The sequence below is a fragment of the Shewanella loihica PV-4 genome, from assembly GCF_000016065.1.
GTDB lineage: Bacteria > Pseudomonadota > Gammaproteobacteria > Enterobacterales > Shewanellaceae > Shewanella > Shewanella loihica.
The window spans coordinates 57672-113757 of sequence record NC_009092.1; the positions used below are offsets into that span (position 1 = coordinate 57672).

The 56086-nt window shown below is 55.8% G+C and carries 57 protein-coding genes, 2 pseudogenes and 1 riboswitch (1 of these 60 running past the window's edge); of the genes and pseudogenes, 42 read left to right on the forward strand and 17 right to left on the reverse strand.

What is annotated here, in order from left to right:
• A protein-coding gene (gene moeB, locus SHEW_RS00240; RefSeq protein WP_011863857.1) for a molybdopterin-synthase adenylyltransferase MoeB crosses the window boundary here: on the forward strand, window positions 1-523 show its 3' portion. 245 nt of this gene lie to the left of the window's left edge; 523 of the gene's 768 nt are visible here — the last part of the coding sequence; the start codon falls outside the window, past its left edge; its stop codon occupies window positions 521-523.
• A 118-nt stretch (window positions 524-641) separates the two neighbouring features.
• Here moeB and folM read toward each other — a convergent pair whose 3' ends face one another.
• On the reverse strand, window positions 642-1349 hold the full coding sequence (gene folM / locus SHEW_RS00245; RefSeq protein WP_011863858.1) for a dihydromonapterin reductase: 708 nt from the start codon (window positions 1347-1349) through the stop codon (window positions 642-644).
• A 380-nt stretch (window positions 1350-1729) separates the two neighbouring features.
• Between folM and SHEW_RS00250 the strand changes: the two genes are divergently transcribed.
• Complete coding sequence (locus SHEW_RS00250) at window positions 1730-3301, forward strand: BCCT family transporter (RefSeq protein WP_011863859.1); 1572 nt, start codon at window positions 1730-1732, stop codon at window positions 3299-3301.
• Window positions 3302-3404: 103 nt separating this feature from the next.
• Here SHEW_RS00250 and SHEW_RS00255 read toward each other — a convergent pair whose 3' ends face one another.
• From SHEW_RS00255 to SHEW_RS00270, 4 genes are all read right to left on the reverse strand, one after another.
• A complete protein-coding gene (locus tag SHEW_RS00255) occupies window positions 3405-4124 on the reverse strand; it encodes a 3'-5' exonuclease (protein WP_011863860.1) in 720 nt (239 codons plus the stop codon).
• A 7-nt stretch (window positions 4125-4131) separates the two neighbouring features.
• A complete protein-coding gene (locus SHEW_RS00260) occupies window positions 4132-6021 on the reverse strand; it encodes a DUF294 nucleotidyltransferase-like domain-containing protein (RefSeq protein ID WP_011863861.1) in 1890 nt (629 codons plus the stop codon).
• Between the two features lie 95 nt (window positions 6022-6116).
• Window positions 6117-7022, reverse strand: coding sequence for a substrate-binding domain-containing protein (locus tag SHEW_RS00265; protein WP_011863862.1), 906 nt, complete (start codon window positions 7020-7022; stop codon window positions 6117-6119).
• A gap of 23 nt (window positions 7023-7045) precedes the next feature.
• Window positions 7046-7891, reverse strand: coding sequence for a formate dehydrogenase accessory sulfurtransferase FdhD (locus SHEW_RS00270; RefSeq protein ID WP_011863863.1), 846 nt, complete (start codon window positions 7889-7891; stop codon window positions 7046-7048).
• Window positions 7892-8186: 295 nt separating this feature from the next.
• On the opposite strand from SHEW_RS00270, the gene SHEW_RS00275 reads away from it, so the two are divergent.
• The 13 genes from SHEW_RS00275 to SHEW_RS00335 all read left to right on the forward strand — a co-directional run bounded on the left by SHEW_RS00275 (window position 8187) and on the right by SHEW_RS00335 (window position 22579).
• Entirely contained in the window at window positions 8187-8657 is a 471-nt protein-coding gene (locus SHEW_RS00275; RefSeq protein ID WP_011863864.1) for a DUF3305 domain-containing protein, read from the forward strand.
• On the forward strand, window positions 8657-9247 hold the full coding sequence (locus SHEW_RS00280; protein ID WP_011863865.1) for a DUF3306 domain-containing protein: 591 nt from the start codon (window positions 8657-8659) through the stop codon (window positions 9245-9247). Before SHEW_RS00275 ends, SHEW_RS00280 begins: the two co-directional genes overlap by 1 nt.
• 187 nt (window positions 9248-9434) lie before the next feature.
• Window positions 9435-11105: a 4Fe-4S binding protein gene (locus SHEW_RS00285; RefSeq protein WP_041406239.1), complete on the forward strand. Its 1671-nt coding sequence runs from the start codon at window positions 9435-9437 to the stop codon at window positions 11103-11105.
• Between the two features lie 10 nt (window positions 11106-11115).
• Entirely contained in the window at window positions 11116-11781 is a 666-nt protein-coding gene (locus tag SHEW_RS00290; RefSeq protein WP_011863867.1) for a TorD/DmsD family molecular chaperone, read from the forward strand.
• Window positions 11782-11948: 167 nt separating this feature from the next.
• Window positions 11949-12149, forward strand: a complete 201-nt coding sequence (locus tag SHEW_RS00295) for a twin-arginine translocation pathway signal (protein WP_011863868.1) — start codon at window positions 11949-11951, stop codon at window positions 12147-12149.
• Window positions 12150-12200: 51 nt separating this feature from the next.
• The gene (locus SHEW_RS00300; RefSeq protein WP_011863869.1) at window positions 12201-15050 is read left to right on the forward strand and encodes a formate dehydrogenase subunit alpha; all 2850 of its coding nucleotides are present in this window, start codon (window positions 12201-12203) and stop codon (window positions 15048-15050) included.
• A gap of 27 nt (window positions 15051-15077) precedes the next feature.
• Window positions 15078-15668: a formate dehydrogenase FDH3 subunit beta gene (fdh3B, locus tag SHEW_RS00305; protein WP_011863870.1), complete on the forward strand. Its 591-nt coding sequence runs from the start codon at window positions 15078-15080 to the stop codon at window positions 15666-15668.
• Window positions 15669-15718: 50 nt separating this feature from the next.
• Window positions 15719-16726 (forward strand): formate dehydrogenase subunit gamma, encoded by a 1008-nt coding sequence (locus SHEW_RS00310; RefSeq protein WP_011863871.1) that lies wholly within the window; start codon window positions 15719-15721, stop codon window positions 16724-16726.
• Between the two features lie 491 nt (window positions 16727-17217).
• A complete protein-coding gene (locus SHEW_RS00315) occupies window positions 17218-17415 on the forward strand; it encodes a twin-arginine translocation signal domain-containing protein (RefSeq protein ID WP_011863872.1) in 198 nt (65 codons plus the stop codon).
• Window positions 17416-17432: 17 nt separating this feature from the next.
• Window positions 17433-20288 carry a molybdopterin-dependent oxidoreductase gene (locus tag SHEW_RS00320; protein ID WP_011863873.1) on the forward strand — a complete coding sequence of 952 codons (2856 nt, stop codon included), beginning with the start codon at window positions 17433-17435 and terminating at the stop codon, window positions 20286-20288.
• 20 nt (window positions 20289-20308) lie between these two features.
• On the forward strand, window positions 20309-20878 hold the full coding sequence (gene fdh3B / locus SHEW_RS00325; RefSeq protein WP_011863874.1) for a formate dehydrogenase FDH3 subunit beta: 570 nt from the start codon (window positions 20309-20311) through the stop codon (window positions 20876-20878).
• 68 nt (window positions 20879-20946) lie between these two features.
• Entirely contained in the window at window positions 20947-21939 is a 993-nt protein-coding gene (locus SHEW_RS00330) for a formate dehydrogenase subunit gamma (protein ID WP_011863875.1), read from the forward strand.
• 274 nt (window positions 21940-22213) lie between these two features.
• Window positions 22214-22579, forward strand: coding sequence for a hypothetical protein (locus SHEW_RS00335; RefSeq protein ID WP_011863876.1), 366 nt, complete (start codon window positions 22214-22216; stop codon window positions 22577-22579).
• Window position 22580: 1 nt separating this feature from the next.
• Here the strand turns inward: SHEW_RS00335 and SHEW_RS00340 are convergent, their stop codons facing one another.
• Window positions 22581-23078, reverse strand: coding sequence for a type II secretion system protein (locus SHEW_RS00340; RefSeq protein WP_049766481.1), 498 nt, complete (start codon window positions 23076-23078; stop codon window positions 22581-22583).
• A 226-nt stretch (window positions 23079-23304) separates the two neighbouring features.
• Here SHEW_RS00340 and SHEW_RS00345 point away from each other — a divergent pair, with 226 nt between their 5' ends.
• Window positions 23305-24684, forward strand: a complete 1380-nt coding sequence (locus SHEW_RS00345; protein WP_011863878.1) for a class II fumarate hydratase — start codon at window positions 23305-23307, stop codon at window positions 24682-24684.
• Window positions 24685-24728: 44 nt separating this feature from the next.
• Here SHEW_RS00345 and SHEW_RS00350 read toward each other — a convergent pair whose 3' ends face one another.
• Window positions 24729-25832 (reverse strand): hypothetical protein, encoded by a 1104-nt coding sequence (locus tag SHEW_RS00350; protein WP_011863879.1) that lies wholly within the window; start codon window positions 25830-25832, stop codon window positions 24729-24731.
• Between the two features lie 178 nt (window positions 25833-26010).
• The gene (locus SHEW_RS00355) at window positions 26011-27174 is read right to left on the reverse strand and encodes an iron-containing alcohol dehydrogenase (protein ID WP_011863880.1); all 1164 of its coding nucleotides are present in this window, start codon (window positions 27172-27174) and stop codon (window positions 26011-26013) included.
• 204 nt (window positions 27175-27378) lie between these two features.
• Here SHEW_RS00355 and SHEW_RS00360 point away from each other — a divergent pair, with 204 nt between their 5' ends.
• Window positions 27379-28245, forward strand: a complete 867-nt coding sequence (locus SHEW_RS00360) for an AraC family transcriptional regulator (RefSeq protein ID WP_011863881.1) — start codon at window positions 27379-27381, stop codon at window positions 28243-28245.
• Between the two features lie 7 nt (window positions 28246-28252).
• On the opposite strand, the gene SHEW_RS00365 is transcribed toward SHEW_RS00360, so the two are convergent.
• Window positions 28253-28774, reverse strand: a complete 522-nt coding sequence (locus tag SHEW_RS00365; protein WP_011863882.1) for a hypothetical protein — start codon at window positions 28772-28774, stop codon at window positions 28253-28255.
• Window positions 28775-29147: 373 nt separating this feature from the next.
• Between SHEW_RS00365 and SHEW_RS00370 the strand changes: the two genes are divergently transcribed.
• Both SHEW_RS00370 and SHEW_RS00375 read left to right on the forward strand, forming a co-directional pair.
• A complete protein-coding gene (locus SHEW_RS00370) occupies window positions 29148-30491 on the forward strand; it encodes a coproporphyrinogen III oxidase family protein (RefSeq protein WP_011863883.1) in 1344 nt (447 codons plus the stop codon).
• 99 nt (window positions 30492-30590) lie between these two features.
• Window positions 30591-31214, forward strand: a pseudogene (locus tag SHEW_RS00375) (HD domain-containing protein).
• Here the strand turns inward: SHEW_RS00375 and SHEW_RS00380 are convergent.
• Window positions 31211-31426, reverse strand: a complete 216-nt coding sequence (locus SHEW_RS00380; protein ID WP_011863884.1) for a hypothetical protein — start codon at window positions 31424-31426, stop codon at window positions 31211-31213. The pseudogene SHEW_RS00375 and the gene SHEW_RS00380 overlap by 4 nt on opposite strands.
• A 292-nt stretch (window positions 31427-31718) precedes the next feature.
• On the opposite strand from SHEW_RS00380, the gene SHEW_RS00385 reads away from it, so the two are divergent.
• From SHEW_RS00385 to SHEW_RS00395, 4 genes and pseudogenes are all read left to right on the forward strand, one after another.
• Window positions 31719-32006 (forward strand): putative quinol monooxygenase, encoded by a 288-nt coding sequence (locus SHEW_RS00385; protein ID WP_011863885.1) that lies wholly within the window; start codon window positions 31719-31721, stop codon window positions 32004-32006.
• Between the two features lie 21 nt (window positions 32007-32027).
• Window positions 32028-32552 (forward strand): annotated as a pseudogene (locus SHEW_RS20510) (GNAT family N-acetyltransferase); the annotation flags it as partial.
• A gap of 153 nt (window positions 32553-32705) precedes the next feature.
• Window positions 32706-32981: a GNAT family N-acetyltransferase gene (locus tag SHEW_RS20885; protein WP_398351568.1), complete on the forward strand. Its 276-nt coding sequence runs from the start codon at window positions 32706-32708 to the stop codon at window positions 32979-32981.
• A gap of 136 nt (window positions 32982-33117) precedes the next feature.
• Window positions 33118-33978 carry a PfkB family carbohydrate kinase gene (locus SHEW_RS00395; protein WP_011863887.1) on the forward strand — a complete coding sequence of 287 codons (861 nt, stop codon included), beginning with the start codon at window positions 33118-33120 and terminating at the stop codon, window positions 33976-33978.
• A 203-nt stretch (window positions 33979-34181) separates the two neighbouring features.
• On the opposite strand, the gene SHEW_RS00400 is transcribed toward SHEW_RS00395, so the two are convergent.
• The 4 genes from SHEW_RS00400 to SHEW_RS00415 all read right to left on the reverse strand — a co-directional run bounded on the left by SHEW_RS00400 (window position 34182) and on the right by SHEW_RS00415 (window position 38438).
• Window positions 34182-35639: an alpha/beta fold hydrolase gene (locus SHEW_RS00400; protein ID WP_011863888.1), complete on the reverse strand. Its 1458-nt coding sequence runs from the start codon at window positions 35637-35639 to the stop codon at window positions 34182-34184.
• A 263-nt stretch (window positions 35640-35902) separates the two neighbouring features.
• On the reverse strand, window positions 35903-37195 hold the full coding sequence (locus SHEW_RS00405; RefSeq protein WP_011863889.1) for an ATP-binding protein: 1293 nt from the start codon (window positions 37193-37195) through the stop codon (window positions 35903-35905).
• Between the two features lie 6 nt (window positions 37196-37201).
• A complete protein-coding gene (locus tag SHEW_RS00410; protein WP_011863890.1) occupies window positions 37202-37936 on the reverse strand; it encodes a response regulator in 735 nt (244 codons plus the stop codon).
• Between the two features lie 52 nt (window positions 37937-37988).
• Window positions 37989-38438 (reverse strand): CC0125/CC1285 family lipoprotein, encoded by a 450-nt coding sequence (locus SHEW_RS00415; RefSeq protein WP_011863891.1) that lies wholly within the window; start codon window positions 38436-38438, stop codon window positions 37989-37991.
• 134 nt (window positions 38439-38572) lie between these two features.
• Between SHEW_RS00415 and SHEW_RS00420 the strand changes: the two genes are divergently transcribed.
• Both SHEW_RS00420 and SHEW_RS00425 read left to right on the forward strand, forming a co-directional pair.
• Entirely contained in the window at window positions 38573-39265 is a 693-nt protein-coding gene (locus SHEW_RS00420) for an MOSC domain-containing protein (protein ID WP_011863892.1), read from the forward strand.
• An 81-nt stretch (window positions 39266-39346) separates the two neighbouring features.
• Window positions 39347-39667: a DUF4870 domain-containing protein gene (locus SHEW_RS00425; protein ID WP_011863893.1), complete on the forward strand. Its 321-nt coding sequence runs from the start codon at window positions 39347-39349 to the stop codon at window positions 39665-39667.
• A 75-nt stretch (window positions 39668-39742) separates the two neighbouring features.
• Here SHEW_RS00425 and SHEW_RS00430 read toward each other — a convergent pair whose 3' ends face one another.
• Together SHEW_RS00430 and SHEW_RS00435 are read right to left on the reverse strand one after the other, a co-directional pair.
• Window positions 39743-41659, reverse strand: a complete 1917-nt coding sequence (locus SHEW_RS00430) for a methyl-accepting chemotaxis protein (protein WP_011863894.1) — start codon at window positions 41657-41659, stop codon at window positions 39743-39745.
• Between the two features lie 260 nt (window positions 41660-41919).
• The gene (locus SHEW_RS00435; protein WP_011863895.1) at window positions 41920-43569 is read right to left on the reverse strand and encodes an electron transfer flavoprotein-ubiquinone oxidoreductase; all 1650 of its coding nucleotides are present in this window, start codon (window positions 43567-43569) and stop codon (window positions 41920-41922) included.
• Window positions 43570-43795: 226 nt separating this feature from the next.
• A riboswitch (molybdenum cofactor riboswitch) is annotated at window positions 43796-43930 on the forward strand.
• Between SHEW_RS00435 and moaA the strand changes: the two genes are divergently transcribed.
• The 17 genes from moaA to gltS all read left to right on the forward strand — a co-directional run bounded on the left by moaA (window position 43918) and on the right by gltS (window position 55737).
• On the forward strand, window positions 43918-44898 hold the full coding sequence (gene moaA, locus SHEW_RS00440; RefSeq protein WP_041406244.1) for a GTP 3',8-cyclase MoaA: 981 nt from the start codon (window positions 43918-43920) through the stop codon (window positions 44896-44898). (Overlaps the previous riboswitch by 13 nt.)
• 111 nt (window positions 44899-45009) lie before the next feature.
• A complete protein-coding gene (gene moaB / locus SHEW_RS00445) occupies window positions 45010-45540 on the forward strand; it encodes a molybdenum cofactor biosynthesis protein B (RefSeq protein ID WP_011863897.1) in 531 nt (176 codons plus the stop codon).
• Window positions 45533-46009, forward strand: coding sequence for a cyclic pyranopterin monophosphate synthase MoaC (moaC, locus tag SHEW_RS00450; RefSeq protein ID WP_011863898.1), 477 nt, complete (start codon window positions 45533-45535; stop codon window positions 46007-46009). Before moaB ends, moaC begins: the two co-directional genes overlap by 8 nt.
• A 49-nt stretch (window positions 46010-46058) precedes the next feature.
• On the forward strand, window positions 46059-46310 hold the full coding sequence (gene moaD, locus SHEW_RS00455) for a molybdopterin synthase sulfur carrier subunit (protein ID WP_011863899.1): 252 nt from the start codon (window positions 46059-46061) through the stop codon (window positions 46308-46310).
• 1 nt (window position 46311) lies between these two features.
• Window positions 46312-46779 carry a molybdopterin synthase catalytic subunit MoaE gene (gene moaE, locus SHEW_RS00460; protein WP_011863900.1) on the forward strand — a complete coding sequence of 156 codons (468 nt, stop codon included), beginning with the start codon at window positions 46312-46314 and terminating at the stop codon, window positions 46777-46779.
• A gap of 33 nt (window positions 46780-46812) precedes the next feature.
• Window positions 46813-47637, forward strand: a complete 825-nt coding sequence (gene modA / locus SHEW_RS00465; RefSeq protein WP_011863901.1) for a molybdate ABC transporter substrate-binding protein — start codon at window positions 46813-46815, stop codon at window positions 47635-47637.
• Window positions 47637-48317, forward strand: a complete 681-nt coding sequence (gene modB, locus SHEW_RS00470; RefSeq protein ID WP_011863902.1) for a molybdate ABC transporter permease subunit — start codon at window positions 47637-47639, stop codon at window positions 48315-48317. Before modA ends, modB begins: the two co-directional genes overlap by 1 nt.
• The gene (locus SHEW_RS00475) at window positions 48298-49407 is read left to right on the forward strand and encodes an ABC transporter ATP-binding protein (protein ID WP_011863903.1); all 1110 of its coding nucleotides are present in this window, start codon (window positions 48298-48300) and stop codon (window positions 49405-49407) included. The genes modB and SHEW_RS00475 overlap by 20 nt, the downstream gene beginning before the upstream one ends.
• Window positions 49408-49510: 103 nt before the next feature.
• Window positions 49511-49870: a NirD/YgiW/YdeI family stress tolerance protein gene (locus SHEW_RS00480; protein WP_011863904.1), complete on the forward strand. Its 360-nt coding sequence runs from the start codon at window positions 49511-49513 to the stop codon at window positions 49868-49870.
• A gap of 150 nt (window positions 49871-50020) precedes the next feature.
• Complete coding sequence (locus SHEW_RS00485) at window positions 50021-50557, forward strand: PepSY domain-containing protein (RefSeq protein ID WP_011863905.1); 537 nt, start codon at window positions 50021-50023, stop codon at window positions 50555-50557.
• A 3-nt stretch (window positions 50558-50560) separates the two neighbouring features.
• Complete coding sequence (locus SHEW_RS00490; RefSeq protein ID WP_011863906.1) at window positions 50561-51238, forward strand: response regulator transcription factor; 678 nt, start codon at window positions 50561-50563, stop codon at window positions 51236-51238.
• A 49-nt stretch (window positions 51239-51287) separates the two neighbouring features.
• Window positions 51288-52547 (forward strand): sensor histidine kinase, encoded by a 1260-nt coding sequence (locus tag SHEW_RS00495; RefSeq protein WP_011863907.1) that lies wholly within the window; start codon window positions 51288-51290, stop codon window positions 52545-52547.
• Between the two features lie 12 nt (window positions 52548-52559).
• Complete coding sequence (locus tag SHEW_RS00500; protein ID WP_011863908.1) at window positions 52560-53234, forward strand: TIGR01621 family pseudouridine synthase; 675 nt, start codon at window positions 52560-52562, stop codon at window positions 53232-53234.
• A gap of 21 nt (window positions 53235-53255) precedes the next feature.
• Window positions 53256-53423 carry a YqaE/Pmp3 family membrane protein gene (locus SHEW_RS20205; protein WP_011863909.1) on the forward strand — a complete coding sequence of 56 codons (168 nt, stop codon included), beginning with the start codon at window positions 53256-53258 and terminating at the stop codon, window positions 53421-53423.
• 225 nt (window positions 53424-53648) lie between these two features.
• The gene (locus SHEW_RS00510) at window positions 53649-54050 is read left to right on the forward strand and encodes a RidA family protein (protein ID WP_011863910.1); all 402 of its coding nucleotides are present in this window, start codon (window positions 53649-53651) and stop codon (window positions 54048-54050) included.
• Between the two features lie 101 nt (window positions 54051-54151).
• Window positions 54152-54307 carry a DUF2986 domain-containing protein gene (locus SHEW_RS20210; protein ID WP_011863911.1) on the forward strand — a complete coding sequence of 52 codons (156 nt, stop codon included), beginning with the start codon at window positions 54152-54154 and terminating at the stop codon, window positions 54305-54307.
• 206 nt (window positions 54308-54513) lie between these two features.
• Window positions 54514-55737, forward strand: a complete 1224-nt coding sequence (gene gltS, locus SHEW_RS00515; protein WP_011863912.1) for a sodium/glutamate symporter — start codon at window positions 54514-54516, stop codon at window positions 55735-55737.
• A 52-nt stretch (window positions 55738-55789) separates the two neighbouring features.
• Here gltS and SHEW_RS00520 read toward each other — a convergent pair whose 3' ends face one another.
• Window positions 55790-56041: a putative hemolysin gene (locus SHEW_RS00520; protein WP_011863913.1), complete on the reverse strand. Its 252-nt coding sequence runs from the start codon at window positions 56039-56041 to the stop codon at window positions 55790-55792.
• Between the last annotated feature and the right edge of the window lie 45 nt (window positions 56042-56086).

Here is a 56086-nt window from a genome sequence, read left to right on the forward strand (position 1 = left end):
GCACCACGACGCCACTATCGGCCAGCCCAAGGTGGAGTCGGCCAAGACCTCCTTGATGCAGCTCAATCCCCACCTCAGGGTCGAGACCATCAACGCCGTGCTCGATGACGAGCAGATCCTGGCGCTGGTGGCCGAGCATGATCTGGTGATGGACTGTACCGACAACATAGTGGTGCGCGAGCAGCTCAATCAGGCCTGTTTTCAACACAAGGTGCCTTTGGTGTCGGCCGCTGCCATCCGTATGGAGGGTACGGTTACCGTATTCGACTATGGTGAGCAGAGCCCCTGTTATCATTGTTACAGCAAGCTGTTTGGCGACCAACAGCTGACCTGCGTCGAGTCGGGCATTCTGGCGCCCGTGGTGGGTATGATAGGTTGCCTGCAGGCGGTGGAAGCGATTAAGGTGCTGGCTAAGATGGGCAAGACCCTCAGCGGCCGCATCCTGATGATAGATGCCATGACCATGGAGTTTCGCGAGATGAAGCTACCTAAGCAGCCTCATTGCCAGGTATGCGGTATGTGAGCATTTACTTACTTCTGAGTGGTTTGATCTAGGTAGTTGAATAAGAAGCGAGGCTAAGGCCTCGCTTTTTTGTGTGTCATCGTTTGACTCTCGCTCGGGGGCGATATCAATCGGCAGTCTATTTCAGCTGCCGGCCACCATCCAATGCCAGGGAACGCCCCGTCACATACTGGCTCTGCATCAGGTAGTCTATCGCCTGCAGCACTTCGACTTCGCCGCCCTCTCTGGCTAATACCGACTTGGCCCTGGCCTTCTCGCGATAGGCGGCATCGTCATGCTCGTTGAAACAGATCAGCGCCGGGGCGATGGCGTTGACCTTCACCTTTGGGGCCAACTTGGCGGCGAAGGAGAGGGTCATGTTTTCCAGCGCGGCCTTGCTGGCGGCGTAGGCGATATGCTTCTTGCTGCCTTTCTGCGCCACATAGTCGGTGATATGGATGATGTCTGTCATGGCCTGCTGGTTTTGCAGTAGCGGCGTGAGGGCGAGGTTGAGCTGGTAGGGCGCATAGACATGGACCTGCATCATCTGGGCGATCACCTGATCGGCGCCCGCTGGGTCATTGTCATCTAGCCAGAGCGAGGCGTTGTGGATCACCGCATCCAGCTGACGATAGTTCTGCTTTAGCGTCTGGATAAGCTCTTCGAGCTGGCTTTGAACGGTGAAGTCACAGGGGTAGAGGTCGGCGCCCAGTTTGGTGAGGGCATCTATGCTGGGGTAGTGGCTGCGATAGGTGCCTATCACCTTGTATCCGCGGGTGAGAAAGGCCTCGGCCAGATAGAGGCCGATACGCTTGCCTACGCCTGTGATGAGTATGGTTTTTTGCATCCTGATGCACCCTTTGATTCCCGATATTGCAGCCGATAGTAGCTTTCGCGGCTCGCCGGGTTCAAGTGCTTTTAGGGAATATGAGTCCTATCCTCGGCCTGACCCATGTGAATAGTCGTAAGTTTAATCTCTATCCATAATCACCTTTATTGTTTGTATTCAAATCAATGTGTCGTTCATCCATATGCAGTATAAATGGGGTTTTTAGCGCTTAAATTGGATCTAAATGGTCGAAAACTGGCTGTAATTTGGAATAAAAGCGCTATGGCGTTACAATAGTGCCGAATATTTTAATTGTATTGCTATGAGTTCAAATCATTTTAATCAAATCTAAATGATGGCCTGGTGGCGATTCTTTGAGGTCTTAACGGAGAGAATCGATGACGAAAGGTATTGATAAATACAGCATTGAAAGCACCGACTATACGATCGGCCAGGACAATGTGCAGAAGTGGGGGTTCGACGTACACAACCCCGTATTTGGGGTGAGTGCCGGGCTAATTGCCGCCTTCCTGCTGGCGACCCTGTTGACCGATGCCGAGACGGCCAAGTCCGTGCTCGATGGCATTAAGTGGAAGATTATCGGCGCCTTCGATTGGCTGTTTATCTGGTCGGGGAATATTTTCGTGATCTTCTGCCTGGGCCTGATCCTCTCGCCCTACGGCAAGATACGTCTCGGCGGCAACGAAGCCACTGCGGACTACTCCTTCCTCTCCTGGCTATCTATGTTATTTGCCGCCGGTATGGGGATAGGCCTGATGTTCTGGAGTGTGGCCGAGCCCGTGGCCTACTTTACCGGTTGGTATGAGACGCCGCTCGGGGTCGAACCCAACACGCCGGAGGCGGCCAAGTTGGCGTTGGGGGCCACCATGTTCCATTGGGGTCTACACCCCTGGGCCATCTATGGTGTCGTGGCGCTGTCGTTGGCCTTCTTCACTTATAACAAGGGTATGCCTCTCTCCATCCGCTCCATCTTCTACCCCCTGCTAGGTGACAGAGCCTGGGGCTGGGCGGGACATATTGTCGATATCCTTGCCGTGCTGGCGACCCTGTTTGGTCTGGCAACCTCGCTAGGACTCGGCGCTCAGCAGGCGGCCAGCGGTATCCACCATGTGTTTGGTATAGAGGCCAGCCTGGGGCTGCAGATGATAGTGATCGTCGCCGTGACCCTGCTGGCAGTAGTGTCCGTGGTACGGGGTATCGACGGCGGCGTTAAGGTGATCAGTAATATCAATATGATAGTCGCTTTCCTGCTGCTGATCCTGGTGGCCATGATCGGCTACGCCGTCAGCTTGGGCAGCATTCCTACCACCCTGATGGCCTACGTGGAGAACATTATTCCGCTTAGTAATCCACACGGGCGCACCGATGAGGCCTGGTTCCAGGGCTGGACAGTATTCTACTGGGCCTGGTGGATCTCCTGGTCACCATTCGTGGGCATGTTTATCGCCAGGGTTTCTAAGGGGCGTACCGTGCGTGAGTTCATCACCGCAGTGCTGCTGGTACCTACGGCTGTGACTCTGATCTGGATGTCGGTATTTGGTGGCATGGCGATCGATCAGGTAGTCAACAAGGTGGGTGAGCTGGGTGCCAAGGGGTTGACCGACGTGCCGCTGGCCATGTTTGAGATGTTCGATGTGCTGCCGTTCGGCACACTGCTCTCAATCATCGCCGTGGTGCTGGTATTGGTGTTCTTCATCACCTCGTCGGACTCGGGTTCACTGGTGATCGACAGCATCACCGCCGGCGGTAAGATAGACGCGCCTGTGCCACAGAGGGTGTTCTGGGCGCTGCTCGAGGGTGCAATTGCCATGGCCCTGCTGTGGATCGGTGGTACAGAGGCGATTCAGGCCCTGCAGGCCGGCGCCATCTCGACCGCGCTGCCCTTTACCGTGATACTTCTGCTGATGTGTGTCAGCCTGCTCAAGGGGATGCGCACCGAGCGCTTCTAACGCGGGAATCGTGGAAAATAGAGGAGGCCGTTGGCCTCCTTTTTTATTGGCAGCGCCTATGTCAGAGCAAGTATAAACGCCAATACCAGAGCTTATACAAGCGCTAGCACCAGAACTCTTTGATGGGACGGCTGGGGTCGAAGTGATGGGCGATCTGCGCCTGCAGCAGCTCGGCGGTGGCGATGGCGTCGGTCAGGGCGTTGTGGGGCGGATAGCTGGGCAGGCCGTATCTGGAGCGGCTCTGACCCAATCGCACCGAGCCCGGCTTGTCGCCCTTGAGGCGCTGTAGCAAGCCGCCATGCTGGCGCTTCTGTATCTCTGATTCCAGCGCCATAGTATCTATCAGGGGAAACTCTATCCCCTGATGGATGCGGCGGATCAGTGCCCGCTCCAGGAATAATCTTTCTATCGCTTGATAGTGCACCACCATGATCTTGCCCGCCATCTGCTCCAGCACCTGTTCGAAAATGGCGGAGAGATCCGGCGCGTCCAGTATGTCGCTGTGGGTGATGCCGTGGATGATCACCGACTCCTCGGCCAGCTGTTCTCTGGGTCTGACGGTCCAGTGCTGGGCACGGTTGAGAAAGATGCGCCGAAGTGTAAAGGGCACAGTGCCTATGCTGACGATATCATCCTTATCGACGTTCAGGCCCGTGGTCTCGAAGTCCATCGCCAGCAGCTCGACCTCTGCCAGTGGCGTGTCGGGATCCGGCAGGCCGCCCAGATAATACTGGCGTAACCCCTGATGTTCCGTGGTCTTGAGCCGCTGCTCAAACTTACCCGGCCAGTCGATGCTCGGCGGTGACAATAGCTTCTTCAGCATCTTAGGCTCACTTAAACTGGTTGCTGGCGTTGTAGCGGAACTTGAGGAAGTTCTGGGCGTTACTCAAGATCTGAAACGCATCTTTGAGGTTGCGGCGCTCGAAATCCGACAGGTGCTCTGGCTCTATGTTGTTGTCGGGATCGATTCCCTGCTCAACATCTAAGGCCTGATGGCGGATGCGCACCATGGAGATGAACTCCATGGCGTCCCGCAGATCCTCGCCGCGCCCCTTGGGCAGTATGTTGGCGTCTATGATGTCATCCAGGCGCTCGAAAGAGTTGCGTGCACGGGAGCCCACCGCCAGGGCGTGTACCCGAATGAGGTCCGCCAGCGGCGCCGTGCCCCGGCGCTTGAGGTTGATGGAGTTGTTGTGGCGGCCATCTTTTTCCATCACGAAATCTTTGAAGAAACCCAATGGCGGGGTGCGATTCAGGGCGTTGCGGGCGAGGCAGGCCAGGAAACGGTTGTTCTTGCGTGCCCTGCGTACGATGAAGCCGTTGAGCTGCTCGGCCCACTTGAGGCGGCCATAGACGCCGTCGAGATCGAAGAAGATGGAGGCATTCAGTAGCGCCTTAGGGTTTGGATCGTCTATCCAGTCGGCGAAACAGGCCTCCCATTCTTTGCGAGTCATGCGCCACATGGGGTTGGTGGCCATGATATCCCCGGTGCAGTAACTGTAGCCGCAGCTATCCAGTCCATCGCAGACGAAGTTGGCCAGCTGGCTGAAGTAGTCGTCGTGCTTCGCCTTGTCGAAGTCGTCGTCGAGTATGATGGCGTTGTCCTGATCGGTCACGATTAGCTGTTCGTCACGGCCCATGGAGCCCAGCGCCAGGAAGCAGTAGGGGATGGGCGGTGGCCCCAGTTTCTCTTCCGCCAGCTCGAGTATCCGCTGCTTGAAGCTGCGGCCGATCACCGACATGGCGCTGCCCACCATATGAGAGTTGGCATCTTCGTTCACCAGGCGCACGAAGCTGTCTTTGACCTGGGTGGCGAGGGCGGCCAGCTCCTCCAGACTCTGTTGCTGGAAGATGCTGCTCACCAGCAGCAGGGAGTTTTGCGATTCGTACCTGACGATATCCGTGGCTTCGATGATGCCAATCGGCTTGCGTCCCTTACACACCGGCAGATGATGCACGTTGTAGCGCAGCATGGTGAGCATGGCCTCATAGACATAGGCGTTATGATCTAGGGTGATCACCTCTGTACTTACCACGCCGGCCAGCTCGGTGGCCGGGTCTATCCCCTCGGCCACGACTCGGGTGCAGAGATCCCTGTCTGTGATGATCCCAAGCAGCGGGCTGGTGTCGCCGTCCTCATCCTCCAGGACATCTGGGTCGATCACCAGGAGGGCAGAGACATTCTCCTGGGCCATCATAATGGCGGCCTGCTGTATGCTTTCGCCCTTGTGGATCACAGGGGCATCGCGGGTGAGCAGTGTCTTCACCTTGGAGGTGGTCAGGTCATTCTGTTCGCTGGTGTTCGATACCGTCTGGCGCAGCCGGGCGCTGTCCTCCACCTCGACGAAGTCGGCGAAGGTGTCGTACTGATCGTACAGCTGCTGGAAGATCGCCTCAGGGATGCAATAGACCAGGGTGTCCTCGATCGCCTTGACCGGGAAGCGTACCTTGTTGTTGGTCAGCAGGCCCATCTGGCCGAAGAGATCGCCGCTGTCCAGGCGGTTATAGAGTTCGCCCTTGCGGCGGTAGACCTCTACCACGCCGCTGCGCACCATGTAGAGGTCATGGATCTGATCGCCGAAGTGGATGATGGGGGTGTCTTGGCGGTAGTAGGCGATCTCCACATGGTGGCTCACCATGGCGACCACCTCGTCGGGCAGGGCGTTAAACGGGGGATATTGGCTTAAGAAGTTTTGGATCTCGTTTAACTCTGCTTCCATAGATCTGCCTGTGGCTGATGTTCTCCTGTCATGACTAACATACTACCCCATAGACCAGGCTATGTGTGGCGCCTGGTCTAAAAAGATCCCTCAGCTTAGTGGGCCGTCCACAACATCTGGCCGCACTGGCTGAGATCATAACCCCCCAGCTGAGCCGCCAGTTGGCGGGTCTGGGTGCTGCCGAGCATCTCGAACAGGGCCTGGAGCTGACGACGGAAGTAGATCCCCTGAGGCATCACGAAGTCGAAGGATTCGGTCACCAGAGGCACGAAGCTCAGGCCGCTCTCCAGCGCCACCGACTGACAGCCGAAGCCGATGTCGGCCTCGTTGCGGGCGATGAAGCCCGCAAGTTCACGCTCGCTATAGGCGGTGATCTGCGGATTGAGCTGCTCTATGCTGGCCCCCTGCTTGATCAGCCAGTGTTCCAGATGTTGCTGACTTCCTGCACCGGCTTGGCGGCCGACCCATCGCCAGGGCTGGCCGATCACTTTCTCCTCTTCCTGGCATCTGTGGTGCATCTCGCTGCGCATCATCAGCCCCTGCTGGCGGGTGTAGCCGTGTACCATCACCCACTGCTGGTGGTTGGGGTAACCCTTGAGCAACGCCGGGTGACGTATGTTGCGCTCCTCCACATTGCCCCAGTGCAGGGTACAGACGTCGGCGTAGCCGCGAGACAGAAGATCCAGCCCCATGCGGGAGCCGGTTGAGCTGTAGCTAATCAAGTCGCTCTTGCCTATCTTTGACATGAGACGGGCCACCAACATGGAGAGCAGGGGATCGTCGCTGCCTGTGATATGCATGCGATCAGACAGCATGCCGCTATGGCAGGAGTCCATGACCCAACGGTCGATCAAAATCTTGGGAAACAACCATTTACCCGTCACCTTGGTGGCGGGCAATATGCGGTCGTTGGCCATGGAGTAGACCTTCTTCTCGTTCAGATCGAGATATTCGGCGACCTGTTTGGCGCTCATGTAGACGAGTTCGCTGGGTTCAGTCATGGATAATCCTTTAACCTTCTCTGTTAACCTAGGTTACGTTTCGGCGGTGTGGCATCAAATTCGATATTTTCCGCACCATGATAGATGAGGAAGTGGCGCCCCTTGGCACGGGCGATCATGGTGATCCCTAGCTTCTGGGCCAGTTCCAGCCCCATCTGGGTGGCACCGCTGCGCGAAAGCAGGACGGGGATGCCCATCTTGGCCACCTTGATCACCATCTCTGAGGTGAGTCGTCCCGTGGTGTAAAACAGCTTGTTGCCGCCGCCCTGCTGCTTGAGCCACATCTCGCCGGCGAGGGTGTCGACCGCGTTGTGACGACCGACATCTTCGACGAAGCCGATGATCTGATCGCCCTCGCACAGGCCACAGCCATGCACGGCACCTGCATTCTTATAGGTCTCGTTGTAGGCGCTGATGTTGTTGAGCAGGCTGTAGAGCATGCTCTGTTTCAGCTGCGGCGTGGGCAGGCGAATATCCTCGACGCCATCCATGAAGCCGCCATAGACAGTGCCTTGGCCGCAACCTGTGGTGACTGTCTTCTCCGCCAGTTTCTCCTCCAGGTGCGCCGTCGACTCCTTGGTGATCACCGCCGCCGAGTTAACCTCCCAATCCACAATCACAGACTCGAGCTGATGGACGTCGCTGATGAAGCCCTGGTTCTTCAAATAGCCCAGTGCCAGCGCTTCGGGACGGGCACCCAGTGTCATCAGGGTCACTATGGGGCGCCAGTTTAGATAGAGGGTGAGGGGGCGCTCGCAGGCGATATATTTGTCGACCACTTCGCCCTGCTCGTTGATGGCTTTCACCGCCATGGTGAGCGGGGCATCGGCTTGGGTCTTGACCAGTGTGGGGTGTTTAAAACTTGTCATTGCTCTCGTCTTATTGCATTGGGGGCGCACTGAGCATAGCAAGTATCGTTCCCACGCAAGGATTTCGAGTGTAAATGCGTGATCCAGGCGTCGACTTTGTGCGATGTCGCCCTTTTCTGTCCCGGCCAAAATGGCTTTTAGGACAAATTGTCCTACGCTTGTTAGGGATTTGATGATCCAGTTCAAACTATTCCCCTTCTAGCGATGGCATGTAAATTGCTTTGTTAGGTCTATCGCTAACCCAATGCCCGGCGAATCAGCAATACGCCGGCCTGCTAGGCAAAACGGAGACGCAATGCAACATACCGAAAATCAATGGCCCATGTATGTTTCACTGAAAAAGGTGGAGAAACAGATGGGGCGCTGGACCGCTGAAAGTTGGGAATTGGATCAGATAGTTCCCGCCACTCAGCCCGCGCCTACCGGGGCCCACATAGTGATGCTTGAACTCTACAAAGATGAGCGCGGCAGCTATCGCATTAACCTGGATATGGACAACGCCATGCTCTACGTGGTGTGCGACGAGCTGGAAGATGGCACCTGGGTGCCCGCCTATATCTCGGCCGACCAAAATGTCGCAGCCGGTTGCCTCGAGGGTGACACCCCAGTGCTGAACTTCCCCATGCCCAAGGCGATCGCCTGCTGGATCGAGGCCTTTATTACCCGTCACGGCGAGGTGGAGATCTGCGCCCATAGGCGTAAGCATGTCAATCGCCGTAAGAACGAGGGACCGAGCACCAATCCGGATAGGGGGCTAGTGTCCTGATGAGTGATAAGCCAAGCGGACTCTTCGCACGCTGGACTCAGCGTCGCCAACAGGTGCAGGCCGAGGAAGAGGCGGCACGTCTGGCCGAACAGGCCCAGGAAACGCCGGTCGAGCCATCGGTTGAGGCCGAAGGCGCGGATGGTGTCGAAGCTAGCGACCAAGTCGCTCCCGAAGAGAAGAAGATACTGACCGCCGAGGATCTGCCGGATCCGGAGAAGATAGAGGTGGGCGGCAGCTTCGCCAGCTTCATGGCCGACAATGTCGATCCTGATGCCAAGACGGCGGCCCTGAGGGCCCTGTGGAAGCAGCCACACTATCACGAGATCGATGGCCTGCTGGAATACGCCCTGGACTATACGGATCAGCCCAAGTTGACCGCCGAGGTATCGGCCGAGTTAGCCAAGAAGGTCTTCCGGCATCTGACCAAGGATGAAGAGAAGGTCGAGGCGGCTGCCGAGACGTCGGAAACCCAGCTGGCACAGCAGGAAAACGCTGCGGCGCAGGTCGAGGACAATTTGGACAGGGCATCCGACGAGGTGTCCCAAAATGAACCAGAAATACAGGCCTCAACCAAGCCTCCTGTTGTTTAAGGTAAGTTTAGAGTGCTTTTAAATCCATAAATTTGGTACGTGAATTGCTGTATTAACGACAATTAACAACGAGTTAGATAATCGTTGAACTCAGGGTGAAGCTGGCGCAATAAGCGCATGCCGTTAGAGCACAACAGCCACCCGGCTGATACAGCAGCCAAATACTGCTTAGGAACGCAATGTGAGCATGCATTTAGAGACGAGCGACAATTTGGCCCACCTGAAACAGGTGCGCCAGCAAGTGTTGGGACAGACACAAATTCTGCAAAACCTGATCCCACCCACGGTGAGTTACACCACAGAGGGCAATGTGTTGATCATTGGCCCGGAAGACTTGGCACGCCTGGCGGCCGATAAACTGGCCAACATGGGTCAGCGCGCCATTCTGGCCAACGAGTCGATCACCAGTCAGGATGAAGACCACCTGGAGAAGGTGATGAACGCCGCCGAAGATGTCGAGAGCTACTACAACAAGCTCATCGAGATCAAAGGCTTCCTGGGTCAATTCCAGGTCAAGGTCGAGCATGACAATGGCACTGCCGATCTCAGCCTGGTGGCCATTCGTAAGGCCCATTTCGATCTTATCCTCGACCTTAGCCAAGCGCCATGCATCAATCTCGAGATGCTGCCGCCGGGTTACTTCTACGTGGGGCAGGATGAGGCCAAGTTGACGGATGCCATCGCCCAGCTGCCCGAGCTGATCGGTGAGTTCGACAAGCCACGCTACGTCAAGGTGAACAGCGATATCTGTGCCCACCACAGAAACGGTATCGATGGCTGTAGCCGCTGCCTCAACTTCTGTCCCGCCGATGCCATCGCCAGCGTGGACCATAAGATAGAGATCGACCCTTACCTCTGCCACGGTGCGGGCAGCTGTACCAATGCCTGCCCGACCGGCGCCATCAGCTATGACCTGCCGACGCCACAGGCGCTGCACTCCTACCTGAACAAGTTGGTGACACGCTTCCGTAGTGCGGCGCAGACCGCTCCAGTGATTTTATTCCACGATGCCAGCCTGGGTGCCTCGCTGATCGGCGACGAGCTCCCCGGTGCCATCTTGCCGGTGGAGCTGGAGGAGATCACGGTTGCCAGCATGGATCACTGGATGGCGGCCCTGGCCTGGGGCGCGCGTCAGATCTTGGTGCTCAACACAGAGGCCACGGCGCCGACCCTGACCCAGATGCTCAACGGCGAGCTCAAGCTGGCCAACGAGATCCTCGACGAGATGGGTCAGCCGCAGCGCGTCAGCGTGATTGAGGCCAAGCAGATTGCCGACCTGGCCACTCTGATCGAGCCGAGCGCCAGCTGGCCCATGATAGTGCCGGGCGAATTTGCCGCCACCACCAAGCGTGAGACTCTCTACGAGGCGATCGATCACCTCAATAGCCAGGCCGCCTCTACCGATGCCTGCCTGAGCAAGAGCAATATTCCTTACGGCAAGGTGAGTGTTAATACCGATAACTGCACCCTGTGTCTCTCCTGTGTGTCGACCTGTCCGACTCAGGCGCTGACCGACGGCGGTGAGAAGCCGGCGCTCTATTTTGTCGAGCAAGCCTGTGTGCAGTGCGGCCTGTGTGAGTCGGCCTGTCCGGAGAAGGTGATCAGCCTGACACCACAGATTAATTTCGATGCGACTGCTCGTCAGAGCCGTCAAACCCTGAATGAGGAGGCCCCTTTCGAATGTATTCGTTGTGGTACCCCATTCGCCACCCAATCCATGGTGCAACGGATGCTGGATGTAGTCGGCGGACACAGTGCCTTCAGTGCCAATACCGAGCGTCTGAAGATGTGTAGCGACTGCCGGGTAAAAGACATGTTTGAAGACATACTTCAAGATCCTGAAAAGCAACTGCGATAAGAGTTTAGCCATGACCGAATTAGTAAGAGAAGTTTCAGAAAACGATCAGTTAAGAGCCGATATCTACCAGCTTTTGGCGGCGCTTTTACGCAAGCAGCCAAGTGCTGAACTTTTGCAGTTCCTTTCCACCCTGGAGATAGATGCCGACGATGACAGCGACATGACCAAGGCCTGGTTGGCGCTGAAATTGGCGGCGGAGCAGTTTACCCCTGAGCAGCTGGAAGATGAGTACTTCAACATCTTCCTCGGCGTGGGTAGCGGTGAGATCTTGCCCTATGGCAGCTGGTTCATGACGGGCTCGCTGATGGACAAGCCGCTGGCCCTGCTCAGACAGGATCTGGCTCAGCTGGGGTTTGAGCGCAGCGAAGAGGTGAAGGAGCCGGAAGATCATGTGGCCGCCCTGTGTGAGGTGATGGGCACCCTGATCCTCGAGGCGCCTGGCTTCCGCCAGTTGGCGTTTTACCAACGCCACATCGGCAGCTGGATCGAGCGCTTCTGTGACCATCTGGGACGGGCGCCAAGTGCGGCCTTCTATGCCACTGTGGCCCAGCTGGCCAAGGCGTTCTTCGTTATCGAAGCCAACGAATTTGAACAACTTAAGTTAGATATTCCGGTGAACTGCCCCGGCAGCGAAGCGGAGAAGATTGAACCGACAGCCAGCGAACTCGCGTCCTAGGTTGTGGTTTAGCTTAGTGGTCGGCGCCAACGCGCCGACATATTGAAACCGAGGGGCAACCCTCACCAAGCGTCGGGTTCTGGTCTTAGTGTCGACTTCTCTGCAAAGCCGAATCGACCAAGATGATGAGACTAGAGCCTAAATTGAGTCAACATCAAGGAGACACTATGAAGAAGCAAGCTTCTGATATGGGTCGTCGTCAATTGCTAAAAGCATTAGCCCTGGGCAGTGCAGCGGGTGCCGTGGCAACCGTGAGCGGTCAGGCCGCGGCGGCAACGCCTGCACCTCAAAAAGATGCAGCGCACGGCGATGGTTACCACGAGACAGATCATATTCGTAGTTATTACGCGTCTTTACGTACCAAGTAAGCCTTGGACGAGTAATTACGCAGTAATTCAATAACATTAGGAGAGTGTGTGATGCGATTAACCCGCAAAACAGACCAGGCAGAAGTCGCTAAAAAGCCTGCCCTGGGTCTAAGTCGTCGTCAGTTCCTTCAGTCTGCAGGTCTTGCTACTGGTGGTATTGCCGCGGCCTCTATGCTTGGCGCTGGAATGATGCGCAAAGCCGAAGCGAAAGAAGTGCCACATGATGCGCCAACCGAAGTGAAGCGTACCATCTGTTCTCACTGTTCAGTGGGCTGTGGTATCTATGCCGAAGTACAAAATGGTGTGTGGACAGGCCAAGAGCCAGCTTTCGACCATCCATTCAATGCCGGTGGCCACTGTGCCAAGGGTGCGTCTCTGCGTGAGCACGGCCATGGTGAGAAGCGTCTCAAGTACCCCATGAAGCTCGAAGGCGGTAAGTGGAAGCGTATCTCTTGGGATCAGGCTATCGAGGAAGTGGGCCAGAAGGCACTGGATATCCGTAAGGAATCGGGCCCGGATTCAATCTTCTTCATGGGTAGTGCTAAGTTCTCTAACGAGCAGGCTTACCTCTACCGTAAATTCGCTGCCATGTGGGGCACCAACAACGTCGACCACTCGGCACGTATTTGTCACTCTACCACTGTAGCCGGTGTTGCCAACACCTGGGGCTATGGTGCGCAAACCAACTCGTTCAACGATATCCGCAACGCCAAGGCGATGATGTTTATCGGTTCTAACCCTTCAGAAGCTCACCCGGTTGCCATGCAACACATTCTGGAAGGTAAAGAGCGCGGCGCGAAGATTATCGTTGTCGATCCTCGTTTCACCCGTACTGCGGCTAAGGCCGACGAGTACGTGCATATTCGCCCAGGTACCGATATTCCTTATATCTACGGTCTACTGTGGCATATCTTCGAAAACAAGTGGGAAGACCAGACCTTCATCGATCAGCGTGTCTACGGCATGGAGCGTATCCGCGAAGCTGCCGCTAAGTGGAACCCTGAAGAAGTTGAAAACGTGGTCGGTGTACCGAAAGAGCAGATGTACCGTGTGGCCAAGACACTGGCCGAGACTAAGCCTGGCACCATAGTCTGGTGTATGGGTGGTACTCAGCACCACATAGGTAATGCCAACACCCGCGCTTACTGTATCCTGCAGTTGGCCCTGGGTAATATGGGCGTTTCTGGTGGCGGTACTAACATCTTCCGTGGTCACGATAACGTACAGGGCGCAACCGACTTCGGTCTGCTGTTCGACACCCTGCCTGGTTACTATGGCCTCAAGACAGGTTCTTGGAAGCACTGGTGTAACGTATGGGATCTGGACTATGAGTGGGTGAAGGCTCGCTTCGACCAGGAACAGCGTTTGGGTCAGGATCCTATGACCTCTACCGGTATTCCTTGTTCTCGTTGGCACGACGGCGTGCTGGAAGACAAGTCTAAGATCGCTCAGAAAGACAACATCCGTATGTCATTCTTCTGGGGTCAGTCGGTTAACACAGAAACCCGTGGCCGTGAGGTGCGTGAAGCACTGAACAAGATGGACACTGTAGTGGTTGTGGATCCATTCCCAACCATGGCGGGTGTGATGCATACCCGTAAAGATGGCGTCTATCTGCTGCCAGCGGCGACTCAGTTCGAAACCTATGGTTCGGTATCTGCCTCTAACCGCTCACTGCAGTGGCGTTCACAGGTTATTGAGCCGCTGTTCGAATCTAAGCCTGACCACGTCATCATGTACAAGTTGGCGAAGAAGTGGGGCATAGAGAAAGAACTGTGTAAGCATATCCAGGTGAATGGCGACGAGCCGTTGATCGAAGATATTGTCCGTGAATACAACAAGGGTATGTGGACCATCGGTTACACAGGTCAGAGCCCAGAGCGTCTCAAGATGCACCAGGAAAACTGGGGCACCTTCGACATCAAGAGCCTGGAAGCACCGGGTGGCCCAGCTAAGGGTGAAACCTACGGTCTGCCTTGGCCATGTTGGGGCACACCTGAGATGAAGCACCCAGGTACCCAGATCCTCTACCGTACCGACCGTGAAGTCCGCTTCGGTGGTGGTAACTTCCGTGCCCGTTACGGTGTTGAGCACGATGGTAACAACATCCTGGCCGAAGGCTCTTACTCTAAGGGCAGTGAGATCAAGGACGGTTACCCAGAGTTTACCGACAAGATGCTTAAGCAGCTTGGCTGGTGGGACGACCTGACCGCAGAAGAGAAAGCCGCTGCCGAAGGCAAGAACTGGAAGACAGATATCTCTGGTGGTATCCAGCGTGTCGCCATCAAGCACGGTTGTATCCCATTTGGTAACGCTAAGGCCCGTTGTATCGTTTGGAACTTCCCTGATGATATTCCGGTTCACCGTGAGCCTCTGTATACGCCTCGTCGCGATCTTGTGTCTAAGTACCCAACTTACGATGACCGTATGGTTGCGCGTCTTCCTACCCTGTACAAGTCAATTCAGGATCAGGACTTCGCCAAAGAGTTCCCACTCGCCTTGACCTCTGGTCGTCTGGTTGAGTACGAGGGCGGTGGTGAAGAGACACGTTCTAACCCTTGGTTGGCAGAGCTTCAGCAAGAGATGTTTATCGAAATCAACCCTGCTGATGCGGCGGATCGTGGTCTACGTGATGGCGATGTCGTATGGGTTCACAGCCCAGAAGGCGCCAAGATCAAAGTGCAGGCAATGGTGACACCGCGTGTGATTGAAGGCGAGTGTTTCATGCCGTACCACTTCGCGGGTATGTTCGAAGGCGAGAGCCTGGAGAAGAGCTACCCAGAAGGTACAGTGCCTTACATCATTGGTGAGTCGGCCAACACCGTATTGACCTATGGCTATGACGTGGTGACCCAGATGCAAGAGACTAAGTCTAGCTTGTGTCAGATCACTAAAGCCTAACGGAACTTGATGAGGAGATAAGCCATTATGGCAGTCATGAAATTTCTATGTGACACCAAACGCTGCATCGAGTGTAACGGTTGCGTCACAGCATGTAAGAACGAAAACGATTCCGCTCTCGAGTGGGGTATCCAACGCCGTCGCGTCGTGACCATCAACGATGGTCAACCCGGTGAAGCCTCGATCTCTGTGGCTTGTATGCACTGTACCGACGCCCCTTGTCAGGCCGTTTGCCCAGCAAACTGCTTCTACAAGACGGAAGATGGCCTAACACTACACAACAAAGATACCTGTATCGGTTGTGGTTACTGCCTATACGCCTGCCCATTCGGTGCGCCTCAGTTCCCTAAGAAGAGCACCTTTGGCAGCCGCGGCAAGATGGACAAGTGTACTTTCTGTGCCGGTGGCCCAGAAGAGACCTTCTCCGAAGCCGAGCGTAAGAAGTATGGCGCTAACCGTCTGGCCGAGGGTAAGTTACCTATGTGTGCCGAGCTTTGTTCAACCAAGGCACTGCTCGCTGGTGATGCGGAAGTGGTTTCCAACATCTACCGTGAGCGTATTGCGGCCCGTGGTAACCCCAATGCGATCTGGGGCTACACCCCTAAGACTGGCGTTTAAAGTGAATAGTACCGTAAGCCTTCGGGCTTACGGTCTGTAAAGGAGTGACTATGTTATTAAAATCACTGCGCAGCCTATTCACTGTGTTGTTATTGCCATTGGTCTTGGCAATGGGCTTAGGCTTGACGACGTCAGCCTATGCCGTTGACGAACAGACCAGTCAACAGATGGCAAATACCAGCGACGCTGAGCTATGGCGAGCCGTGAAGTCAGGAGACAAGGGATACACCACAGCCAAAGGCGCTGAGGGTGGGGTCATGATTAACGTGTCGGCTATCGAAGGCACTAACGTTAAGAACGACTATCTCACCCCAGTGATGGCGCTGGCCGTTTGCGGTGTGTTCGGTGCTTTCTTGATCTTCTATCTGGTGAATGGCCCTTCAAAGCTAAGTCATGGTTTCTCTGGCAAGATGGTATTGCGCTGGAGCAAGGCCGATCTTTGGATTCACTGGGTGATGGCGCTTTCCTGCCTGGCGTTGATCTTTACTGGTCTAAACATCATGTTGGGTAAGCATGTGCTACAGCCCTATGTGGGCACAGGCATTTGGGGCTCGCTGATCTACGGCAGCAAGACGATCCACGATTACGCGGGTCCCTTGTTCATCGTGGCCTGGGCTATCTGTGTGGTTAAATGGATGCCGTTGCAGACATTTAAGCTGTATGACCTTAAGTGGTTCCTGGTGGTTGGTGGCTACATCAACTTCGGACCCTTCAAGGGCAAGCACCCAGACAGTGGCTTCGCCAACGCCGGTGAGAAGATGTGGTTCTGGACGCTAACCCTGTTCGGTCTGTTTATCGCGGTATCCGGTATCATGCTGGTGATGCCTGCCCTGGAACTGCCACGTGAAGCCTCTATGGCGGCACTGCTGGTTCACGGCCTCAGCGCCATCATCATCATCGCCTTTACTATCGTCCACATCTGGATGGCGACGGTACTGAGTGAAGGTGGTATGGAGTGCATGAAGTCGGGTTACTGTGATGAGAACTGGGCAGTACAGCACCACAACCTTTGGTACGATGAGATCAAAGATAACGGTACCCTGACTTATAGGGACTAGACCTACAGCGACTAGACTCAAAGCGCAGACGCGTTATTGAATAAAAGCGCATAGATGAAGCACCCCACCTAGGCATTAGGCGGGGTGTTTTTTTATGGTTAAAGGTTGAGAAATTTAGCGGATCCAGATCACCTTTGGCTGTTTTTTGAACGCGCTTTTTATTTTCAATAACAACAACTTCATTACATCTACTGGATCCCGGTTTTAGCTATTTTTAGGGATTGCCAGCAAAGTGTATTGGCTAAAGTATGACTGGCTTAACACTTTGGCCATTTATTCATTTTTTCCGCTTATTGACCCCTGTTTAGATCAATATCTCTGCCTCGCTTCTTACCTATATTGCAACGGCAATTAATCGGATGTTTTTAAAAAACATAGCATTTTTACCAAACCGCCACCTGTGAATAACATTGCCTTAACCAAGGTGCCGATGGCGGTTTTGAATAAATCATCCCTACCAATCGAAACTTCCTAATCCACTAGGAGCAAGAATGAAGAAGCAACAGCCCGATCTCAATCGCAGATCTTTGCTGAAAGCACTCACCATCGGTGGTACGGCCGGTGTGGCCATCGCCGCGAGTGGTGTGAGTGTTGCCAATGCAACCGAAAGTAAATCTCAAGAAAAACATGCCGATGGCTACCATGAAACTGCACATATCCGCAGTTATTACAATAGCTTGCGTAGCTAATTAGGAGAATTTGAGCGATGAAGTTAACGCGCAAAACAAATGAGGCAGTCGCAACGGCTAAGCCAAGCTTAGGCATCAGCCGTCGTCAATTCATGAAGCATGCGGGTATCACAACCGGTGGTATTGCTGCAGCCTCTCTTCTCGGTACCGGCATGATGCGCCGCGCCGAAGCGAAAGATATTCCACACGATGCCCCAATCGAGATCAAGCGCACCGTATGTAGCGCCTGTGCCGTGGGCTGTGGTCTGTATGCAGAAGTCCAAAACGGTGTCTGGACGGGTCAGGAACCAGCATTCGATCACCCATTCAATGCCGGTGGTCACTGTGCCAAAGGTGCTGCGCTGCGTGAACATGGTCACGGCGAGAAGCGTCTTAAGTACCCAATGAAGCTGGTCGACGGTAAGTGGAAGAAGCTCTCTTGGGAGCAGGCCTTCAACGAAGTTGGCGACAAGATGCAGAGCATCCGTCAAGAGTCGGGCCCAGATTCACTCTACTTCATGGGTAGCGCCAAGTTCTCTAACGAAGGCTGCTACATGTACCGTAAATTTGCGGCCATGTGGGGTACCAACAACGTCGACCACTCGGCACGTATCTGTCACTCTACCACTGTAGCCGGTGTTGCTAACACCTGGGGTTACGGTGCGCAAACCAACTCTTTCAACGACATTCAGAATGCGAACGCGATCTTCTTCATCGGTTCAAACCCTGCCGAGGCACACCCTGTTGCCATGCAGCATATTCTGATCGCCAAAGAGAAGAACAACGCCAAGATCATCGTGGTTGACCCACGTTTCTCTCGCACCGCGGCTCACTCTGATCTGCACTGTGCACTGCGTCCAGGTACCGACATTCCTTTCATCTACGGTATGTTGTGGCACATCTTCGAAAATGGCTGGGAAGACAAGGCCTTCATCCAGCAGCGCGTGTTCGAGATGGACACCATCCGCGAAGAGGTGAAGAAGTTCCCACCACAAGAAGTGGCTAACATCACAGGCGTGAGTGAAGAGCAGGTTTACCAAGCGGCTAAGCTGATGGCGGAAAACCGTCCTGGTACTGTGGTTTGGTGTATGGGTGGTACCCAGCACCACGTTGGTAACGCCAACACCCGTGCCTACTGTATCCTGCAGCTGGCTCTGGGCAACATGGGCGTATCTGGCGGCGGTACTAACATCTTCCGTGGTCACGATAACGTACAGGGCGCAACCGACCTTGGTCTGCTGTTTGATACCCTGCCTGGCTACTATGGCCTCAAGACAGGTTCTTGGAAGCACTGGTCACACGTTTGGGATCTGGATTTCGACTGGGTTAAGGGTCGCTTCGACCAGAACGAATACCTGGGTCGCATCCCAATGAACACTCCTGGTATTCCATGTTCTCGTTGGCACGACGGCGTATTAGAAACGCCAGAGAAGCTGGCGCAGAAAGATCGCGTGCGCATGGCCTTCTTCTGGGGGCAATCTGTTAACACAGAAACCCGTCAGCGCGAGGTGCGTGACGCCCTAGATAAGATGGACACGGTTGTTGTTGTGGATCCATTCCCAACTATGGCGGGTGTCATGCACCGTCGTAAGGATGGTGTCTACCTATTACCAGCAGCGACTCAGTTCGAGACCGAAGGTTCAGTGTCTAACTCTGGCCGTAGCCAGCAGTGGCGTGAGAAGGTGATCGAGCCGTTATTCGAATCTAAGACAGATATCGAGATCATGTATCGCCTATCGCAGAAACTCGGTTTCGACAAGGAATACACTAAGCGCATCGCAAAAGATGCCAAAGACATGCTAGTGATCGAAGACATCACCCGCGAGATCAACCGCGGTATGTGGACTATCGGTATGTCTGGCCAAAGCCCTGAGCGTCTGAAGCTGCACACCCAAAACTGGGGCACCTTCAGCAACAAGACGCTTGAAGCAGAAGGCGGCCCAGCCAAGGGCGAAACCTATGGTCTGCCATGGCCATGTTGGGGCACACCAGAGCAGAAACACCCTGGTACCCAGATCCTCTACAACACAAACAAACACGTGCTGCAGGGTGGTGGTAACTTCCGTGCCCGTTATGGCGTCGAATACCAAGGCAAGAACCTGCTGGCCGAAGGCAGCTTCTCTAAGGGCAGCGAGATCCAAGACGGTTACCCAGAGTTCAGCGACAAGCTGCTCAAGCAACTGGGCTGGTGGGACGATCTGACCGCCGAAGAGAAGGCAGAAGCCGAAGGCAAGAACTGGAAGACCGACCTTTCTGGCGGTATCCAGCGTGTGGCCATGAAGCACGGCTGTATTCCATTTGGTAACGCTAAGGCCCGCTGTATCGTGTGGACCTTCCCGGATCAAGTGCCTGTGCACCGCGAGCCGCTGTACACACCACGTCGCGATCTCGTGTCTAAGTACCCAACCTATGACGACATGCAGGTACATCGTCTACCGACGCTTTACAAGTCTATCCAAGAGAAAGACACGGCAACCAAGTACCCACTGGGTCTGACCTCTGGTCGTCTGGTTGAGTACGAGGGTGGTGGTGAAGAGTCTCGCTCTAACCCATGGCTGGCCGAGCTACAACAAGAGATGTTTGTTGAGATCCACCCAGGCGATGCCGCCGACCGTGGTATCCGCAACGGCGATACCGTATGGCTGGAAGGCGCCGAAGGCGGCCGCATCAAGATCAAGGCCATGGTTACTCCTCGCGTTAAGCAAGGTGTTACCTGGATGCCATACCACTTCGCCGGTGTGATGCATGGTGAGAGCCTAGAGAATAACTATCCAGAAGGTACTGTGCCTTATGTGATTGGTGAGTCTGCGAACACGGCATTGACCTATGGTTATGACCCTGTCACGCAGATGCAAGAGACCAAAGCGTCGCTTTGTCAGATCACTAAAGCTTAAGTATCGGGAGATTTGCCATTATGGCTACAATGAAATTTTTATGTGATACCAAGCGCTGCATCGAATGTAACGGCTGTGTCACGGCATGTAAGAACGAAAACGACTCTGCGCTGGAGTGGGGTATTCAACGTCGCCGCGTGGTGACCATCAACGACGGTCAGCCAGGCGAAGCCTCTATCTCTGTGGCTTGTATGCACTGTACCGACGCCCCTTGTCAGGCGGTTTGTCCGGCAAACTGCTTCTACAAGACGGAAGATGGTCTGACGCTGCACAACAAAGACACCTGTATCGGTTGTGGCTACTGTCTGTACGCCTGTCCGTTTGGCGCGCCTCAGTTCCCTAAGAAGGGCGCCTTCGGCAGCCGCGGCAAGATGGACAAGTGTACCTTCTGTGCCGGTGGTCCTGAAGAGAACCACTCAGATGCAGAGCGTCAGAAGTACGGCTCTAACCGTATTGCCGAAGGCAAGCTGCCTATGTGTGCCGAGTTGTGTGCGACTAAGTCGCTACTTGCCGGTGATGCTGAGGTTATCTCAAACATCTTCCGCGAGCGTGTTGCATACCGTGGTTCGAAAAATGCGATTTGGGGCTAATCCCCAGCTTGTATAAGGCCACAACAATCCACACCGGGCTCGCCCGGTGTGGACGATAAGGATGTAATATGAACAAATGGTTCAAACAATTTAGCGTGATCTTAGCGCTAGTGATAGGTACCACCTTCAGTGCCCTGTCGTTCGCCCATGGCGACGCGACCGACCATACCCATGCCGCCACCGAGGGGCAGATCTGGTCTGAGATTCAGGCGGGTGCTACCGGATACACTACCTCTCACGGTCAGTTCCACAACCAGCCGATCAACAGCTATGATCTGCGGGTACTCGAACTTCGCAGCGACTGGCTGGCACCAGCCCTGATGGCGGCGCTGTTTGGCATGATCATCATCTTCGTGCTGTTCATCAAGGTGAACGGTATCTCCAAGTTGCATCACGGCTTCTCGGGCAAGATGGTGTATCGCTGGTCGAAATTTGATGTCTCTATCCACTGGTTGGGGGCGATCCCTTGTCTGCTGCTGATCCTCACGGGTCTGACGTTGCTGGCGGGACGTTTCTTCTTCCAGCCATACCTAGGTGAAGGCTTCTGGGCCGGTCTGGTCTATGGTGCCAAGCAGATCCACGACTACATGGCGATCCCCTTCATGATTGGTTGGGCGCTGATGACCACGCTGTGGGCCAAGAATCAGCTGCCTAAGATGTATGATGTTAAATGGTTCCTGGTCGTTGGTGGTTACATCAACTTCGGTCCCTTCAAGGGTAAGCACCCGGATGCAGGCTTTGCCAACGCCGGTGAGAAGATGTGGTTCTGGGCCTTTGCCTTCTTTGGACTGATCATCTCGGCTTCTGGCATGTTGCTGCTGTTCCCGAACCTGTTCGAGCCTAGCCGCACCCTGAGCCTGATCGCCCTGGTACTTCACTCTGTCAGTGCCATCGTTATCTGCGCCTTCTCTATCGTACATATCTTCATGGCGACCGTGATGTCAGAAGGTGGTATGGAGTGTATGGTGTCGGGTTACTGTGATGAAAACTGGGCGACTCAGCATCACAACCTTTGGTATGACGAGATCAAGGCCAACGGCACGCTGAAGTACAAAGCGTAAGGCGTTCGCCGCTCGCAACAGCGTTTCTGTTACCATGAAAAACACCTCACCGGGTTGCCGGCGGGGTGTTTTTTTATGCCTGCTGTTTAATGCCTGCTGTTTAATGCCTGTCGTTTAATGTTAGTGGTTTAATGCCTAGAGCAGAGAGTAGCTGCTAGCTAGAGTAGCTTTTAGCAACATTAGCCGGTAGAAATATTAGTCATTGAGAATGTTGACAATAACCGCAAAGCCACTAAGTTGTGAGAAAAGCAATTTCACCATAAAGGAGCTGAATATGATCAGAAGGATCTTGATGGCACTCGCCCTGAGTGTGAGTGTTAGTTTGAGTTTAAGTGTGAGCTTTAGCAGCCTTGCCGATACCTACAGGATGACCTCAGAGGTCAGCCTGCAGGGCGAGGTGCTTGGCGCGCCGACGCTAGTGATTGATAAGGCCGAGGCCGAGCGGGTGATGCTGGCGGATAAGTACCAGTTCAGCGTTAAGGTTACGCCACACGATGCGGCTCAGGTGTTGGTGGATTTTAGCCTGAGCGGCGAGGGCTATGAGACAGAATCACAGGCGATAGTCGACCTGGACAAGGCCGCCTTGCTCACCTTTGGAGACCAGACATTTATCTTTCTCATCAACAGGGTAGGCGACTGACTTAACAGTCGTTGTCCATGATTTTGGTGGTCACGCTATCGGCAGTCGTGTCGACCCTCAAATAGCAGGCGAGGGCGCCGTCTGCCATGAGATCTCCAGGGGTCTTATATAGGCTGCGATCGCCGATGCGCAGCTCGATATCTTCCACCGTCCAGCGCCCGCCATAGAACCATTCACTCATGGTGACCGTCAACAGCTGAGTTACCGCATCGCCGCCCCATACCGGGTTGCCATATCTCACCTGGATTTTTTGGCTATCGCCTGGGTTGAGGAAGAAGCTGGCCTTAGGCTGCTTCTCTAGCCCCAGGATGGCCGAGCGGGCATAGACAAGTTGATTCGCGGCCTGCACCGAGGCCTCAAGCTGCTTGAGCTGGGCGATCCTCGCCTCTCGCGTCAGGCTTATCCACCTGCTGGCGGCCGCTACGCTGAGAATGGCCAGTATGATGATCACCACCACCATCTCTATCAGGGTAAAGCCAGAGGCTCCTTTATGTCTCATGGTTACTCGCATCTTCAGGCTAACGCTTGGTAATAAATAAAGTGGAGGCAGCCTAACTCCTTGGGAGACATTTGCAAGCGAAATTGAGTCGATTCTTGCAATAAGGTATTGAATGATAATGGGTTGTTTTTTAGCTGTTGCGACCAGGTTTGCGCAGTGTTGCCGGGTCGCGACCCGGCAGAAATTGACCTAAGATCAAGCTAGTCTCAACAAGCAGGAGAGAGAGATGGAGAGTAAAGCGGTAAGCGACAGCATGGGCGACCTCAATATTCCCGCCGATGCCCTCTACGGCGCGCAGACGGCGCGGGCGATCAAGAACTTTCCCGTGAGTGGTCGTCCCATGCCCCGCAGCTTCATCCGTGCCTTGTTGCTGGCTAAGCTTGCCGCCGTCGAGGCCAACGTGGCACTTAGACTGCTGCCGCCCAATATTGCCCCGGCGGTCGCCCAGGCGGTGCAGGAGCTGCTGGCGGATCCCCAGATGATGCGCCATTTTCCCATCGACATGTTTCAAACTGGCTCGGGCACCAGCAGCAACATGAACGCCAACGAGGTGCTCGCGACCCTGGTCTCGAAGAGCCTGGGTCAGGCGGTGCATCCCAACGATGTGATTAACCTGGGGCAGAGCAGCAACGACATCATTCCCAGCACTATCCATATCAGCGCCCTGCTGGCGGTAGAGCAGTCGCTGCTCCCCTCGTTAACCCTGCTGTCGCAGACCATCACCACTAAGGCACAGCAGCTGGCCGATGTCACCAAGACGGGGCGAACCCACCTGATGGATGCCATGCCGGTGCGTTTCGATCAGGTGTTGGGGGGCTGGGCGAGTCAGATCGATGATTGCCGCGAGCGGATCGCCAGCCAAGGCGACGCCCTGGCCCAGCTGCCCGTGGGCGGCACGGCGGTGGGGACAGGGGTCAACACCCACGAGGAGTTCTCCCGGCTGTTCTGCGAGAGACTCAGCGCCCTGACCCGCACCCAGTTTCGTCCGGCGGATAATCTGTTTAGCCGCATGGCAAGCCATGATACCGCCGTCGCCCTCTCGGGCCAGCTGAAGACGCTGGCGGTGGCCATCATGAAGATCAGCAACGACCTGCGCTGGATGAACTCCGGCCCACTGGCGGGCCTGGGTGAGATTAGCCTGCAACCTTTGCAGCCGGGCTCCTCCATCATGCCGGGCAAGGTCAACCCTGTGATCCCCGAGTCCGCCTGCATGGTGGCGGCCCAGGTGATGGGTAAGGATATGGCGATCACTATCGCTGGTCAGTCCGGTAACTTCGAGCTCAACGTGATGCAGCCGCTTATTGCGGTTAACCTACTAGAGAGCATAGAGATCCTCAGCAATGTCTCGCGCCTCCTGGCGGATAAGGCGATTGCGAGTTTCGTGGTGAATCGAGGCAAGATAGCCGACTCACTGCATCGCAATCCCATACTGGTGACCGCACTAAGCCCCAAGGTGGGCTATGTGCAGGCCGCTAAGATAGTCAAGCAAGCCTATCAGGAGCAGAGGCCCATACTCGAGGTCGCCATGGAGCTCACAGACCTTAGCGAGGAGGAGCTCAGGCGCCTGCTGGATCCCGAACGCCTGACCCGCGGCGGTCTGGCGTAGAGGCCGATGCCGTCAAGCGATGGCAGCATAGCTCAGGGCGCCCGTCAGCGGATCTCTGTGGTGAGCCGATAGCGGGCCATCTCCTGTTGCGTCATCCAGTGGGCACCTTCAGACGGTGCCGAGGTGAGGGTAAACAGGTAGAAGGGGATCCCTTGTTTGCCCAACATGCGGCTGAAATAGGTCGCCTGGCTGCGATGGGCGGCATTGCTGTAGGAGATCTCTGTGGCGTCGCGGCCAAGCTCGCCATCGCTCCAGCTGTGCACGCCAATCTGTTGGTTTCCTGCGACACTAAACTTGCTATCTTGCAGCTCCAGGGTGCGCCTTACCCCGGCGGCAAACAGATCCGTGGCGCCGGAGAAGACACGTCCCGCGCGGCTGACCTTGGTATCCAGTCCCTGCTCGCGGATCAGCAAGCCGGTATACATGTTGACCTCATCGTCGGCGGAGCCGCCGACAAAGTTATCGAACACCAGCACCTTCTTCCTCTTGGGGTAATGCTCCACCAGGCGTTTAAGCGCCTGATAGCTGGTGATCCCCAGGGTCGAGCTAGCCGGGTTGTCGCAGTCCGCCGTGCACCACTGGTTGTTGATCAGCGGCTCGAAATAGTTGCTGGTGAGGATCTCGATGCCCGCGTCAACTTCCCGAGGCGAGAAGAGGGTCGAGCCTATCGAGGAGGCGTACTCCAGCCAGTCGCTGACAAAACTCAGGCGTAGGTATTGCTGCTTCTCGCGGGTGCGCAGTTCGAAGATGCTCTTGTCATCCTGGGTCAGTCGCTGGGCGTCAGAGCAGTCGAAGCTGTCGATGCGGTGGGGGCCGGAAAATATCTGACAATCCAGCAGCTGCCACTCGTCAAACTTGATCCCTAAGGTGAGGCTATGACCCTTCTCGCTGCTCAGTGCCAGCAGCAGATATGGAACCTGTTTTTGGGTGTCGAGGAAGATGTCGGCGTATTCCAGCCTGTCGTAGTGGGTGTGTTGGTACTCGAGTTGAATCGATGAGAATATCGGCTCGCGCTCCTGGATCAGCGCCTCGAGCTTCGCCTGAGTAAAGGCGAAGTTAGCCAGCGGCGGCTCCACTCTGGGTTGGTCGGCGTTACAGCCCAGTAGACTGCTGAACACCAGCAGCAGGGGGAGGGTAAGGCGTGGCATGGCGGTCTCCTGCGATGAAAAATATCAGTGTAATCAGGGCCGCGGGTGATTACTGTCAGCAGTTTGTATCGCTTTGTCAGTCGACCAGAATGGGGAGGAATTGCTGGGAGGAGTTGCTGGAGGCGGCATAGCAAAAAGGCATCCCTGAGGATGCCTTTATCGTGTGATGTTTTGCGCCTTACCAGGCCAGCTGCAGGATCTCGCGGCTGATATCCAGGCCGAGATCGCCAGACTCTGATAGGGCCGTCATGCCGTGGGCTTCAAGCGCCGCGACTATGTCGTCAATCTGCTCCTGGGCGATATCATAGTCGCGAAGGTGGGTCTTGAGGCCCAGTTGCTGGAAGAACTGCTCCGTCTTGTCGATCGCCAGGTCGACACGGCTGGCTTCGTCGCCCTCTGTGATGTCCCACACGCGCTCGGCGTATTGCAGCAGCTTGGCGTGCTTCTGGATTTTGCGTACGCGCCAGACAGACGGCAACACGGCGGCCAGAGTCTGGGCGTGGTCGATGCCAAACTGGGCCGTCAGCTCGTGACCAATCATATGGGTCGTCCAGTCAAACGGCACGCCGGCACCTATCATGCCGTTGAGGGCCGAGGTGGCACTCCACATCAGGTTGGCGCGGGCGTTGTAGTTCTCCGGCTCTTCCAGTGTGATGGGGCCAATCTCGATCAGGGTGCGCATGATCCCTTCGGCGGTTCTGTCCTGTACCCGGCCATCTACCGGATAGGTGGCATATTGCTCTAGCACGTGGACGAAGGCGTCGACCACACCGTTAGCCACCTGAATCTTTGGCAGGGTGAAGGTCAGAGTCGGATCCAGCAGCGAGAAGGTGGGGTAGATGCTGGGATGGTTAACCGGGAACTTGCCGCCGTTATAGCTGACCACGCCGAAGGCGTTCATCTCTGAGCCCGTGGCAGGCAGCGTGGCTATGGTGCCCAATGGCAAGACCTGATCCGCCTCTACCGGCACAGGGGCGAAACCGTGGAACAGCAGGCTGTCGCTGTCACCCTCGAAGCGTGTCGCCAGGGCGATGAACTTGGTGCCATCCATCACCGAGCCGCCACCGACTGCCAGCAGGAAGTCGATAGACTCCTCTCTTGCCAGCTTGGCCGCCTTGGCCAGGGTCTCATACTGTGGATTGGCCTCGATGCCGCCGAATTCGACGACGGTGCGATCGCCCAGGGCGCTGAGTACCTTGTCCAGGGTGCCGAAGCGTTTCACGCTGCCGCCGCCATAGGTCACCATGACGCGGGCGCCGGCGGGGATCAGCTTGTCTAGCTCGGCCAGGCGGTCTTTGCCGAAGACGATCTGTGTGGGATTACGATAATCGAAGTTAAGCATGGGGATACCTTGTGTCACCTAATAATATGCTGCACATACTAGTCTCTTGACGCGAGTTTTAAATACCTATTGCTGCACGACTCTTGCCTATTTCTGCTTTGTTGAGTTTAAAAGGCATGTATTTGATAAATTTTGATGCCTTTTTCTGCTTGGGTGATATTATCGCCATCAGTTGAATCCTTATCCTGTCCCAAGAGGTAAAGTGTGAAGAGTATTGCCGAGTTGATGTCTGAGCTGGCCCCAGATGAGGGGATGAACGACAGCGTATTGCCTGGTATCAAGCTGTTTCGCTGCTCCGCCTACGGTGCCCGTGGCCCCTTGTGTTACTCCCAGGGAATCATGATAGTTGGGCAGGGCAAGAAGCGTATCTATCTGGATAACAGGGTGTTTGACTATGATCCCCAGAACACCCTGGTGATGACAGTGCCCATGCCGGTGGAGTGCGAGACCTTCGCTAGCAAGGAGGAGCCAGTGCTGGTGATGATGATAGATATCGATCTGGCGCAGCTTAATCGCCTCATCCCCGTCATGGATAATCACCACAGGGTACCCCAGGCCCTGAATGAGTCGCGACTGCCGGGCTATTTTATCGCCCCGACCGGCGAGGCGATAGAGTGCAGCATTCATCGACTGCTGCAGGCGTTGCAATCGCCGCTGGAGGCCGAGGCGCTGGGTGAGGCCATGGTGCTGGAGATCCTATATCGCCTGCTGGCCCTGCCTAACGCCGCACCCCTCTATGCCCTGGCGCTGAGTCATACTAGATTGTCGCGCATCGACAAGGCGCTAAGCTACCTGCATAAACATTACGCTGCCAGTATTGAGGTGGATCAGCTTGCCGCCCTGGTGAACATGAGCCCCTCGGCGTTTCATCGCTGCTTCAAGGAGGTGACCGCATCATCGCCCATCCAGTACCTGAAGAAGGTGCGCCTGAACAAGGCCAAGGAGCTGTTGCAGCGTCCTGGGGTGAAGGTGAAGCAGGCCGCCATCGAGGTGGGCTACGAGAGCCCGGCCCAGTTTAGCCGCGAGTTCAAACGCTACTTCAGCCACAGTCCGGGGGAATGTGCCAGATAAGGTTTTCTTACTGCTTGATGCACTGCAATAGCACAACGAAAGGCGGCATATTGTTGTGGGCGACGCTGTGGCCTTCGGGCTCGGTGCGACGTTTTTGATGTTGGCGCATGCCCACATCGTCTCCTTCGCCTGTCGCGTATTCCGGCTCGTCGCCCGAATCATAGTAGTACCAGTCGTCATAGACGTGGGTGTGCTTGGGTAGTTCGGCGAGTGTCAGTTTATGTTTCTCTTCGCCGCCGGAGTCGTTGAGCTTGCGTACCGACAGCGCATTCTCCTGATGATTAACGGCTAAGGTAAAGCGGCCACGCCCCTCGGTGTAGGGCTGCCACCCCTCTGGGCAAGCGGCTAGATCGAAATAGGCCACCGTCTTGGCCGGTATGATGCTGCCGGTTTCGGCGATCTGTTTGCTCAGGGCGGAGAGTCCTTGGGTGTTGGCGAGGTTGTTGGCCGCGAGTTCTGTGTATTTCACATAGCCAAAGAGTGCCAGCGATGCGGTGAGCAGCACCGAAACCAGTAGATTCCATTTCATTTTTAACGTCCTTGTGTCGAATTGTGCTCCACTGAAACAGCCGGAGTCTATATCATTATTTTTATTAACTATTTAACCTACGCTATTTATTTTATCGCCGCAACAGGTCGATGCTTGCTGTCCACTCGTTGCGTCATCTCTTTGCCTCTATTGGGTCAAAATGGGCGATCACATTTATTCAACATTTCCTAAAACATGACATGCTTAACAATTCTTCGGCTAATCTAATGCTAGGTGTTGTAACTCCAAGCCAGTTCACGTTTTATATATTCCTTAAGTGATACTTTTGTGTTCCGCAAATGGATGTGTATCGCTTTAAGTCCTTATTTATTAAAAGGCTTTGTTCTCAAGGCCGGTTCAGCTAGGAATATCTATGTCTTCGTCTTCTATTATTCAAACGGCGCCAGGTGCATTGATTAAGCCGTACCAAGCTAACATTACCGTCCCTAACTGGATGCTGAGCTCGATGGAACGAGTGATGCAGTATTATGTCGACAAGAATCTGCGACTCGATACCCAGTCCGCCTCCATGATGCCGGCGCCCGTCGAAGGCAAGAAGTACATGCTCTATGCTCATGTGCCTTTCTGCCATACCCTGTGCTCCTTCTGCACCTTCCACCGTTTCCTGTTTAAGGAGGAGAAGGCGCGCGCCTATTTCGTCTCGCTGCGTAAGGAGATGGAGATGGTTAAGGCGCTGGGCTATGACTTCGAGTCCATGTATATCGGCGGCGGCACCACAACCGTATTAGAAGATGAGCTGGCGCGCACGATTGAATTTGCCAAGAAGCTGTTCCCAAGCATCAAAGAGGTTTCCTGCGAGTCGGATCCTCAGCATCTGGACAGCCCAGGCTTTAAGCAGCTGGAAGGCCTGGTGGATCGCATGTCTATCGGGGTGCAGAGCTTCAACGACGACATCCTGGCGATGACAGATCGTCTGGAGAAGTTTGGCTCGGGCCAGCAGACCTTCGATAAGATCATGGCGGCCAAGGAGCTGTTTCCTATCATCAACGTGGATCTTATCTTCGGCTTCCGTGGCCAGACAGATGAGGTGATTCAGCACGACCTGGATATGGCCTCACGCCTGGATCCCCGCCAGATCACCACCTATCCCTTGATGATCACCCATCAGACCCGAAAGAGCGTCAAGGGCAAGCTGGCCGCGCCTCAGGGGGATATGGCGCGTCAATACCGCCAGATCCTCAACAGCCTGAATGGTCAGTACAACCAGCTGTCGGCCTGGGCATTTGGCAAGGCCAACAACGAAGGTTTCGACGAGTATGTAATCGACTATGACGAGTATCTTGGTGTAGGTTCGGGCTCCTTCAGCTTCCTCAACGACACCCTGTATGTGAACACCTTCTCCCTGCGTAAGTATCAGGAGAATATCGCCTCGGGTCGCATGGGCGTCGAGCAGCAGAAGAACTATAGCCAGAAGGATGTGATGCAGTATCGCTTCCTGCTGGGGATGTTCTCGGGTCGCCTGTCGCGCAAATATTTCCGTGACACCTTCGGCGTCAATCTGGATTGGGCCCTGTTTAAAGAGATGACCTCGATGAAGGCGATCGGCGCCATCAAGAATGACCCGAACGACCCCGATAATCTCATCGTCACGGATAACGGCAAGATGATGGGCCTCTTGATGATGAAAGAGTTCTACTCAGGCATGGACAACGTGCGGGCACAGCTGCGTAAGCCGCTCAAGCCCTGCGATATGTAGCCGTGTGATATGTAGCCCTGCGAGATGTAAGGGGCATTTGCTATCCGAGCGAAAGAGGCCGATCATAGATCGGCCTTTTTTATTGCCGGAGTTCGCCCCATGCAGGCCTTTGAGTCGCTATTTTCCCAGTTTGTTGCCGCCAGCTCGCCAGCCGATGCCGCCCATGATCTCGCCCATGTTAGGCGGGTGGTGAAGACGGCCAAGCGCCTGTGCGATCTCGAATCTGCCTGCGCCGAGGTAGTGGTGCCGGCCGCCTGGCTGCATGATTGTGTCACTTTGGCAAAAGACGATCCGAGGCGCAGTCAGGGCTCTTTGCTGGCGGCCGATAAGGCAATCACCTTCCTCGCTGGCGTGGATTATCCGTAGCAGTACTTGGCCGCCATTCATCATGCCATTCTCGCCCATAGTTTCAGCGCGGGTATCGCCCCCGAGACGCTGGAGGCCAAGATAGTACAGGATGCCGACAGGCTCGATGCCCTGGGTGCCATAGGTGTGGTGCGCTGCCTACAGGTGGGCACCGCCTTGGGGCGGCCCCTGTATGCTGCGGAAGATCCCTTCTGTCGGGAGCGGGAGGCGGATGATAGCCGCTACACCTTAGATCATTTCAAGCAGAAGCTGTTTACCCTAGCGGATACCATGCAGACGACTGCTGCGAGGGAAGAGGCGCGGCATCGCACCCGGGTGATGCAGGACTTTCTCGACCAGCTGGCGCAAGAGATCTAGGGGAGCCGCTTGGGCGCCTGTCTGTGATTAGCCTTGGCGCGGCGTGCTAGCTTCTGCTCAAGCTGACGAGCCTCCTGGCGTATCTGTTCGATAAAGAGATCTTGGTAGCCCAGCAGCTCAAATTCTCTCAGGCACTGTTGGTAGCGGCGCAGTTTTTCTTCCTTGCATAGGGGCTTATCCATCAGCTCTTCTAATGTCAGTATTGAGTCCATTCAATAACCTCACAACCTCTTTTGCTTGTTAGCCTAACGTCAAGTTGGCAGCTTGTAGAGGCTGATTTTTATCCTAGAACCTCATAAGCCGAAAGATTGACGAGTTTTTATCAAATTTTTCAAATTCTTATTTCATTACCAAGGTTGGCTCAGGTATTAGGGCGCATATCACCTAAGCTAATATGGGCGATCGCTTACGCACTCATTGGTCGAAAAGCTCATAAGAGACGTTTGTGGAGCATTCGGTAATAGGGTAGCTTGGTGAATTGTTCATTTTGTACAGGGAAATCAGATGATAGTACGTATTGGCGAATTTCAGGCCGCGCCGGGCCAGGCCGAGGCATTGAAGGCCTTCCTCCTCTCATTGAGCGATTATATTTGCAACTCACCAGGCTGCCTCAGTTATGAGGTACTGTGTCCGGTCGACGAGGCAGGTCGCCTTATGGTGATCGAGCGTTGGGAGTCAGCCGAGCAGCACAGGGCCTCGGTGCAGGCTTATCCAAAGGATAAGATGCAGGCCGCCATGTCACTATTCGCCGCGCCGCCGAGCGGCGGTTACTATTCGTTGGCTCAGGCTTAGGCTTACGGCAGGGCTTTATTGATGATCTATTTCGAGACAGAGCGGCTTATCTGCCGCGCCTTCGAGCGGGCCGATCTTCAGGCCTTCACCGCCTACCGCGCCGATCCTGAGGTGGCCCGCTATCAGAGCTGGCAAGACTACCAGTATCAGGATGCCCTGGCACTGTTCGAAAATTTGCAGCAGACACCTTTCGGAGCAAACGGCACCTGGATGCAGCTGGCCCTCGTGTGTCGTCAGACCCAGGCCTTGGTGGGAGATCTGGCGCTGCATTTCATCGATGCGCAGCAGGTCGAGATAGGCTTTACCCTGGCAAGCGAGCATCAGGGTAAGGGGCTCGCCCGTGAGGCGTTGCAAGGGTTGTTGGTGTATCTGTTTGAGCGCCTGGGTAAACACAGAGTCTCGGCCATCACAGACGTGAAAAATCGCGCTGCCTGGGGGCTACTGGAACGGTTGGGCTTTCGCCGCGAGGCCCACTATCGCGACAACATCTTCTTCAAGGGCAGCTGGGGCAGCGAGTATGGCTATGGCCTGCTGGCGCGGGAGTGGCGCCAGGCGCAAGTGGGTGAGCCACTGCAGGAGTTTCGCCTGATCAAACGTGTGGCGCCTCTCAATGATTTCCTGCGCCTTCGGCAGATAACAGGCCTGACCCCAAGGTCTCGCGAGGCGGCAGAACTCGGCCTGCCCCTGAGTCTGTTTGGGGTGCATCTATTGGCGGGTGACAGGGTGCTCGCCATGGGCCGGGTGGTGGGCGACGGCGCCCTCAATTTTGAGCTGGTGGATATCGCCGTGGATCCCGAATATCAGGGGCGCGGCCTGGGCAGCGCTATCATGAGCGCCATCATGGCCTATCTCGACGAGATGGCGCCTAAGGGGGCCTACATCACCTTAATGGCTGATGTGCCTGCCCTTTATCTCAAATTTGGCTTCGAGTACTCGCGCCCGGCGAGCGAAGGCATGTATAAGTTACAGGCCTAATTGGTTGAGAAGCCCCGCGGGCCTTGATATAAAGGAGGCTCGGCGGGCCCCAAAGTATTAGGTTTCCGGGGCTAATTTTCTCAACCCGTTTAGGCGAGCTTCTTTTTCTCCTGATCCGCTGTTACTCGGAGCATGCATGGCCAAAATTCTGCTGGTAGCCAACCTCAATTGCGATCGTATTCTCAGACTCGATAAACCCTTGAAGATGGGGGGACGGTTTCATTATCAAGATGGTGGCCAGCGCCTGGGGGGCGGTGGTGCCAACACAGGCATAGGCCTGGTGTGGGCAGGGCACGAGGTAGCCCTGGTGAGTCAGGTGGGCCGCGACGAGATAGGCGACTGGCTGCTGGCCGAGACCAGCACACTAGGTATAGATTGCCGCCTGATGCAGCGCTATCAGCAACATACCTGTGAGATGCTGCTGGTGATGACCCCGGATGGCGAGCGCACCATCATACGTCCCGAGCGTCCTAGATTCGAACTGGCGGCGCCGCCTAATTGGCGCCAGTGGGATGCCCTCTATATCAACTCTTCCGCCGAAGGCGCTGTGAGCTGGGCCAAGACTGCCTTGCCCCACAGCCTGGTGGTGGCGCAGCTGGCCAAGGATAACCGTGAGCGTCCCTGCCACGTGCTGATTGCCTCGCGAGCCGACATGCAGGGTCGCAGCGAACTGTCGCCCTGGCAGTATGGCCTCTCCATCGCCGGAGACAGTCTGCAGGCCTTCATAGTGACAGATGGCGAGTCGGGTGCCATTCTCTATCAGGCAGATTCGCAGACTCATGTGGCGGCCGAGTCGGCCAGTGTGGTGGATACCACAGGGGCGGGAGATGCCTATGCGGCGGGCCTTATCCATGGACTGGTGCGTGGCGATGAGTTTTGTCAGGCCATGGCCGAAGGTGCCCGTTGGGCCGCCTTTGCGGTGGCCACAGAGAGTTCGATACCGGGAGCGGAACTCAAAAACTATCTGGAAAATGAGCGAGCAAAAGAAGAGGCCTAGCGGGCACAACTTGTCATCATAATGTCATTAACTCGGCTTAGAGTATCGGCATTGGTCGCAAGCAGTTCCCTGACCTTGTTTTGTGTAGCTTCTTTTCTAACATAGTGTGTTTTTCTGTTCTCTCGCCCCATCTTCTGGGGCTTTTTTTTTGCCCGAAAAAAAAACCCGACCTTTTGGTCAGGGCTTAGGCCGAACGCTTGTCGTTAGTTGTATTTAAATACCGGGATCATGCTGGTGCACTGGGTCTTGATCTTCTGATCTGGCGCCGCCAGGAAGGCCATGGTGATGCCGTCAATACAGTTGCGATAAGGGTTCTGTGAGGTCAGCTGTACGTGGCCACCCTGAGGGTTGGTGAACAGCTGGGCATTAGGCATGTTCTTCACCACTAACTCACCCCATGCCGGTGGCGTCTGATGATCGTTACCACCGTTGATCACCAGGATCGGCAGATTACTGGTGACGGCCTGGGTCTCTATGCTGTCGGCCGCGGCCACATCCCACGCCTTACAGCTGTCGATATCGAATCCCTCATGGAACATCTTGTTCACTGTCAGTGTGGTCGTGGTGGACCAGTTCTTGTCGTTGCGACCCTCTAGAGCCGTCTGGTTGAGGAAGGCATATTCCTCGGCGCAGACCACTGACAGGGCCATAGGGGCAAAGTAGCCTTCGGCCTCTTCGTTGTCTTTCTCATTGATGATGATGTTCAGGTCCTTGTCGATCGCCAGTATCAGGGGGACGACCCTGGCATCACCCGCTAGACTGGCGATGTAGTTGACGAAACGGATGGCTGCCTGCTCCTCCCCCTGATTCTGTAGTCGCTCGATGATGGACTCGATCATCGGCTTGAGGATCTCTGATGCACAATTAATCGAGGCATCGCAGTTGGCGACGATGCGATCCAGCGTGGCATAGGTGGCCCAGGGCGTATCTGACAGGCCGTTGACCTCGATGGGGAATACTCCGTCAAGGATGACGCTACGAACCCCTTGGCTATCTTCGCGTATGATGGTCTCAGCTAAGCGGGTGCCGTACGAGGCGCCGTAGAGATTCCAGCTGTCGAGCTTGAGCGCCTTTCTCAGCATGATGAAGTCGTGGGCGCTCTGCACACTTTGATAGGCGCTGAAGTCGACGCCCTTGGCCTTGAGGCGAGCCTTACAGGCCTTGACCTGCTCGATTGAGCCCTTGACCGTGTTAAATTCGGTGCACTTGTAGGCGGGCTTGGCGTGGCCTGTGCCGCGCTGATCCACCAGATAGAAGTCGCGGTCGTTCCAGAGGTATTTCGCCTTGCTCTGGGTGAAGTCTTCCAGGCTGTCGATGGCCGAGTAGCCTGGACCGCCCTGCAGGTAGACCACGGGATCGGCCTTGGCCTCAGTCTTGGTCGCCGGGATCTTCAGCACGGCGATCTCCATGGTTTTCTTGGAGGCACTCTGGCCCTTGATGGCGTGTTTTTCCGGGACCGTCAGATAGCCGCAGCTGGCGCCTTTGGGCAGATCCTTACTCTTGGTGAACGTACTGCAGTCGACGCTGGCGTAAGTGCCCACCTTGCTGGTGACCTCCTTCTTAGTGTCAGACTTGCTCGATTGGTTACAGCCGCCGAGGAGGGCGGTTGCCATGACGAGTGTGCCAAAGGCCAATAGATTGGGCTTGTGTGTCAGGCTCATATACAACTTCCTTATGGGTTACAGACGAAGGCAATGAACCTGGCGAGCCGTAGGACTCGACGCCTTTGGGTTCTGTGCCGTGATTATCTGTAGCGCATTATGGGGAGGCGGGACCCAGGGAAACAGAAGCACTCTGTATGGCTTTGTCTCGGCTTTGTATCGGAAGGCTTTGAATAGAAAAGCTTTGAGTGGGATAGCACTAATTGGCTAAGTGCTAAATCGGTAAGTTTAGGTCTCATCTGGGCGCCGAGCTCTTAACGGGCTCATTCTGCCTTGGGCAGGCGCAGGGTAAAGCAGGGGCCGCCCAGCTCGCTGTCGCCCAGGGTCAGCTCGCCCTGATGCTGACGCACTATCTGCTTGGCGATGGCCAGTCCAAGGCCGTGGCCGCCACTCTGCCTGTCTCTGGCCTTGTCCAGACGCACGAAGGGCTCGAAGATAGACTGCCAATAGTCCCGGGGAATGGGCGGTCCGTCGTTGGCGATCTCGATCAGCACGCTCGTCTCGTCGCTGCTAAGAGTCACGTTGACGCAACTTTGGGCGTACTTGTAGCCGTTGCGTATGATGTTGCTGGTGGCTCGCAGCAGCAGGTGGTTGGCGATGGGAGCAATCAGGCTGTCGTCACCGCTAAGCTGCAGGCGTTTGGGCGTCTCGAACTGCAGGTGTTCCAGCTGGCTGGCCAGCAGCGGGTAGAGCCTGGTTGGTGTCAGGCTGAGTTGGGCATCAGGCCTTTCCAGCTTGGCGAAGTGCAACAGCTCCTCGATCATGCCGCCCAGTTCGTTGAGATCTTCCTGAATTCCCTCCAAATACTGCATCTGCTCCGGGCGTACGCCCGAGTCGTCCAGCATGTCCAGGTTGCACTGGATGCGAAAGATGGGAGTGCGTGACTCGTGAGCGATGGCGTTGGTGAGGTTCTTATGGCTCTGGATCAGCTGAGAGATGCGATCGGCCATGATGTTGAACGACAGGTTAAGCTGTCCCACGCTGTGAAGGCTGCTGGTGGAGGCGCGGGCGCTAAAATCGCCGTAGGCGAAGGCGATACAGGTCTTCTCCAGTCGCGCCAGTCGCCGGGAGATCACAAACAGCACCATGATGCTGATAAGCGCCAGTGCCGCACACAACTCGACGAAGACAAACCACTCTTTGCGGTTGAGGGTGTTGATAAAGGGGGAGTCCGGGTCGTTGATGATGCCAAAGACCACCTCTGGGTTGCTCTTCAGGCTGAAGTAGGCCTGATTCTCGTCCACATCTTCAATGTAGAGGCCGTAGTCTTTAACCCCTTGTTTGATCGCCTCGCTCAGGGTGTCATCCTTGATGTCATAGCGGGTCAGCGCCAGGTGGATATCCTTGGCAAAGCCTTGCAGCGCCAGCTCAGCCGCTTGCGCTCCCTGAGCCTCGCCTATCTTGTCTACCAAGTTGCGGGTGGCGGTGATCTCGTTGGCCAACGAGGTGGCGTCCAGAGAGTCGGTGGAGAAGAGTTCAAACTGGTCCATGGCGATCACCGCAATAAAGAAGATCGCCAGGGCAGTGCTATAGATGAGAATAAACAGGCGCGTCACAGGGGATCACCAACGGTCGGGGACAAACAGATAGCCCCTGGCCCTGACGGTGATGATGCGCCGGGGCAGGGCGGGGTTGTCGCCCAGCTTCTTGCGCAGCACCACTATCTTGTTGTCTATGGTGCGGTCGATGCCGTCGTACTCTATGCCGCGGATCTGTTTGACCAGATATTCCCGGGTCAAGATCTCGTCGGCATGGGCGGCCAGCAGCCAGAGCAGGTCGAACTCGCTGGTGGTCAGGCTGATCTCTTCTCCCGCCAACAGACACTGCTTGCGCTGCTGATTGAGCTCAAGCTCGCCGAAGCTGAGATGATGCTGCTCCTGGGGAGCAGACACCTTGGCCCGGCGCATCAGCATGCGGATACGTGCCAGTAGGACCCTGGGCTGTATCGGTTTGATGATGAAATCGTCGGCGCCCATCTCCAGTGCCGCCACCTGATCCATGTCGTCTTCGCTGGCGGTGAGAAACAGTATCTTGCCATCGAAGACGGGTTGCAGCTGACGGCAGATGCTGAAACCGTCCAGATTGGGCAACATGAGATCTAAGATGACCAGATCCGGCTGCTCGGCCAGTATGGTGGCGACGGCGTCGGCGCCATCATGGACACAGACTGTCTCTATCTGCTGCATGGTCAGATAGGAGGACAGCAGCTGGCTGATCTTTTCGTCATCTTCAACGAGTACAACTTTGATGCTCATGTCGAGTGAGTCGTCGTGGGAGTGTGTTGATAAATCTAACATTATTTATCTAGCTCCAACAGGGACGAGTTCACACTCTTTTTGAGGACCCGGCCTACCATGTGAGGTGATCGATCAGGTAGGCGGCGTCATATACCTTGGTTGTCTGCATCGATTCCTTATCCTGCAGGCCGGTAACTTCGACGATCACTGAGGTCTCATTTTCCACCTTACCCAGGCCATAGCCCCAGTCCTTGTGGCCAAAACCCAGGGTGTCGTTGCCGACCGCGTCGCGGTGGTTCTGCTCTGTGGTTAGGGCAAAGTAGGGGTAGCCATGGGCCTGGACTATCTCGGCGGACTTGCGCAGAACATATTTGCGGGCTAGGGCGCGATCTGTCATGTCGTTACCGACGAAGCTGATCTGCCAGCTATCGTCGGCTATCTGTACCACGTCGAAGCCTTCACCGAAGCTCCAGAAGGATTTTTCTGTGTCGTAAGAGGTGGCGCAGCCGCTCAGCAGGAGTATGAAACTCAGTATGAAGGCGGCCAATGGAGTTGTTTTCATGATATCTTTCCCAAGGAGAACTAAGCCGCTATTGTGCAGGGGCGATCCCCGGGGCGACAGAGGGAGTTTGTATTGAATTGTCTCGCCTTTGTCAGCGGGCGAGACGAGTAGGCAGTAGTCAGGGGGAGAAGAATATGCCGAGTTTGGTAAACAAGATTTCGGGCCTGTATCGTGGCGACAAGGCCGAGGCGTTCGAGGGAATACCCAGCATGATCGACGCCAAGCGGGCGTGCACTCGTTTGGTGGTGGGTGAGCTGGGCGTCGAGGGTGACGGCCAGGCGGATCCCAAGCATCACGGCGGCGCCGACCGTGTGCTGCACCATTTTCCTCGCGAACATTATGGTCAGTATCGTCGCTGGGACATGATGCAGGGATTCAAGGATGTGCCCGCCATGGGCGAGAACATCAGCACCGTTGGGCTGGACGAGACCCAGGTGAACATAGGCGACATCATCGCCATCGGCGAGGTGCGCCTGCAGGTGACTCAACCGCGCTCTCCCTGCTTCAAGCTCAATCATCAGTTCGGTCATCCCGAGTTTGCCCTGGCCATGCAGACCAGCGGCCTGTGTGGCTGGTTCTATCGGGTGATCACGCCGGGTGAAATCAGCCTGGAGGACGATATCAGGCTTATCGAGCGCCGCACCGACATCAGCCTGCGCGAGGCGATGAGTATCTATTTCTCGCCCACCTTTGATGCCGGCGCCTACGATCGCCTTGCCAGTTGTGATGGGCTGGCGAAGTCTTGGGTAAATAGCTTGCAGCGCCGCCTGGAAAGTCGCAAGATTGAGCCTTGGGAAATGCGCTTATTTGGGCCTAATCGCCCATAACTCTGCTTAAAATTAAGAATGAATCATCAAGGAGTGTAATTCGTGTCTGATATTGAACAACTGTCCCGTGACGACAGAAACATGGGCGTGGCGGTGCATCTGGCCAGCTTTTCCGGCTATCTGATCCCCTTCGGTTCTATCCTGGGGCCCCTGATTGTCTGGCTGATGAAGCGCGAGGAGATCGCCTTCGTCGACAGCTGTGGTCGCAACTGTCTGAACTTTAAGATAAGCGTGATGGTATACGCCATCATCAGCATGATCCTCATGTTCGTCGGTATCGGCTTTATCCTGCTGGGTGTGCTGGCGATCTTCGATATCGTGGTCACCATCATCGCCGCCATGAAGGCCAGCGAGGGCATTAGTTACCAGTATCCGCTGACGATCAAGTTTCTTAAGGCTTGATGCTTGTTCGGCAAAATAAAAAAGCCCGCGATTGCGGGCTTTTTTGTGGCTGAAGCACTTTAAGCTGCGAACCGCCTAGACCTTGAAGCCGGCGACCAAGGTATCTAGCCTGTGGGCCAGCTGGTTGAGCGACTGGCTGGCCTGGGCCACTGCCTGGGAGGTCTCGCTGGTACGCTGGGTGATCTCGCTGATCTCCGTGACGTTGCGGTTGATATCTTCCACCACGGTAGACTGCTCCTCGGTGGCCGCCGCGACCTGAATATTCATGTCAGTTATGGCGCCTATCTGCTGGCTGATCTCCGTCAGGGTATGGCTGGCCTCGTCGACCGCCTGTACCCCTTCCTGGCTGCGGCTCTTGCTCTGGGTCATCGCCTCGACGGCGCGGGCCGCCTCGCTCTGTAGGTTGTCGATCATCTTCTGCACCTCGTCGGTCGACGCGGCGGTGCGTGAGGCCAGGTTACGTACCTCCTCGGCGACCACGGCGAAGCCTCGTCCTGCCTCTCCGGCACGGGCGGCCTCAATGGCGGCGTTGAGGGCCAGCAGGTTGGTCTGATCCGATACGGCGCGGATCACATCCAGGATACTGCCGATGGAGGTGGTATGGGTGGCCAAGGATTCGATCACATTACCCACCTGTTCCACATCCTGAGACAGCTGATTGATGGTGTCGCGGGCGCGGGTCACCACTATCTGGCCGTTGCTGGAGGCGTTGTCGGCGTCCTTGGCGTTGTCGGCGGCCTGGGCGGCGTTGCCGGCGATCTCGTGCACGGTCGCGCCCATCTCGTTGATAGCGGTGACCACCATCATGGTCTGATCTTTCTGCAGCTGGCTGTCGTCCTGGGTCTGCTGGGCCTGATTGGCCACATCCTTGGCGGCGTGACTCAGCTGCACGCTGGTGTCTGTCACCTCTATGATGGAGTGCTGGATCTTCTCGATAAAGCTGTTGAAGCCCTTGGCCAGCTGCGCTAGTTCGTCGTTACCTTCGACCGGCAGGCGTTGGCGCAGATCCCCTTCACCCTGACCTATGTCTTGCAGCATGTCGGCTACCTTGGCAATGGGCTGGCTCACCGAGGCGGAGACGAAGGTAGAGAGGCCGATAAAGGCGGCGGCGATCAGCACTGTCCAGACGAGGATCTGATAGGCCGACTCTTCCAGCAGGGCGAATACCTCGGCCCTGGGCACCTGGGCTACCAGATACCAGTCCATTGAGGGAATATAGCTGCTGGCGACCAGCAATGTCTCACCGTCTAGCTCTGTCTGTGTCAGGCCAAAGTCGCCCTTGTTGAGCAGCTCTCTGGTCACGTTACCGCCATAGAGTGAACTCAAACTGGCCTTGCCAATCTGGCTGGTGTCCGAGTGCAGCTTGACGTCACCCTTGGCATCCACCAGGTAAACGAAGCCTGTATCTTCGATCTTGAAGGATTTCAGCAGGCGTACCATGTCGTCCAGCGACTTGGCCAGTCCCACCAAGCCGCGGTCGTTGGGCTGTTGGTAGTTGATGAAGAGCTTCACCTCGCCATTGGCCTCGGTGAACACGTTGAGCATGCGCTCTGTGCCGCTGTTTTTATAGTTGAAGAACCAACCATCCTGATCCGGGGTAAGGATCCGCAAGAAGCCGTCCTGGGTGTAGTAAGCGGCGGTCTGCCTGTCGGCATAGGAGGCTTGCACCAGCTTATATTGCTGCTGCACATCCTTGAGCTGGGCGATCACCAGAGGCTCTGTCTCGGCAGGGCGGCCCTCGACCAGCCACTGCTTGAGCATCTTGCTGCTGGCGAGCTGCTCGGCGGCGTTCATCAGGGTGGCGATGTCCATCTCCACCTTGTTGCGGATCGCCTGCAAGGTGTTGGGCAGCTCGGAGGTGAGCATGCGCTGCTCGACGACTTCCTTGGCGCTACGTTGACTCAAGACACCCACGAGCACGGTCGACAGCAATACCGCGACGGTAACCGTGAGTAAGATCTTCTGCTTGATGGTGAGCATGTTTAGTTTCATCGTTTATGACTCGCATCTACTCTGTCCGAGCATGCCTCGGATGTGTGAATACTAGATTATTAAGGTTAGTCGCTGTTTTCTAAACACGCTAAACCATTGAACTTTTTTGAGGGCAGGAGGATCCTTTAGGATCACTTAGTGCGTCTTGGTAACGCTTGTAGGTATGGCGCCATTATGGTGGCCTGGGATGTTAAGCGCAAGTAAAAACGCGCCCTAAGGCGCGTTTGAATCTGTCTGTTTGCCGAGCAACAAGGCCTGGCTTACATGTTCGGATAGTTAGGTCCGCCGCCGCCCTCTGGGGTGACCCAGGTGATGTTCTGGCTCGGATCTTTGATGTCACAGGTCTTACAGTGGATGCAGTTCTGACCGTTGATGACAAATTTCTTCTCGCCGGCTTCTTCCACCACCTCATACACACCCGCCGGGCAGTAACGCTGGGCCGGTTCGTCGAACTTGACCAGGTTCACCTCGATAGGGATACGCTCGTCTTTGAGACGCAGGTGACACAGCTGATCTTCTTCGTGGAAGGTGTTCGACAGGTAGACGGAGGAGAGCTTGTCGAAGCTTAACTTACCGTCAGGCTTTGGATAATCTATCTTGCTGTAGGCACTGACCTCGGCCATCTGGGCATAGTCGGCCTTTTCATCCCGCAGGGTGATAGGGAACTTGCCGCCAAACCAGTTCTGGTCGATATAGTTGAAGGCGCCGCCCAGGTATGCTCCGAACTTGTGCATCGCCGGGCCGAAGTTGCGTGAGCAGTAGAGTTCATCCTGTAGCCAGCTCTGTTCGAACTTCTCCTGGTAGCAGTCGAGATCTTTGCCGCCTTCTACGCCGGCATGCAGGGCGTGGCAGATGGTTTCGGCCGCGATCATGCCGCTCTTCATCGCCGTGTGGGTGCCCTTGATCTTGGCGAAGTTCAGGGTACCTGCGTCACAACCTATGATCAGGCCGCCAGGGAAGCTCATCTTAGGCAGCGAGTTGAGACCACCCTTGGTGATGGCGCGGGCGCCATAGCAGAGGCGTTCACCGCCCTGTAGGTACTGGCTGATCACTGGATGTGTCTTGTAGCGCTGGAACTCATCGAATGGGCTCAGATGTGGGTTCTGATAGTTGAGATCTATGATGAGACCCACGGCGATCTGGTTGTCTTCCATATGATAGAGGAAGCCGCCACCTGAGGCGCCGTCTGTCAGTGGCCAGCCACCCGTGTGAACGACTTTACCCTGCTGGTGTTGCTCGGCGGGGACCTTCCAGATCTCCTTGAAGCCCAGGCCGTAGTGTTGCGGCGTCTTGCCGTTGTCCAGGTGGAACTTCTCGATCAGCTGCTTGCCCAGGTGGCCACGGCAGCCTTCGCTAAATACAGTGTACTTGGCGTGCAGTTCCATGCCCGGTTCATAGCTGTCTTTGGGCTCACCATCGGCGCCGACGCCCATATCGCCTATGATGATCCCCTTGACGCTGCCATCCTCGTTAAACAGCAGCTCGCTGGCGGGGAAGCCAGGGAAGATCTCGACGCCCAAGGCCTCGGCACGCTCGGCCAACCAACGGGCCAGGTTGCCGACGCTGATGATATAGTTGCCATCGTTGTGCATCGTCTTAGGGATAAAGGCATTGGGCATGGCGCGTGAGGCCGAGTCTGAGCTAAGCATAAACAGCTCGTCATGGGTCACCGCCGTGTGCAGCGGTGCACCTTGCTCTTTCCAGTCACCAAATAGCTCTTCGAGCACCTTAGGTTCGAACACGGCACCCGAGAGAATGTGCGCGCCCACTTCCGAGCCTTTCTCGACCACACAGACTGTCAGCTCCTGGCCGGCGTCTTGTGAGATTTGCATTAGTCGACATGCGGTAGCCAGGCCAGCTGGGCCTGCGCCAACGATAACGACGTCGAACTCCATCGATTCGCGTTCCATCACTTCACCTCTTTTAGCTTTCCCCCGATTGAAACGGGTGTTTTATTCTTTGTCTCCACCTTACCCTAAAATAGCGAAATGGCACAGAGTTTAAGCAGTCAGGATAGACTAATTGATGGTATTTATCTTCGTGAGCGGTGTCACATTATGTTAACGCCCGATTGATCTTAAACAAAAAACGGGAAGTTTCTGCTATAAAACCCGGTCTATATCGGCCTATAATTGAGAAACGACGGTTCTCCGAGCTTTCTCTCCTACGTCCACAGATAGGGAGATTAAGCCGTGGCAATAGTGCCACCGGGGTGAGGAAAGAAATTGACTCACCTCCCCTTACTTGGAAAGGTGATCATGTCTCAACTACAAGACAATTTTGGTCGAAGATTTCACTATTTACGGATGTCGGTAACCGATGTCTGTAACTTCAAATGCACATACTGCCTCCCAGATGGTTATCGCCCCGACGGTAAGCCTAAGTTTTTAGATCTCAACGAGATCGAGAATCTAGTGGGCGCCTTTGCCGAGGTCGGCACCCAGAAGATCCGCATCACGGGCGGCGAGCCCACATTGCGTAAAGATTTTACCGACATCGTGCGTATCGTCGCGGACAACGACAAGATCAAGACGCTGGCGACCACCACCAATGGCTATCGCCTCGAGAAGCATGCCAAGGAGTGGTTCGATGCCGGTCTGAGACGCATCAACGTCTCGGTAGACAGCCTGGATCCGCGCATGTTTTATCAGATCACCGGCGAGAATAAGTTCGACGAGGTGATGCGTGGCGTCGATGCCGCCCTGGAGGCGGGTTTCGAGCGGGTGAAGATCAATGCCGTGCTGCTCAAGGGCTTAAACGACAAAGACTTACCGCGCTTCCTGCACTGGATCAAGCACACCCCAATTGACCTGCGTTTCATCGAGCTGATGGAAACCGGTCTGGGACGCGAGTACTTCAAAGCCCATCATCTGGCGGGTGCCGACATCAAGTCGCAACTTGTTCAGGATGGCTGGCAGTTGGATCAGTCGGCGGTCGACGATGGCCCGGCGCAAAACTTCAGCCATGACGACTTCAAGGGACGCATAGGGCTGATCATGCCCTACGAGAAGAACTTCTGCGCCAGCTGTAACCGCCTGCGTGTCTCTGCCAAGGGGAAACTGCATCTCTGCCTCTTCACCGAGCACGGTGTGGATCTAAGGGATCTGTTGCAGTCCCATGAGCAGCGCGCTGAGCTGATCGAACGGCTCCATGGTCAGCTGAGGGCGAAGAAGGAAACCCACTTCCTCCACGATGGCATCACAGGCGTAACACAGCATCTGGCGTCTATCGGCGGCTAGAGGGCTTGCGCTAGCGCAAGAAGTTGCGTATGCCGTGTGGGTATACTCTGCCCATATTCCTGTCGGCGCATCTGATATTCGCAAACCAAACCAAGAGTGAAGAGAGACGTTATGGGTCATTGCACGAGAACTCAATTTGAACCGCTCAATATCGCGGTATTAACCCTGTCCGACTCCCGGGAGCTGAGCCAGGACACCTCGGGACAATTTTTACAAGACGCCTTGTTAGAGGCCGGGCACAAGCTGGCGGAGCGCCGCCTGATTAAAGATGACAAGTATCAGATACGTTCGGTATTGTCTCAGTGGATCGCATCGAATGATGTGCAGGTGATTATCACCACAGGCGGCACAGGCTTTACCGAGCGCGACAATACGCCTCAGGCGGTCAGACCGCTATTTGATCGTGAGATTGAAGGCTTTGGTGAGCTGTTCCGTCATATCACCTATACAGAGCTGGGCACCTCGACGGTGCAGTCCCGCGCCCTGGGTGGCTTCGCCAACAAGACCGCCATCTTCTGTCTGCCGGGCTCAACCGGTGCCTGCAAGACGGGCTGGAACAAGATTTTAAGAGAACAACTGGATGCCACTCACAGACCCTGTAACTTTGTGATGCACGTGAAGAAGGTAGCAATTGATGAGTAGTGAATTTACCCATATTAATGCCGATGGCAATGCCCACATGGTGGATGTCACCGAGAAGGCGGTTACCGAGCGCGAGGCCCGCGCCGAGGCCTTTATCGAGATGGCACCAGAGACGCTGGAGATGATCATGAGCGGCAGCCACCACAAGGGGGATGTGTTCGCCACGGCTCGCATCGCCGGAATCCAGGCTGCGAAGAAAACCTCAGATCTGATCCCGCTGTGCCACCCCCTGATGCTGACCAAGGTCGAGGTGGATCTCGAGGCGCAGCCCGCGCATCACAGAGTGCGTATCACCAGTCTATGTAAGCTGTCGGGTAAGACAGGTGTCGAGATGGAGGCGCTTACCGCGGCCTCGGTAGCGGCGCTGACCATCTACGACATGTGCAAGGCGGTGCAGAAAGATATGGTGATCTCTCAGACACGCCTGCTGGAGAAGCGGGGCGGCAAGTCGGGACATTTCAAGGTTTAGTTCAAGGTTTTAGCCAAGGTTTAAGCGACAAGTATTTAGGGTAAAGATTATGATAAATGTGCTGTTTTTCGCCCAGGTGCGCGAACTATTAGGTGAGAGCACCATAGAAGTCGAGGCAAGCGAGCAGACCACCACAGCCGAAGGCCTGCGTGCCTTGCTGGCGGCCAAAGATGACAAGTGGGGCAAAGTATTGGCTTCAGACAAGCTACTGGTGGCGGTCAATCAGACCATCAGCAGCTGGGATACCCAGGTCGAAGACGGCGACGAGGTAGCCTTCTTCCCGCCAGTCACTGGAGGTTAAGATGAGCCAAGCGAGCGACCGGGTATTGGTGCAGACCCAAGACTTTAGCGTTCCGGATGAATATGCCAGAATCGCGGCGGACGACAGCGACGGCGCCGTGGTCACCTTCGTGGGCAAGGTGCGCGACTTTAACGATGGCAGCGCGGTGACCGATCTGACCCTGGAACACTATCCAGGCATGACAGAGGCGGTGCTGAATCAGATCGCCGTCGAGGCAAGAGAGCGCTGGCCGCTGACCCACGTGACCATCATTCACCGGGTCGGCACCATGGCTTTGGGCGAGCAGATCGTCTTTATCGGTGTCACCAGTGCCCATCGCAAGGCGGCGTTCGCGGCCTGTGAGTTCCTGATCGATTTCCTCAAGACCAAGGCGCCATTCTGGAAGTTAGAGGCGGGCGATCAGGGCAAGAACTGGGTCGAGGCTAAAGATGCCGACGAACAGGCCGCCAAGATGTGGGAAAAGCAGTAAGCCGGGACGAGTACCCGGTTGATGAGGGTTGAAATGGATTTACTCAGAGGTTTTGTCTTAGGCTGCCTGCTGCTGTTGGGAGTTACCCCAAGCTGGGCGGCCGAGGTGCCGGCCATCGCCGCCGCCTCCAACATCAAGTTTGCCTTGGATAAGATCGCCGCCGACTTTACCCAGGATACGGGCAAGCGGGTGCGCATCTCCTATGGCTCCTCAGGCAACTTCGTGGCGCAGCTGCGTCATGGCGCGCCGTTCGAACTTTTTCTGTCGGCAGACGACAAATATATCTATCAATTACATAAGCTTGGTGTAACTCAGAGCGACGGTGAGATCTACGCCATTGGGCGTCTGGCGCTGGCGGCGCCTAAGCGTTCGCCTTTGAGCCTAGATACCGAGCTTGTCGGCGTGAAACGCTTGCTTGAGCAGGGTGAATTGAAGCGTTTTGCCATCGCCAACCCAGATCACGCTCCCTATGGCGAGCGTGCCCGGGAGGCGCTGCAACATCTGGGACTCTGGCAACCTCTGCAGCCCTATCTCATCTACGGCGAGAACGTGTCTCAGGCGGCGCAGTTTGCCCTGAGCGGTTCCACCGACGGCGGCATAGTAGCCCTGTCGCTGGCGATGGCGCCTCAGTTTCGCGCCGCCAGCCACTATGTGGCCCTGCCGAGCGAGTGGCATTCGCCCATGAATCAGCGCATGGTGCTCACGCCTAAGGCGGGGGAGACCGCCAAAGCCTTCTATGCCTACCTGTCGCAGGCAAAGGCGAGGGCGGTATTCCTTGAGTTTGGCTTCGGCCTGCCCGCTGACAGCCAGGGTGATGAAGTCGTTGATGCTGCTAACCAGCCGGCCGGAGACCACTGATGGATTGGCAGGCGCTGCTGCTTTCAATCAAGTTAAGCTGTGTCACTGTGCTGGTGTTGATCCCCTTTGCCATCTGGGCCGGTCGCTTCCTGGCGTACCGTCAGTTTAGAGGCAAGTCCTGGCTGGAGGCGCTGATTATGGTGCCTCTGGTGTTGCCGCCGACGGTGATCGGCTACTACCTGCTGGTGGGGCTGGGCAGCCAATCCTGGCTGGGTCAGACGTTAGAAGCCCTGCTGGGGCAGCAGCTGGTGTTCCATTTCTCTGGCCTGGTGGTGGCCTCAGTGCTGGTCAATATTCCCTTTGCCATACAGCCGATTCAGCGCGCCTTCGAGTCTGTGCCCGAAGAGGTACGCGACGCCGGTGCCTGCTGCGGCATGAGCCCGGCCAAGGTGTTGTTTAAGATAGAGCTGCCCCTGGTGTGGCCCGGTGTGCTAACCGCGCTGGTGCTCTGTTTCTCCCATGTACTGGGCGAGTTTGGTGTGGTGTTGATGATGGGCGGTAATATCGCCGGCGAGACCAAGACGATCGCCATCTCCATCTATGACAGCGTGCAGGCGTTCGATTTCGCCGCAGCTGGGCAGATGTCACTGTTGCTCCTGCTGTTTGCCATTACCGCGTTGGCGCTCACCACGAGCCTATCCCGTCGATTAGGAGGCGTGAGTGTCTCAAGACGTCGCTGATCTCAGTTGTAAGATCTTTCAGCAAGAGGGCATCGCCCTGGACGCCGAGTTTGTCTGCAAGGCAGGCGAGGTGCTGGCGGTTGTTGGTCCCTCGGGCGGCGGTAAGTCGACCCTGATGCGGATGATCGCCGGCCTGACCAAGCCTGAGTCGGGCGAGATTCGCTATGGTGACAGCGTCTGGTTCAGCAGCGAGAGCGGCCGTTATCTTACGCCTCAGCAACGCCACCTTGGCTATGTACCGCAGCATTTTGGCCTGTTTCCTAACATGACGGCGCTGGCCAACGTAGTGGCGGCGCTGGATCATATTCCTAAGGCTGAGCGGGTCGCGCGGGCCAAAGACTGGCTCGAGCGGGTAAACCTTCACGGTCTGCCGGACAGGCTGCCGGCCAACCTGTCCGGCGGGCAACGCCAGCGGGTGGCCCTGGCCAGGGCCCTGGCCCGAGAGCCAAGAGTCCTGCTGCTGGATGAGCCTTTCTCCGCCGTCGACAGGGAGACCCGCGAGCGTCTCTATCTCGAACTGGCCCGGCTCAAGGAGCAGCTGGCGATCCCTGTGATCATGGTGACCCACGATCTCAACGAGGCGCTGCTGCTGGCGGATCGCATGATCCTCATCAGTCAGGGCACCTTGCTGCAGCAAGGCAGTCCGCGGGAGGTGTTGAGCCGTCCGCGCAACGAGGCGGTTGCCAAACAGATGGGGCTGAGAAACCTGTTCGACGCCCATGTGGTGGCCCAGGAGGCGGAGCGGCAGATCACCTGGCTCAGGTTTGGCGAGCATCTGATTGCCGGCAACTACTGCGAGCAGCTGGCCATAGGTGCCAAGGTGCGCTGGGTGATCCCCAATCAGGGGGTGAGGTTTAACTCCATTACCAAGGGGCGCCTGTGCCGCAGCTTCAACAAGCTCAGCATCACCATAGAGTCCTGCCTCAGCATGGGGGAGACCATGCGCATCCTCGCCAGTATCAAGGGGGTGAAGCATCACCTTAATGCCGAGGTGCCGCTGCATTTCGCCCAAAAGATGGGCCTGGCGCCCGGCGTGGAAACAGAGGTGGCCCTCAAGTCTGAGCTGATCCATATCCTGGAAAATGACTAAGCTGTTACGTCGCTGAATAGAATATGATCAATCCTTAATACGGCTTCCATCTCCCCGATAATTGCCGTCATCTATCCTTGGGTATTAAGACTCGAGGAGACACATGATGCAGAAGAAACTCACCGGCACCCTAATCCTTTCTTGCGTACTCACCCTACCTGCCTTCGCCGCCTATAACGGCCCCAAGGCGGGCGGGGTGATCCAGCAAGCTAGCGACGCCCACACGGCCAAAGATGACACACCAGTGGAGCTGACAGGCAAGCTGATCAAGAGCCTGGGCGATGAGAAATACCTGTTTCGCGACAGCAGCGGCGAAGTCGAGGTGGAGATAGACAACGCCCTGTGGCGCGACATAGAGGTCTCCAGTGACACAACTGTCACCCTGAGGGGCGAGGTGGACGACGAATGGCGCGGTATCGAGATAGAGATCGACAGCATAGAGTTGGTGGATCAGGCGCATTAGGCCGAGACCAAAGCGCTGGCAGGGGTGAAATGGGCCAAATGAGTTTAAACTAAATTTAATCTTGAAAGCCCCAAGCCCCTCGTCTATCCCATTGGTACTGGGATTTTTTGCGTGTAAGATACCGATATTGAAGAATTTAATGGAGGAGCTATGGCTCGTTGGTTTATCAGTTTAATGCTGTTGTCTGGACTGGCGGGGGTGAATGCGGCCCAGGCCAATCCGGCAGTGCTTGAGTTGCTATCGGATAGCCAAAGCCTGACTCCACAGAAGATGATCCTGCAGGCGGAGAAGAGCTACCCTGGGGTGATATCCGAGTTTCAGATCGATGTGGAAAATGGTCAGTTGATCTATGAGATCAGCATGATCAACACCAAGGACGACACCATCAGCGAATTTGAGTTTTGGGCGAAAGATGGCCGACTCATTCGCCAGAAGGTGGAGGCCCTCGAGGCCGACGATAAGGATGAGCTCAAGGCGGTGCGCCTGCTCAAAGAGATGGAGCAGAGCTTCTCGCAACTGCTTAAGCTCGCCATGGGTGACAGCAACGCCCATATTCTCGAGGCGCAGCTGGATCACGACCTGGGCATCAGCTACTTGGAACTCAAGCTTATCGATGCCAACGGCAAACATAAGATAGCCTTCGATATCGAAAATCAGCGGCCTTTGCCCCTGTTGAAGTGGGATTAACAGATGAAAATATTACTGGTAGAAGATGATGCGACCACCACAGAGTATGTGGTCAAGGGATTTGCCGAACAGGGGCACAATATCGAAACCGCTAGCGACGGCCATCAGGGCCTGCTGCTGGCCACCAGTATGCAGTATGACCTGGTGATACTGGATCGCATGCTGCCGCAGCTCGACGGCCTCAAGCTATTGGCGGCGCTGCGCGCGACCGGCAACCAGACACCGGTACTCATCCTGTCGGCGCTGAGCCATGTGGATGAGCGCGTCAAGGGCCTCAGGGCCGGTGGCGACGACTACATGACCAAGCCTTTTGCCTTCTCCGAACTCTTGGTGCGCGCCGAGAAGCTGATGCAGCGTGGTAACTCCGCGCCGGCGCAGACAGAGCTTAAGGTGGGCGAGTTGGTCATGGAACTGCTGACCCGCAAGGTAACCCTGGCGGGCAGTGAGATCTTGTTGCAACCCAAAGAATTTCAATTGCTCAAGTACTTGATGGAACACCCGAATCAGGTGATCAGCCGCACCCTCTTGTTCGAGGCGGTGTGGGATTACCATTTCGATCCTCGCACCAATGTGATCGACGTGCATATCGCTAAGCTGAGACGTAAGTTTGAAGAGCTGGGCTTTGGCGAGCTGATTGAAACGGTTCGAGGGGCTGGCTATCGCCTCCGTCAAGGGCATTAGACCCTATCAGAGTAGTGCCTGGCGCATTACCATCATCTTCTCTGCCCTGGTGACCCTGATTATCGGCACCCTGTTGTTTGGCATGTATCGTCAATTGATCAACGAGCAGGAGCTGCAGACTAATCAGCACCTGGCGGCAGAAAAACTGCGTTATCAGCAGATGGCGCTCACCCTGGACAGACGCAGCTTTGCCACCCAGATCCGCACTGCCGATCCCAAGACGGCCCTGGTGGTGTGGCGCAGCTCGCTGGATCTGGTGGGGGCCCTGAGCCTGATGCCCGATGACATGCCGCTGCTGCCGGAGACGCGTGACTTTCCCATTCTTACCAGCGGGCCGGACAAGCTGCATATCTTAACCGGTGGCCTGGTGATCACCCGTTATGGTCCCGTACTGATCGCAACCCGTACCGATCAGCTGGCCACCCTGATTGAGCGCTTCGTCAACGCGGCCATCACGGCGCTGATGTTGACTATCGTGTTGACCCTGGCCCTAGGCTACCTGTTTTCCAAGGCGATTCTGCGCCGCCTGGTGCAGTACAACCGCCTGAGTCGCCGCATCGAGCGGGGCGAGTATTCCACCCGTCTGCCGGTGAGCTGGCGCCAGGATGAGTTTGACATGCTGGCGGGCAACTTCAACCAGGTGTTGGATACCCTGGAGGCTAACCTGCACGCGGTGCGCGGCGCCACTGACAATATCGCCCACGATCTCAGAACTCCGCTGTCTCATCTGAGGATAGGCCTGGAGCAGTTACCGCAGAGGCCCGCCGAGGAGCTGGACGAGGCCAGCGCGATTCTGATCGAGGAGCTGGATCACTGCCTGGCGACCTTCGATGCCATGTTATCTCTCACTCGCATCGAGGAGGGGCAGCAGGATCTCGAGCTACAACCCTTGAGCCTTAACGACTTGTGTCAGGACTTGTTTGAGATGGCCGAGGCGATGGCCGAGTCCAATGGCCAGACCCTAAGCCTGTCACTGGACCAAGACTATAGCGTGATGGGGGATAAATACCTGCTGTTCCAGGCGCTGTTTAACCTGGTGGACAACGCCATCAAGTATTCCGGCGAGGGCGCCAAGATAGAGATAATCCAGCAAGGCAATGAAATACTGATCCGCGATAACGGGCCGGGGATCCCGGATGATGCCACCGAGAAGGTGTTCGATCGTCTGGTGCGTTTGGACCCGAGCCGTCACAACAAGGGCACGGGATTGGGGCTTTCGCTGGTCAAGGCTATCCTGCAACGTCATAATGCCCGCATCGAGCTCTCCGACAACCAGCCTGGGCTGCAGGTGAGCATACGTTTTTCATAGGGCCGACATTCCATGTACAAGATCATTGCCGACGAGACCGACTTTCTGGTGATCGACAAGGCGCCGGGCGTTCATTTTCACAGCCAGGACGGTAGCGCCGGCGTGATGGCGCAGCTGGAGAGTGATCTCGATATCAAGCTCTATTCTGTGCATCGCCTGGATACCATGACATCTGGCCTGCTGCTGTTTGCCAAGTCGAGCGAGGCGGCGGCAGCTTTTACCCAGCGCTTTAGCGAACACAAGGTGCAGAAGTACTATCTGGCGCTGGCCAAGGGCAAGCCGAAGAAGAAGCAGGGCAGTATAGTGGGTGACATGGCCAAGTCCCGTCGCAGCATGTACAAGCTGCTGCGCAGCAAGGAGAATCCGGCGATCACCCAGTTTTTCTCTCAGTCGGTGGCCGAGGGGCTGCGCCTCTATCTGCTTAAGCCGCTGAGTGGCAAGACACACCAACTCAGGGTGGCGCTGGCCAGCCTTGGGGTGCCGATTCTCGGTGACCAACTCTATGGTGGCGAGGATGCCGACCGTGGCTACCTGCATGCCTATGCCTTAGGCTTTGAGTGGCAGGGGCAGGCGTATGCCTATCATCAGGCCCCGGAGCAGGGCGAGGCATTTAGCCTGGATGGGGTAAAAAACCAGTTGCAAACATGGAGTAAGCCTGAGAAGTTAGATTGGCCAAAACGAAATTGATTTAATTAAGGAAGCCCGTCTATGGATACCAATAAACTTCTGCTGGTCATCATCGCCATCCTGTTGCCACCGGTTGCCGTCTTCTTGAAGAGCGGTGTCGGCAAGGATCTGCTGATCAACATCATTCTCTGCCTGCTGTTCTTTATCCCAGGCCTGCTGCACGCCCTTTGGGTGGTGACTAAGTCTTAGGTGTGCTAAGTCTTAATGGGGCAAAGTCTTAGTGAGGCTCAGTCTTAGCTTGTTAGAGGCTAAGTCTTAGCTTGTTTGAGACTACATGATAGCGCGGCCTAGGCTGCGCTTTTTTTATGGCTGATTGTCACCCTTATCCTGAACTATGAGTTCAGGTGTCCCGCCTTTTTCTCTGCATCCTTAGCGGCCAGACTAACTTCTCTTAACATGAATGAGGGAGAGAAGATGAATAAGATCTGGAGTCCGCATACCCTGGCGGCCCCTGCGGCCAACTACCATCAATGTGCGCTGGTTTCACAGCCCTCGCGCTGGCTGAATATTGCCGGGCAGCTGGGTATAGACCAGCAGGGCACACTTGCGCCTGATACCGAGGGGCAGATAGTACAGGCATGGGAGAACTTACGCGCCGTGCTACAGGCCAACGACATGGACCTGCAAGACTTGGTATCGGTGCGCCTCTATCTGGTTGACCGTGGCGATCTGCCTGCTTACCAAGCCGCCAAGGCGCGTTTAGGCTTCGATGTGGGCGGACTGCCGACCACCTTGCTCTTCGTTCAGGGGCTGTTCGACCCGCTGTGGCGGGTAGAGATAGAGGCGCAGGCGGCTAAGGTATTCGAGGGGGACTAGGCGGCTTTCGCTGTACACAAGCTGAACTGACTTGCGTTAAAATTGTACTGTTAACTTTTTGATAACCCAATGGGGCGGCGTTTTAGGCTATAATCGCCGCCATGAACAGAAAGAAGAAAATCAATCAAACACTTAAGGCCAAGGCGAAGAAGGCGAACGCTAAACTTCATCGCTCAGGTAAGCCTAAGTATATCGCCAAAGCCGAACGCGAACGACTCGCCGAGGCGGCAGAAGCACCCGCTGAATTCGTCTCTTAGATTAGAGACCTTCCTCAATTTATTTTCATTCGTCCCCTTGGGGCTTTTCGCCGACCTCTTTCCCTCGTTAGCCTTTGGACGGGCTACACTTTGGAGATATGTCCGGCGTGGGCGACCCAAGACCGGGTAATGATTGGGCGGCTGAACAGCCCACCCAATGACAAGGCAAGATAGGCAGGTATGGCTATCGCCTAATAAGGAGAACCATGAATACTGTTTATACCGTTGGAGAGCTGGAGTCATTTCTAGTGGCGATCTTAGTGCTCTTTATTGGCCATTCGGTTAATCGTCACGTGGCATCGTTTCGTAAATATAATATTCCCGAACCCATAGTGGGTGGTCTGCTGGTGGCGGCGGTGATCACCATATTGCACTCTTACAATATCTCGCTTGAGTTTTCTCTGTCGATGCAAAACACCCTGATGCTGATGTTCTTCAGCAGCGTGGGGTTGGCGGCCAGCTACAAGCTATTGATGAAGGGGGGCAGCAAGGTATTCCTCTTCCTGGCGATCGCCTCGCTCTACATCATCATTCAGAATGCCGTCGGCGTCAGCATGGCGACCGCACTGGGGCTGGAGCCATTGATGGGACTGATCGCCGGGTCGATCACCCTGTCAGGCGGGCACGGCACGGGAGCGGCCTGGGCACAGACCTTCTCGGATCAATACGGCATCAACACCCTGGAGCTGGCGATGGCGGCGGCGACCTTCGGCCTGGTGATGGGCGGCATCATAGGCGGCCCGGTAGCTCAGCGTCTGATCAATAAGAATGGCCTGCTATCCTCTTACGGTGTCGGGGGGAATCACCACAAGGACCATCCTGACTTGGTGACCTACGACCAGCTGGAAGAAGACAGGGTAACGGCCAAGAGTATCCTGGAGGTGCTCTTCATTCTTCTACTGTGTGTCGCCGGTGCCAAGTGGTTTGGCTCTTTGATCGCCTACCTGGATATCGGCTGGTTGAAGATGCCTGACTTTGTCTATGCGCTCTTCTTCGGTGTGGTGATCACTAACATCACAGAGGTATCCCGTGGCTTTAAGATCAACCGTGAGTGTGTCGACGTCCTGGGTACCGTCTCGCTGGCGCTCTTCCTTGCCATGGCACTGATGAACCTCAAGCTGTGGGAGATCTTCGACCTGGCAGTGCCGCTGCTGATCATACTCCTGGTGCAGACGGCCGTGCTGGCGGTATTTGCCTACTGGGTCACCTTCAAGCTGATGGGTGCCAATTATGACGCCGCTGTCATGGCAGGTGGTCACTGTGGTTTCGGCCTGGGCGCCACACCGACGGCCGTGATGAACATGGGCGCCCTGGTGTCGCGCACGGGTCCATCGCCGCAGGCCTTCATGGTGGTGCCTATCGTCGGTGCCTTCTTCATCGACATAGTCAATGCCATCATATTGCAGGGCTATCTCAGCTTTATCGGTTAGCGCCATTATCTGAGCATCAAGCATTAAAAAAGCACCCTAGGGTGCTTTTTTGTTATTGGTTTTTCGCCTGTGGATGATCCCGGCGGTAGAGATCCCAGTGCTCTATCTGTTCACCACTTGGCAGGGTGCAGATGCCGCTGTCGAGGTCGAGCGCGCCATCCAGGGATTCGCAATAGACGGCCGCCGGGTTGGCCATGGATAGCGGTTTGGACTCTGCGGCGTCTTGCTCCTTGTCTACCTGCGTCTGACAAGCGGCTAAGCCAAGGGGGAAAAGCAGCGCCGCTATGGTGTGGGATATCTTCATGTCATTTTCCTATTCTCTGATTAGCGATTAACCCCTTATAACGTT

Excerpts from the sequence above, each read along its gene's own strand:
- folM (WP_011863858.1), bottom strand. The coding sequence starts at position 1,349 with ATGCAAAAAACCATACTCATCACAGGCGTAGGCAAGCGTATCGGCCTC.
- SHEW_RS00250 (WP_011863859.1), top strand. The coding sequence starts at position 1,730 with ATGACGAAAGGTATTGATAAATACAGCATTGAAAGCACCGACTATACG.
- SHEW_RS00255 (WP_011863860.1), bottom strand. The coding sequence starts at position 4,124 with ATGCTGAAGAAGCTATTGTCACCGCCGAGCATCGACTGGCCGGGTAAG.
- SHEW_RS00260 (WP_011863861.1), bottom strand. The coding sequence starts at position 6,021 with ATGGAAGCAGAGTTAAACGAGATCCAAAACTTCTTAAGCCAATATCCC.
- SHEW_RS00265 (WP_011863862.1), bottom strand. The coding sequence starts at position 7,022 with ATGACTGAACCCAGCGAACTCGTCTACATGAGCGCCAAACAGGTCGCC.
- SHEW_RS00270 (WP_011863863.1), bottom strand. The coding sequence starts at position 7,891 with ATGACAAGTTTTAAACACCCCACACTGGTCAAGACCCAAGCCGATGCC.
- SHEW_RS00275 (WP_011863864.1), top strand. The coding sequence starts at position 8,187 with ATGCAACATACCGAAAATCAATGGCCCATGTATGTTTCACTGAAAAAG.
- SHEW_RS00280 (WP_011863865.1), top strand. The coding sequence starts at position 8,657 with ATGAGTGATAAGCCAAGCGGACTCTTCGCACGCTGGACTCAGCGTCGC.
- SHEW_RS00285 (WP_041406239.1), top strand. The coding sequence starts at position 9,435 with ATGCATTTAGAGACGAGCGACAATTTGGCCCACCTGAAACAGGTGCGC.
- SHEW_RS00290 (WP_011863867.1), top strand. The coding sequence starts at position 11,116 with ATGACCGAATTAGTAAGAGAAGTTTCAGAAAACGATCAGTTAAGAGCC.
- SHEW_RS00295 (WP_011863868.1), top strand. The coding sequence starts at position 11,949 with ATGAAGAAGCAAGCTTCTGATATGGGTCGTCGTCAATTGCTAAAAGCA.
- SHEW_RS00300 (WP_011863869.1), top strand. The coding sequence starts at position 12,201 with ATGCGATTAACCCGCAAAACAGACCAGGCAGAAGTCGCTAAAAAGCCT.
- fdh3B (WP_011863870.1), top strand. The coding sequence starts at position 15,078 with ATGGCAGTCATGAAATTTCTATGTGACACCAAACGCTGCATCGAGTGT.
- SHEW_RS00310 (WP_011863871.1), top strand. The coding sequence starts at position 15,719 with ATGTTATTAAAATCACTGCGCAGCCTATTCACTGTGTTGTTATTGCCA.
- SHEW_RS00315 (WP_011863872.1), top strand. The coding sequence starts at position 17,218 with ATGAAGAAGCAACAGCCCGATCTCAATCGCAGATCTTTGCTGAAAGCA.
- SHEW_RS00320 (WP_011863873.1), top strand. The coding sequence starts at position 17,433 with ATGAAGTTAACGCGCAAAACAAATGAGGCAGTCGCAACGGCTAAGCCA.
- fdh3B (WP_011863874.1), top strand. The coding sequence starts at position 20,309 with ATGGCTACAATGAAATTTTTATGTGATACCAAGCGCTGCATCGAATGT.
- SHEW_RS00330 (WP_011863875.1), top strand. The coding sequence starts at position 20,947 with ATGAACAAATGGTTCAAACAATTTAGCGTGATCTTAGCGCTAGTGATA.
- SHEW_RS00335 (WP_011863876.1), top strand. The coding sequence starts at position 22,214 with ATGATCAGAAGGATCTTGATGGCACTCGCCCTGAGTGTGAGTGTTAGT.
- SHEW_RS00340 (WP_049766481.1), bottom strand. The coding sequence starts at position 23,078 with ATGAGACATAAAGGAGCCTCTGGCTTTACCCTGATAGAGATGGTGGTG.
- SHEW_RS00345 (WP_011863878.1), top strand. The coding sequence starts at position 23,305 with ATGGAGAGTAAAGCGGTAAGCGACAGCATGGGCGACCTCAATATTCCC.
- SHEW_RS00350 (WP_011863879.1), bottom strand. The coding sequence starts at position 25,832 with ATGCCACGCCTTACCCTCCCCCTGCTGCTGGTGTTCAGCAGTCTACTG.
- SHEW_RS00355 (WP_011863880.1), bottom strand. The coding sequence starts at position 27,174 with ATGCTTAACTTCGATTATCGTAATCCCACACAGATCGTCTTCGGCAAA.
- SHEW_RS00365 (WP_011863882.1), bottom strand. The coding sequence starts at position 28,774 with ATGAAATGGAATCTACTGGTTTCGGTGCTGCTCACCGCATCGCTGGCA.
- SHEW_RS00370 (WP_011863883.1), top strand. The coding sequence starts at position 29,148 with ATGTCTTCGTCTTCTATTATTCAAACGGCGCCAGGTGCATTGATTAAG.
- SHEW_RS00380 (WP_011863884.1), bottom strand. The coding sequence starts at position 31,426 with ATGGACTCAATACTGACATTAGAAGAGCTGATGGATAAGCCCCTATGC.
- SHEW_RS00385 (WP_011863885.1), top strand. The coding sequence starts at position 31,719 with ATGATAGTACGTATTGGCGAATTTCAGGCCGCGCCGGGCCAGGCCGAG.
- SHEW_RS00395 (WP_011863887.1), top strand. The coding sequence starts at position 33,118 with ATGGCCAAAATTCTGCTGGTAGCCAACCTCAATTGCGATCGTATTCTC.
- SHEW_RS00400 (WP_011863888.1), bottom strand. The coding sequence starts at position 35,639 with ATGAGCCTGACACACAAGCCCAATCTATTGGCCTTTGGCACACTCGTC.
- SHEW_RS00410 (WP_011863890.1), bottom strand. The coding sequence starts at position 37,936 with ATGTTAGATTTATCAACACACTCCCACGACGACTCACTCGACATGAGC.
- SHEW_RS00415 (WP_011863891.1), bottom strand. The coding sequence starts at position 38,438 with ATGAAAACAACTCCATTGGCCGCCTTCATACTGAGTTTCATACTCCTG.
- SHEW_RS00420 (WP_011863892.1), top strand. The coding sequence starts at position 38,573 with ATGCCGAGTTTGGTAAACAAGATTTCGGGCCTGTATCGTGGCGACAAG.
- SHEW_RS00425 (WP_011863893.1), top strand. The coding sequence starts at position 39,347 with ATGGGCGTGGCGGTGCATCTGGCCAGCTTTTCCGGCTATCTGATCCCC.
- SHEW_RS00430 (WP_011863894.1), bottom strand. The coding sequence starts at position 41,659 with ATGAAACTAAACATGCTCACCATCAAGCAGAAGATCTTACTCACGGTT.
- SHEW_RS00435 (WP_011863895.1), bottom strand. The coding sequence starts at position 43,569 with ATGGAACGCGAATCGATGGAGTTCGACGTCGTTATCGTTGGCGCAGGC.
- moaA (WP_041406244.1), top strand. The coding sequence starts at position 43,918 with ATGTCTCAACTACAAGACAATTTTGGTCGAAGATTTCACTATTTACGG.
- moaB (WP_011863897.1), top strand. The coding sequence starts at position 45,010 with ATGGGTCATTGCACGAGAACTCAATTTGAACCGCTCAATATCGCGGTA.
- moaC (WP_011863898.1), top strand. The coding sequence starts at position 45,533 with ATGAGTAGTGAATTTACCCATATTAATGCCGATGGCAATGCCCACATG.
- moaD (WP_011863899.1), top strand. The coding sequence starts at position 46,059 with ATGATAAATGTGCTGTTTTTCGCCCAGGTGCGCGAACTATTAGGTGAG.
- moaE (WP_011863900.1), top strand. The coding sequence starts at position 46,312 with ATGAGCCAAGCGAGCGACCGGGTATTGGTGCAGACCCAAGACTTTAGC.
- modA (WP_011863901.1), top strand. The coding sequence starts at position 46,813 with ATGGATTTACTCAGAGGTTTTGTCTTAGGCTGCCTGCTGCTGTTGGGA.
- modB (WP_011863902.1), top strand. The coding sequence starts at position 47,637 with ATGGATTGGCAGGCGCTGCTGCTTTCAATCAAGTTAAGCTGTGTCACT.
- SHEW_RS00480 (WP_011863904.1), top strand. The coding sequence starts at position 49,511 with ATGATGCAGAAGAAACTCACCGGCACCCTAATCCTTTCTTGCGTACTC.
- SHEW_RS00485 (WP_011863905.1), top strand. The coding sequence starts at position 50,021 with ATGGCTCGTTGGTTTATCAGTTTAATGCTGTTGTCTGGACTGGCGGGG.
- SHEW_RS00490 (WP_011863906.1), top strand. The coding sequence starts at position 50,561 with ATGAAAATATTACTGGTAGAAGATGATGCGACCACCACAGAGTATGTG.
- SHEW_RS00500 (WP_011863908.1), top strand. The coding sequence starts at position 52,560 with ATGTACAAGATCATTGCCGACGAGACCGACTTTCTGGTGATCGACAAG.
- SHEW_RS20205 (WP_011863909.1), top strand. The coding sequence starts at position 53,256 with ATGGATACCAATAAACTTCTGCTGGTCATCATCGCCATCCTGTTGCCA.
- SHEW_RS00510 (WP_011863910.1), top strand. The coding sequence starts at position 53,649 with ATGAATAAGATCTGGAGTCCGCATACCCTGGCGGCCCCTGCGGCCAAC.
- SHEW_RS20210 (WP_011863911.1), top strand. The coding sequence starts at position 54,152 with ATGAACAGAAAGAAGAAAATCAATCAAACACTTAAGGCCAAGGCGAAG.
- gltS (WP_011863912.1), top strand. The coding sequence starts at position 54,514 with ATGAATACTGTTTATACCGTTGGAGAGCTGGAGTCATTTCTAGTGGCG.
- SHEW_RS00520 (WP_011863913.1), bottom strand. The coding sequence starts at position 56,041 with ATGAAGATATCCCACACCATAGCGGCGCTGCTTTTCCCCCTTGGCTTA.